General features: G+C 41.6%; 48 protein-coding genes (1 of these 48 running past the window's edge). 3 read left to right on the plus strand and 45 right to left on the minus strand.

Annotated features, from left to right (window positions below):
• Window positions 1-241: 241 nt before the first annotated feature.
• The 23 genes from dnaJ to KI210_RS05520 all read right to left on the minus strand — a co-directional run bounded on the left by dnaJ (window position 242) and on the right by KI210_RS05520 (window position 26239).
• Window positions 242-1390, minus strand: coding sequence for a molecular chaperone DnaJ (gene dnaJ / locus KI210_RS05410; RefSeq protein ID WP_212780884.1), 1149 nt, complete (start codon window positions 1388-1390; stop codon window positions 242-244).
• An 86-nt stretch (window positions 1391-1476) separates the two neighbouring features.
• Complete coding sequence (gene dnaK / locus KI210_RS05415; protein WP_212780885.1) at window positions 1477-3321, minus strand: molecular chaperone DnaK; 1845 nt, start codon at window positions 3319-3321, stop codon at window positions 1477-1479.
• Between the two features lie 17 nt (window positions 3322-3338).
• Window positions 3339-3950 (minus strand): nucleotide exchange factor GrpE, encoded by a 612-nt coding sequence (grpE, locus tag KI210_RS05420; RefSeq protein WP_212780886.1) that lies wholly within the window; start codon window positions 3948-3950, stop codon window positions 3339-3341.
• 14 nt (window positions 3951-3964) lie between these two features.
• Window positions 3965-5014 (minus strand): heat-inducible transcriptional repressor HrcA, encoded by a 1050-nt coding sequence (gene hrcA / locus KI210_RS05425; protein ID WP_212780887.1) that lies wholly within the window; start codon window positions 5012-5014, stop codon window positions 3965-3967.
• Window positions 5015-5166: 152 nt separating this feature from the next.
• The gene (locus KI210_RS05430; protein WP_212780888.1) at window positions 5167-5625 is read right to left on the minus strand and encodes a GNAT family N-acetyltransferase; all 459 of its coding nucleotides are present in this window, start codon (window positions 5623-5625) and stop codon (window positions 5167-5169) included.
• Window positions 5626-5720: 95 nt separating this feature from the next.
• Window positions 5721-6659, minus strand: a complete 939-nt coding sequence (gene ribF, locus KI210_RS05435) for a riboflavin biosynthesis protein RibF (protein ID WP_212780889.1) — start codon at window positions 6657-6659, stop codon at window positions 5721-5723.
• 15 nt (window positions 6660-6674) lie between these two features.
• A complete protein-coding gene (gene truB / locus KI210_RS05440; protein ID WP_212780890.1) occupies window positions 6675-7568 on the minus strand; it encodes a tRNA pseudouridine(55) synthase TruB in 894 nt (297 codons plus the stop codon).
• A gap of 40 nt (window positions 7569-7608) precedes the next feature.
• On the minus strand, window positions 7609-7971 hold the full coding sequence (locus KI210_RS05445; RefSeq protein WP_212780891.1) for a ribosome-binding factor A: 363 nt from the start codon (window positions 7969-7971) through the stop codon (window positions 7609-7611).
• Between the two features lie 10 nt (window positions 7972-7981).
• Entirely contained in the window at window positions 7982-10615 is a 2634-nt protein-coding gene (gene infB / locus KI210_RS05450) for a translation initiation factor IF-2 (protein WP_212780892.1), read from the minus strand.
• 4 nt (window positions 10616-10619) lie between these two features.
• A complete protein-coding gene (locus KI210_RS05455) occupies window positions 10620-10931 on the minus strand; it encodes a L7Ae/L30e/S12e/Gadd45 family ribosomal protein (protein ID WP_212780893.1) in 312 nt (103 codons plus the stop codon).
• Between the two features lie 2 nt (window positions 10932-10933).
• Window positions 10934-11230: an RNase P modulator RnpM gene (rnpM, locus tag KI210_RS05460; protein WP_212780894.1), complete on the minus strand. Its 297-nt coding sequence runs from the start codon at window positions 11228-11230 to the stop codon at window positions 10934-10936.
• Between the two features lie 9 nt (window positions 11231-11239).
• Window positions 11240-12367 (minus strand): transcription termination factor NusA, encoded by a 1128-nt coding sequence (gene nusA, locus KI210_RS05465; protein ID WP_212780895.1) that lies wholly within the window; start codon window positions 12365-12367, stop codon window positions 11240-11242.
• Between the two features lie 18 nt (window positions 12368-12385).
• On the minus strand, window positions 12386-12862 hold the full coding sequence (gene rimP, locus KI210_RS05470; protein WP_246487327.1) for a ribosome maturation factor RimP: 477 nt from the start codon (window positions 12860-12862) through the stop codon (window positions 12386-12388).
• A 131-nt stretch (window positions 12863-12993) separates the two neighbouring features.
• Window positions 12994-17295 carry a PolC-type DNA polymerase III gene (locus tag KI210_RS05475; RefSeq protein ID WP_212780897.1) on the minus strand — a complete coding sequence of 1434 codons (4302 nt, stop codon included), beginning with the start codon at window positions 17293-17295 and terminating at the stop codon, window positions 12994-12996.
• Between the two features lie 4 nt (window positions 17296-17299).
• Window positions 17300-19000 carry a proline--tRNA ligase gene (locus KI210_RS05480; RefSeq protein ID WP_212780898.1) on the minus strand — a complete coding sequence of 567 codons (1701 nt, stop codon included), beginning with the start codon at window positions 18998-19000 and terminating at the stop codon, window positions 17300-17302.
• Between the two features lie 23 nt (window positions 19001-19023).
• Window positions 19024-20262, minus strand: coding sequence for an RIP metalloprotease RseP (rseP, locus tag KI210_RS05485; RefSeq protein ID WP_212780899.1), 1239 nt, complete (start codon window positions 20260-20262; stop codon window positions 19024-19026).
• A gap of 12 nt (window positions 20263-20274) precedes the next feature.
• A complete protein-coding gene (locus KI210_RS05490) occupies window positions 20275-21069 on the minus strand; it encodes a phosphatidate cytidylyltransferase (RefSeq protein WP_212780900.1) in 795 nt (264 codons plus the stop codon).
• A gap of 13 nt (window positions 21070-21082) precedes the next feature.
• Entirely contained in the window at window positions 21083-21817 is a 735-nt protein-coding gene (uppS, locus tag KI210_RS05495) for an undecaprenyl pyrophosphate synthase (RefSeq protein ID WP_212780901.1), read from the minus strand.
• Window positions 21818-21819: 2 nt separating this feature from the next.
• The gene (frr, locus tag KI210_RS05500) at window positions 21820-22377 is read right to left on the minus strand and encodes a ribosome recycling factor (protein ID WP_212780902.1); all 558 of its coding nucleotides are present in this window, start codon (window positions 22375-22377) and stop codon (window positions 21820-21822) included.
• The gene (gene pyrH / locus KI210_RS05505; RefSeq protein ID WP_212780903.1) at window positions 22377-23102 is read right to left on the minus strand and encodes a UMP kinase; all 726 of its coding nucleotides are present in this window, start codon (window positions 23100-23102) and stop codon (window positions 22377-22379) included. The genes frr and pyrH overlap by 1 nt, the downstream gene beginning before the upstream one ends.
• Window positions 23103-23244: 142 nt before the next feature.
• Entirely contained in the window at window positions 23245-24270 is a 1026-nt protein-coding gene (tsf, locus tag KI210_RS05510; protein WP_212780904.1) for a translation elongation factor Ts, read from the minus strand.
• Between the two features lie 19 nt (window positions 24271-24289).
• Window positions 24290-25069 carry a 30S ribosomal protein S2 gene (gene rpsB, locus KI210_RS05515; RefSeq protein WP_212780905.1) on the minus strand — a complete coding sequence of 260 codons (780 nt, stop codon included), beginning with the start codon at window positions 25067-25069 and terminating at the stop codon, window positions 24290-24292.
• A gap of 138 nt (window positions 25070-25207) precedes the next feature.
• Window positions 25208-26239: a GIY-YIG nuclease family protein gene (locus KI210_RS05520; protein ID WP_212780906.1), complete on the minus strand. Its 1032-nt coding sequence runs from the start codon at window positions 26237-26239 to the stop codon at window positions 25208-25210.
• A gap of 66 nt (window positions 26240-26305) precedes the next feature.
• Between KI210_RS05520 and KI210_RS05525 the strand changes: the two genes are divergently transcribed.
• Window positions 26306-26920, plus strand: a complete 615-nt coding sequence (locus KI210_RS05525; protein ID WP_212780907.1) for a lysophospholipid acyltransferase family protein — start codon at window positions 26306-26308, stop codon at window positions 26918-26920.
• A gap of 91 nt (window positions 26921-27011) precedes the next feature.
• On the plus strand, window positions 27012-28184 hold the full coding sequence (locus KI210_RS05530; RefSeq protein WP_212780908.1) for an SAM-dependent methyltransferase: 1173 nt from the start codon (window positions 27012-27014) through the stop codon (window positions 28182-28184).
• A gap of 39 nt (window positions 28185-28223) precedes the next feature.
• Here the strand turns inward: KI210_RS05530 and KI210_RS05535 are convergent, their stop codons facing one another.
• From KI210_RS05535 to KI210_RS05640, 22 genes are all read right to left on the minus strand, one after another.
• Entirely contained in the window at window positions 28224-30014 is a 1791-nt protein-coding gene (locus KI210_RS05535; protein ID WP_212780909.1) for an ABC transporter ATP-binding protein, read from the minus strand.
• Window position 30015: 1 nt separating this feature from the next.
• Window positions 30016-31755, minus strand: a complete 1740-nt coding sequence (locus KI210_RS05540) for an ABC transporter ATP-binding protein (RefSeq protein WP_212780910.1) — start codon at window positions 31753-31755, stop codon at window positions 30016-30018.
• 61 nt (window positions 31756-31816) lie between these two features.
• On the minus strand, window positions 31817-32035 hold the full coding sequence (locus KI210_RS05545; RefSeq protein WP_212780953.1) for a YneF family protein: 219 nt from the start codon (window positions 32033-32035) through the stop codon (window positions 31817-31819).
• A 74-nt stretch (window positions 32036-32109) separates the two neighbouring features.
• On the minus strand, window positions 32110-32361 hold the full coding sequence (locus KI210_RS05550; protein WP_212780911.1) for a DUF896 domain-containing protein: 252 nt from the start codon (window positions 32359-32361) through the stop codon (window positions 32110-32112).
• A 123-nt stretch (window positions 32362-32484) separates the two neighbouring features.
• Window positions 32485-32835, minus strand: coding sequence for a 50S ribosomal protein L19 (gene rplS, locus KI210_RS05555; RefSeq protein ID WP_212780912.1), 351 nt, complete (start codon window positions 32833-32835; stop codon window positions 32485-32487).
• Between the two features lie 144 nt (window positions 32836-32979).
• Window positions 32980-33705 carry a tRNA (guanosine(37)-N1)-methyltransferase TrmD gene (trmD, locus tag KI210_RS05560; protein WP_212780913.1) on the minus strand — a complete coding sequence of 242 codons (726 nt, stop codon included), beginning with the start codon at window positions 33703-33705 and terminating at the stop codon, window positions 32980-32982.
• Window positions 33695-34204, minus strand: a complete 510-nt coding sequence (gene rimM, locus KI210_RS05565) for a ribosome maturation factor RimM (protein WP_212780914.1) — start codon at window positions 34202-34204, stop codon at window positions 33695-33697. Before rimM ends, trmD begins: the two co-directional genes overlap by 11 nt.
• Before the next feature lie 60 nt (window positions 34205-34264).
• Window positions 34265-34537 carry a 30S ribosomal protein S16 gene (gene rpsP, locus KI210_RS05570; protein WP_212780915.1) on the minus strand — a complete coding sequence of 91 codons (273 nt, stop codon included), beginning with the start codon at window positions 34535-34537 and terminating at the stop codon, window positions 34265-34267.
• Window positions 34538-34635: 98 nt separating this feature from the next.
• Complete coding sequence (gene ffh / locus KI210_RS05575; RefSeq protein ID WP_212780916.1) at window positions 34636-36063, minus strand: signal recognition particle protein; 1428 nt, start codon at window positions 36061-36063, stop codon at window positions 34636-34638.
• A 7-nt stretch (window positions 36064-36070) separates the two neighbouring features.
• Entirely contained in the window at window positions 36071-36412 is a 342-nt protein-coding gene (gene ylxM / locus KI210_RS05580) for a YlxM family DNA-binding protein (protein ID WP_212780917.1), read from the minus strand.
• A 72-nt stretch (window positions 36413-36484) separates the two neighbouring features.
• Window positions 36485-37474 carry an asparaginase gene (locus KI210_RS05585; protein ID WP_212780918.1) on the minus strand — a complete coding sequence of 330 codons (990 nt, stop codon included), beginning with the start codon at window positions 37472-37474 and terminating at the stop codon, window positions 36485-36487.
• 141 nt (window positions 37475-37615) lie between these two features.
• The gene (locus KI210_RS05590) at window positions 37616-38902 is read right to left on the minus strand and encodes an FAD-binding oxidoreductase (protein WP_212780919.1); all 1287 of its coding nucleotides are present in this window, start codon (window positions 38900-38902) and stop codon (window positions 37616-37618) included.
• Complete coding sequence (locus KI210_RS05595) at window positions 38902-39582, minus strand: flavodoxin (RefSeq protein WP_212780920.1); 681 nt, start codon at window positions 39580-39582, stop codon at window positions 38902-38904. Before KI210_RS05595 ends, KI210_RS05590 begins: the two co-directional genes overlap by 1 nt.
• Before the next feature lie 142 nt (window positions 39583-39724).
• Window positions 39725-41149 carry a C69 family dipeptidase gene (locus KI210_RS05600; RefSeq protein WP_212780921.1) on the minus strand — a complete coding sequence of 475 codons (1425 nt, stop codon included), beginning with the start codon at window positions 41147-41149 and terminating at the stop codon, window positions 39725-39727.
• A gap of 53 nt (window positions 41150-41202) precedes the next feature.
• On the minus strand, window positions 41203-42393 hold the full coding sequence (ftsY, locus tag KI210_RS05605) for a signal recognition particle-docking protein FtsY (RefSeq protein ID WP_212780922.1): 1191 nt from the start codon (window positions 42391-42393) through the stop codon (window positions 41203-41205).
• On the minus strand, window positions 42394-45957 hold the full coding sequence (gene smc / locus KI210_RS05610; protein WP_212780923.1) for a chromosome segregation protein SMC: 3564 nt from the start codon (window positions 45955-45957) through the stop codon (window positions 42394-42396).
• Window positions 45958-45970: 13 nt separating this feature from the next.
• Window positions 45971-46654, minus strand: coding sequence for a ribonuclease III (gene rnc / locus KI210_RS05615; RefSeq protein ID WP_212780924.1), 684 nt, complete (start codon window positions 46652-46654; stop codon window positions 45971-45973).
• Between the two features lie 93 nt (window positions 46655-46747).
• A complete protein-coding gene (locus KI210_RS05620) occupies window positions 46748-48520 on the minus strand; it encodes an oligopeptide ABC transporter substrate-binding protein (RefSeq protein ID WP_212780925.1) in 1773 nt (590 codons plus the stop codon).
• Window positions 48521-48645: 125 nt separating this feature from the next.
• Window positions 48646-50409 carry an oligopeptide ABC transporter substrate-binding protein gene (locus KI210_RS05625; RefSeq protein WP_212780926.1) on the minus strand — a complete coding sequence of 588 codons (1764 nt, stop codon included), beginning with the start codon at window positions 50407-50409 and terminating at the stop codon, window positions 48646-48648.
• A 482-nt stretch (window positions 50410-50891) separates the two neighbouring features.
• Window positions 50892-52655, minus strand: a complete 1764-nt coding sequence (locus KI210_RS05630; RefSeq protein WP_212780927.1) for an oligopeptide ABC transporter substrate-binding protein — start codon at window positions 52653-52655, stop codon at window positions 50892-50894.
• Window positions 52656-53041: 386 nt separating this feature from the next.
• On the minus strand, window positions 53042-54310 hold the full coding sequence (locus KI210_RS05635) for a methionine gamma-lyase family protein (RefSeq protein ID WP_212780928.1): 1269 nt from the start codon (window positions 54308-54310) through the stop codon (window positions 53042-53044).
• Window positions 54311-54325: 15 nt separating this feature from the next.
• Window positions 54326-56401 carry a putative ornithine decarboxylase gene (locus tag KI210_RS05640; protein WP_212780929.1) on the minus strand — a complete coding sequence of 692 codons (2076 nt, stop codon included), beginning with the start codon at window positions 56399-56401 and terminating at the stop codon, window positions 54326-54328.
• Window positions 56402-56666: 265 nt separating this feature from the next.
• On the opposite strand from KI210_RS05640, the gene KI210_RS05645 reads away from it, so the two are divergent.
• On the plus strand, window positions 56667-57671 hold the 5' portion of the coding sequence (locus KI210_RS05645) for an APC family permease (protein WP_212780954.1). 402 nt of this gene lie beyond the right edge of the window; only the first 1005 of its 1407 coding nucleotides appear in the window; it begins with the start codon at window positions 56667-56669; its stop codon lies off the right edge, out of view.

The following is a 57671-nucleotide window of genomic DNA, read 5'->3' on the forward strand; positions in this document are numbered from 1 at the left end:
GTGGTAACAGAAAAAGATCCATATAGTATCTAAACTAATACTATACGGATCTTCAATTCAAGCTCATATCAACCCTTATCAACAGGATTTGACAAAGAGCCAGTATTTTGAGGAACCATAACAAACTGAGATAGGAAAAAAGAACCTGACTCCGATAGAATATCGATATCAGATTCTTATTCCTAAGATAATTATTTCGTCCCAACTTTGAGGTTCATCCCATTAGGACAAAAGTTTTTGCTTAACTTAATTTATCACGCAAGCGTTCAAAGAAATTCTTTTCCTGCGGACTGATTGAGTCCCCGCTAGCTTTTACGTAATCAGTCAAAGCCTTCTTTTGCCCTTCATTTAGTTTCTTAGGAATGGCTACATCAACTGTAACTTGATGATCACCATTGCCATTACCTCTTAGGTATGGGACCCCTTCACCGCGAAGCGTAAACTTGGCTTCAGGCTGCGTACCAGCAGGAATCTTCAAATCATGGTCCCCGTGGACAGTCTTAACCTTAATCTCATCACCTAAAGCTGCCTGAGCAAAGGAAATCGTGACATGCGAATAAATAGTCGTGCCTTTTCGTTCAAAATCTTTCGATGGACGAATTCGGTAGGTAATATACAAGTCACCATATTCCCCGCCATTGACGCCAGCTTCACCTTGTCCAGGGTAACGAAGGGATTGACCATTATCAATACCGGCCGGAACATCCACTTCAATGGCATTCTTGCGGTCAATACGACCTTCTCCATGACAATTTGCACATGGGTGTTCAATAATCACGCCGCGCCCATGACATTTATCACAGGTTGTTTGTTGTTGTACTACTCCCAACATGCTTTGACGAGTAATGGTCATGCGACCTGAGCCATGGCACTTGTCACACGTAATTGGGTGAGTTCCACGCTCACAGCCATTACCACCACAGACATCACAAGTCTCTTTTCGAGTGTAGCTGACCTGCTTCTTCTTACCGGTCATAGCATCCATAAAGTCGATGGTTAAGGTATAATCCAAATCTTGACCACGTCTTGGAGCGGTCGGATCTACTCGTTGGCGCGAACCGCCACCACCAAATAAATCGCTAAACTCACTAAAGATGTCACTAAAGTCGCCACCGGAGAAGCCGCCTTGACCATAGTATCCTTGACCTGCACCAAAGCCACCTTGACCATTCATGCCAGCTTGACCAAATTGATCGTACTGACTCCGCTTTTGCGGATCATGCAGTACTTCATAGGCTTCAGTTACTTCTTTATATTTTTCTTCTGCTCCTGGTTCGTGATTCAAATCAGGGTGATATTTTTTGGCTAATTTCCGATACGCTTTACTGATTTCAGCATCGCTCGCATCGCGACTAACACCCAAAACGTCATAATAATCGCGCTGTGCCATGTACTTAACTACTCCTTCTTGTTAAAAGAGAAGAACCCCTGATGGCAGTTCTTCTCTTTAGATTATGCTTTATTATTATAATCGTTTTACTTGTCAGGATCTACTTTTTTAAAGTCGCCATCTTGAGTTGAACTATCGTTGCCGGAGTTTCCTTGGTTAGGGTTTGGTCCAGCTTGGCCTTGAGCACCTTGTGCACCGCCGTTTTGTTGGTACAACTTAACTGCCAAGTCTTGAGCTACCTTTGAAAGTGCGTCCTTCTTTGCCTTCATTTCGTCAAGGTTGTTATCCTTTTGGGCCTTCTTCAAATCTTCCAAAGCATCCTTAACCGGCTTGGTATCACTATCTGAAAGCTTGCCGTCAACATCCTTCAAGGTCTTTTCAGTTGAGAAGATCAGTTGATCAACTTCATTGCGCAAATCAACTTCGTCCTTCTTCTTCTTGTCTTCTTCGGCGTGTTCTTCTGCTTCTTTTTGCATCCGTTGAATTTCTTCATCAGATAAGCCAGATGAACTCTTAATGGTGATCTTTTGTTCCTTGCCAGTACCCATATCCTTGGCAGATACATTAACAATACCGTTCTTGTCGATATCGAACGTTACTTGGATTTGAGGCACACCACGAGGAGCAGCTGGAATGTCAGTTAATTCAAACCGACCCAAAGTCTTGTCATCAGCTGCCATTGGCCGTTCACCTTGTAAAACGTGAATATCAACGGCTGGTTGGTTATCAGCAGCAGTTGAGAAGATTTGACTCTTTGAGGTTGGAATGGTCGTGTTCCGGTCGATCAACTTGGTGAAGACGCCACCCATGGTTTCAATACCCAATGAAAGTGGAGTAACGTCAAGCAAAACAACATCCTTAACATCACCAGTAATAACCCCACCTTGGATGGCAGCACCCAAAGCAACGGCTTCGTCTGGGTTGATTGAGTGGTCAGGTTCTTTTCCTGCCCATTCCTTAACGGCTTTTTGAACTGCTGGAATTCTAGTTGAACCACCGTTCAAAATAACCTTGTCGATGTCATTAACGGTTAAGTTTGCATCCCGCAAAGCATTGTCAAATGGTACTTTGGTCTTTTGTACCAAGTCGTCAGTCAATTCGTCAAACTTAGCTCTAGTTAAATCAGCTTCCAAGTGTAATGGGCCGCTTTCTCCTGCAGAAATGAATGGAAGCGAAATGTGAGTGCTTGAAACGCCAGACAAGTCCTTCTTGGCCTTTTCAGCAGCATCCTTTAAACGTTGCAATGCCATCTTGTCCTTAGACAAGTCAACACCATTTTCGTCCTTGAAGTTCTTGATTAACCAATCAATAATTCTTTGGTCAAAGTCGTCACCACCCAAGTGGGTATCACCATTAGTTGAAAGAACTTGGAAAACGCCGTCGCCTAATTGCAATACTGAAACGTCAAAGGTACCACCACCAAGGTCGTAAACCAAAACTGTTTCATCATCATCATCTTTATCCAAACCATAAGCCAATGATGAAGCCGTTGGTTCGTTAATAATCCGCTTAACGTCTAAGCCTGCAATTTTACCTGCATCCTTAGTAGCTTGACGTTGAGCGTCGTTAAAGTAGGCAGGCACAGTAATAACTGCATCCTTAACTGGTTCGCCTAAATAATCTTCAGCAAACTTCTTGATATATTGCAAGATGAAAGCAGAAATTTCTTGTGGCGTGTAAGCCTTGTCGCCAACCTTAACCTTGTAGTCAGGATCACCCATGTGACTCTTAATTGATACAACCGTATTAGGGTTGGTAATTGCTTGACGCTTAGCAACTTCACCAACTTGAATTTCACCATCTTTGAAGGCTACAACTGATGGAGTTGTCCGATTTCCTTCTGGATTAGTAATAATCTTTGGTTCTTTTCCTTCCAATACGGCAACGGCTGAGTTAGTCGTACCTAAGTCAATACCGATAACTTTTGACATTTATTCTCGTCCTTTCACTATTGGGCAACTACAACCATTGCAGGTCTAAGCGTCCGATCTTTATATAGATAGCCTTTTTGTAACACTTGTACCACATGATCTTTTGGATGCTCATCATCAGCTGGTACCATTTGTACTGCCTGATGCAAAGTAGGATCAAATTGCGCATTTTCAGCAGCAATTTCACTAATTCCTTGATCCTTAAGCCCTTTAACCAAAGCATCCAAGGTCATCTGCACACCCTTTTTCAACTGTTTTGAAGCATCATCATCTACTTCAACAGCTAATGCTCTTTCCAAATTATCTAAGGCAGGCAAAATTTCCTTAGCTAAATTTTGTGATTCGTACTTAATAATCTGAGCTCGCTCTTTGTTATAGCGTTTTTGCGCATTTTGATTTTCTGCTTCGCTTAACAAATACTTATTCTCAAGCTCTTCTTTTTCTTGCTGCAATTTAGCAATCTCAGCCTGCAGTTTAGCAGTTTCTTCAGCCTTTGGCTGATCAGACTTGGATTGATCAGGCTTAGCTGCATCTTCTCCTTGATCAGGAGCAGTTTCAGCTTTTGCAGCTGTTTCTTCTTTTGGATCTTGATCTAAATCTTTTTCACTAGGAAATTCTTCTTTTTTCACTTTAGCCTCCTTAGTTATTGAAACTTGCCATAGTAGTCAAGCAATTTCTTCGCCAATTCAGTTCTGAAATATTCGAGCAAACCAATTACTTGTGAATATGGCATATTAGTTGGACCTAAAATTGCAATTGTGCCTTTGCCATAACGACCTACATTATATTCAGCCGTCAGGAGGCTGTAATTTTTCAGCAAGTCGCCTGGCAATTCACTTCCTAGTTTGACTTGAACTGGATAACGTGAATCTCCATCCGTCTTTCCTAGATCCATTAGATTCGACAAAGTATCAACATGGTCAAACATCTCATAGAGCGAACGGATGTCAGCTACACTAGCTAATGCTTGATTATTCAAGAGGTTAATCTGCCCGTCAACATACATCTGTTCACTAGCAGCATCCTTGATCACGTCTTCGAGTAGTTCCAGCAACTCATTGGCATGTTCATAATGCAATTTATGATTGATTAAATCATTCAGAAAGTTAGAACTTACCGTCTTGATGCTCTTGCCAACAAGCTCATCATTAATCATTCTAACTGCCTTTTCAATTTCATCCCCATGAACACCATTAGGCAACGCATAAACTTGATTATGTACGCTGCCATCACTAGTAACCAAAATGGCCATAACTTGTCTGGGAGCAAGTGGAACCATGCGAAAACCTGTGATTCGGATGTCGCCCACCTCGGGTCCCTCAGCAAAAGCAGTATAATTTGTCATATCTGATAAAATCTTAGCTGCTTCTTTGACTATTTCGTTTACTTGATGAAATGGTCGATCAAGTTGGTAAACAATTTGATCATAAACGCTGCTTGGCAATTGCAATGGCTCGACTAAGTTGTCCAAGTAATAACGATACCCTTCCATCGATGGAACTCGACCACTAGAAGAGTGGGTCTTCTCGATTAAGCCGGCTTCTTCTAGAACTTTCATTTCGTTCCTGATCGTGGCACTGGACACCTTGATTGGTAGCTGACTCATCACAGTTTTAGAGCCAACAGGTTCATGAGTTTGGGTGAAATCATGAATGATTGTTTTCAAAATTAATTCTTGACGTTCCGTCAACATAAGATCACCCTCATCTTTAGCACTCACAACTCTAAGGTGCTAACAAACTCTATGATACAAGAATTTAGCAGAAAATCAAGAGGAGTGCTAATTTTTTTGCAAAAAAATGACTGAAGATGTAAAAAGTGTCACACTCACCGTTCAAAGCACTGCTATCTCTGCATAATATTGACTGTAACGTGGAACTGTTCATTGCCAGGCATTACTCCAGATAAGCGTTTTTTAACTTTAAAGCCAAATTTTTCGTATAGTCGAAGAGCTGGCAGATTTCCTTTTAAAACCTCGATTTCAGCATCCCTACTTAAAAATTGCAAGGCATAGGCTACTAACTTGCTGCCAATGCCGCGACCAGATAAATTTGTATCAACATACAACCAAGCTAGCTCTTCTTTGGTAAATGCTACAAAACCGGCTATTTGCTGATCATATTCAGCCACTGCTATTTGATAACCAAACAAATTTTCTCGTTTAGCCGCAATTATCAGGGGTATAAATGCCTTTTCCAAATTTGCTAATGCTAATTCATCTTTTCTAGCCCGATCATGGATTTCGCATAATCTTGGAAAATCGGTATCTTGATAGGGTCTGATTTTTATCCTACCTTTACTCATCAAATCACCTCACAAAAAAGCGCCTATGCCTTAACAGGCACAGACGCAACGACGATCCTTCATGCTAACTTGAATTTCAATGGCCGGGAACTTTATTATTTTTGCTTTTGGTCAAAATAAGCCTTAATCTCTTTTTGATCAGCCTCAAGCTGTTTTTTTAATTCAGCTAAACCGGCAAACTTTTTTTCGCCCCGCGTATATTTATACCATTTAATAGTTATCGGTTTGCCATAAATATCTTCATCAAAGTCAAACAGATTAGCTTCAATAAAAATAGTATCATTGTCGCCGATGGTGACATTATAGCCAACTGACGTCATCGCCTCATACCATTTACCATCAACTAGGACGCGGGTAGCATAAACGCCGATTTTGGGCAGAACTTTTTTGCTATGCCAAACCAGATTTGCTGTAGGAAAACCCAATTTATGACCGTTGCGCAAACCATGACCTACGGTACCTTGCAACACATAATGGTGTCCCATTAAGGCAGCAGCCTTTTCCATTTCACCATTTTGAATTGCTTGTCTTATTTTAGTCGAAGAAATCTTATGACCATTTAATTCTTGCTTTTGTACGCACTTAATTGCAAAACGCCCCCGAGCATAATCGGCGAGATGCTCCATATTGGCATTTCTATCAGCTCCATAGGTATAGTCAAATCCTGCAACAACAGTCTTTGCATGCAATTGGCAAATTACTCCATCTACAAATTCTTGAGCGCTTAGCTTGCTGAATTTTTGGTCAAAATTTAAGACTGCTAAGTAATCAACCCCATTCTCGGCCATTTTGGCGGCCTTTTCAGATAATTCATCAATATATGGGAAATGATGGTCTGCCGCATACACTTCTTTAGGATGGCGATTAAAAGTCATCACCATCAATGGAAGTTTTTGATCTAGCGCGGTTTGCTTTGCGACCTTTAGAATTTGCTGATGCCCTTTATGGACACCATCAAAAAAGCCAAGGGCCAACACTACAGCAGTTGGCAAACCAGCATCTGAAAATGGATACTTGAGGTGAATAATTTTCACATTAATTCCTTCGTTCTAAGAGTTTTGTAACAGCATCAGCCAAGGGCGATAAGTCTCACCTTGTTTTTGATACATGGCCTTCAGGGTACCTTGATATTTCAAACCCACAATTTTATCGTTAACGGGCAAATCAAGTCCTGCTCCATTTTGTACGCGTTTCCATTGATTACTTGTTAATTCTACCATTATATAACGAGCAAAAAAAGACTCTATTGGCTGAATTCGGCTCTCTGCAAGGGCTGGATCAGCAATTAAATCACTTAATTTAATTGCTTTCTCTTCCGTATAACCAGAACTAGCTGTGCGACGCAGCTTACTCATGACGGCTGGGACAGCTAGATAATCCGCTAAGTCATTTACTAATGATCGCACATACGTTCCTTTTGAACAAACTATTTTAAAAGCAAAGCGTTCTTGTCCCTGGTCCTCATCAAAAATTGGTTGATCTCTTAATTGATAGTCAAAGACTTGAACATTTCTGCTAGGACGTTCAACTGCAATTCCTGCACGGGCATACTCATAAAGGTGTTTGCCGTTTACCTTCACCGCTGAATAAATGGGAGGGACTTGGGAAATATTTCCGACGAATTTGTTCATCGCAGCTTGTAGCTGGTCTGCACTAATGGCACTTGATAAGGGCTTAGTCTCAAGGATCTTACCACTTAAATCATATGAATCCGTCCGAAACCCTAAAATTCCCTCACCCTCATATGTCTTAGGACGAGTGTGCATTAATTCGATTAGCTTGGTTGCTTGTCCGATCGCAATTGGCAAAACACCAGTTACCTCAGGATCAAGTGTTCCGGCATGACCAATTTTTTTAATATGCAGAATTCGCCTCAACTGATAAACTACATCGCTGCTCGTCATGCCAGCATCTTTGTCAATTACCAAAATTCCGTTAAGCATATTCTTCCTCTTTAAACAAAAAAGTGCCCGAAGGCACTTTTTACTTTTGTCGCTCAGCTTCTTCTTGATGCAATTTATTAATTAATTGATCAATTTTGCTGCCATATTTAACTGAATTGTCTCGTTTAAAAATTAGTTCTGGCACTTTATAAACCGTCAGTTGTTCACCTAACAAGTGACGCATCATTCCCTTGGCCTTTTCCAATCCTTCACTAGCTTCAGCTTCCTTAGTCTGATCTTCGGTTAACAAACTATAGTAAACTGTCGCATAAGACAAATCGTTAGTACACTCCACTGCGGTAAGTGTAACTCCACTAACACGGGGATCGCGAATCTCCTTTTGGAGAATTTTGGTCAATTCGCGTAAAATTTCCCCTTCTACACGTCCAATTCGATGCTTCATAATAGCCCCCTTATTGTGGCTTTACCTCTTGCATTTCATATGCTTCAAGTTGATCATCAACCTTGATATCGTTGTAGCCGTCAATCGTCAAACCACAATCAAATCCTTGCTTGACTTCTTTAACGTCATCCTTAAAGCGTTTCAGTGAGGCTACCTTGCCATCGTAAATGACAACGCCATCACGAATTAACCGGATACCAGAATCACGGGTTACATAACCAGAATCTACAAAAGCACCAGCGATCGTACCAATCTTTGAAACTTTCCAAGTTTCACGGACAGTCAAGTTACCAGTTACCTTTTCTTCGTAGGTTGGTTCAAGCATCCCCTTCATGGCTGCAGTAACATCATCAATTGCTTTGTAGATGATACTGTAAAGACGAATGTCGACACCTTCAGTTTCAGCTTGTGATTTGGCAGTAGCTGTTGGGCGAACGTTGAAACCAATGATAAAGGCATTGGATGCTCCAGCTAAAGTTACGTCACTTTCGTTGATCGCACCAGCCCCGGAGTGGATAATATTTACCCGCACGCCTTCAACTTCAATCTTTTCAAGTGATTGCTGCAAGGCTTCAACTGACCCTTGGACATCGGCCTTTAAGACAATGTCTACTTCCTTCATATTTTCTTTCTTCATTGTATCGAAGAGGTTATCAAGGGTAACGTGTTGAACATTTTCCCGAGCTTTTTGCAAGGCCTGAGATGCTCTAGCTTCACCAACTGACCGAGCGGTCTTTTCATCATCAAAGACTACCAATTTATCAGCTGATTCAGGCACATCGTTTAACCCGGTAATTTCAATTGGCATTGAAGGGGTAGCCTTTTTAACTTGTTTACCGTGATCGTTAGTCATAACCCGAACCCGGCCAAAGGTATTACCAACAACAATTGGATCACCAACGTGCAAGGTACCTTCTTCAACCAAAATATCGGCAACCGGTCCACGACCTCTAGAAAGACGTGCTTCAACAACTGTACCAATAGCCTTCTGCTTTGGATTTGCCTTAAGTTCCAAGACATCAGCTTGCAACAGGATCATCTGGAGCAATTCATCAACATTTTCACCGGTCTTAGCAGAAATATTGACATAAATCGTATCGCCACCATAATCTTCCGGAATCAAATTATATTTCATTAATTGTTCCGTCACGTGTTGTGGGTTTGCGCCTGGTACATCCATCTTGTTAATAGCGACAATAATTGGCACCTTAGCACTCTTGGCATGGTCAATTGCTTCAATAGTCTGCGGCATAACCCCATCATCGGCAGCTACAACCAAAACGACAATATCGGTAATTTCAGCACCGCGCGCCCGCATATTTGAAAAGGCAGCGTGTCCAGGAGTATCTAAGAAAGTGATCAAACGATCGTCAACTCTAACTTGGTAGGCACCGATCTTCTGCGTGATCCCGCCGGCTTCATGTTCAGAGACATTGGTGTGACGCAAGCGGTCCAACAAGGTAGTCTTACCGTGGTCAACGTGTCCCATGATCGTAACAACTGGTGGACGCTTAACCTGATGCTTAGCCTCTTTGGCTTGTTTAGCCAGCTTTTCATAAACCTTATCAATATCGGAGATATCTTCATGAACTTTTTCTTGGGCTTCAATATTGTATTCAGCTGCTAAAAGTTCAATCGTATCTTTATCCAAAGATTGGTTTTGATTGGTCATGATACCCAACATAAAGAGCTTCTTAACAATTTCAGCTGGTTCCCGGTGCAAAATCTTGCCAAGGTCTTGAGCATTCATACCAACTTCATAAACCAAAGTATCTGGTAACGGCCGTTCTTTTCTTTGAGTCATTGGCTTCTTAGGTGCTTCAGCTTGACGTTTGCGGTTCTTACGCTTACGACGCTCTTGCTTATCTGAATGTTCGCTGCGACCACTGCCAAAATTAGTGTTGCGGCCCTTCCGTCCTGGCTTGCCGGTATTTTTACCAAAGGAGTTCTTACGCCGATCCTCATTAGTTGGTGCGGCAACTGGCTTAGGAGTATGTGGCCGACTTGGCTTAGCTGTTTTATCAGCAGCTGGAGCAGCTTTCTTAAGACGAGCTGGAGAAGGCTTTAAAATCTTTGGACCAATTGTTCGTCCTGTCTCCTGCTTGTTGGTTTCTGCCTTTGAAGCAGCCTTTTCTTGTGGCTTTTCAGCCTTTACTGGCTCTTCAGCTGGCTTATTTTTCTTATGCAAATGTTCGTGGTATTCTTCTTTGGCTTTTTTAGCGATTTGATCAAGCTTGCCGGCTTCTGCTCGTTGCTTTTGTTTGAATTTCGTTAATAAATCCCGTGCAGCTGGCTTAGCCGATGGCGTTTTGCGTTGTTCATTATTACGCTTTTGCTGTTCATTACGCTTAGCCGCATGGTCACGCCGAGCACGGCGGTTTGTTTTCGGCTTTTTCTTTTCAGGCTTTTCGTTCTTCCGAATTGAAGAAACCGAAATCTTGATCTTGCTGGTTTTCTTCTTTTCTTCGTTTTTTTCGGCTGGAGCGTTGCCTTTTAGGCTATTTTTTATGCGACTTGCTGCCGCCTCTTCAACTGATGACATATGATTCCTAACGTCAACTCCAAGTTCTTTTGCTTTTTGGACTACAGCTTTGTTATCAACGTTTAATTCTTTTGCGATTTCATATAATCTGATTTTTGCCATCCAATCACACTCCTTCTTTAATTTTCTTCATAAGGGCAAGGCTAAATCCTTGGTCAAGGATCCCTAATACTTTGCGTTTTTGACCAATCGCATGCCCAATTTCGGCTGCGGTAAAGGTTTGTACAAGCTCAAGGTGATTAAGGCGACAAGCCCGCTCTACCTTCTCCAAGGTATTAGCTTGGCAGTCGCTAGCAATTACCACTAGTTTAACTTTTTGGGCCTTGATGCCTAAAAGGACTGTCTCGGTTCCACTGACCAGTTTTCCCGCCTTTTTGATCAAACCTAAGAAATTTAATGCTTTTTGTCGTTTATCCAAAACTATTTATCACCAAACAATTCTTTTCTGGCTTTTTGGTGGTCAACATAAGCAAAAAGTTCGTCATAAAAAGAGTCTGGGATTTGTGTTCCAAGACTTCTGTCCAACACTTTATGCTTGCGCGCTTCTTCAATCTTATCTGGTTCCAAAGAAACATAGGCGCCTCGGCCAGGTTTTTTGCCAGTTGGATCCACACTAACTTCTTGCTCTTTATTGATGACTATCCGAACCAGTTCCTTCTTTGGACGCATGGTTTCGGTTAATAAGTCTTTCCGCATTGGGATTTTTCTTTTTTTCAAAAAATCACCCTATTCTTCGTTATTATTTTCGTCATTAGCTGAAGTTTGTTCAGAATCGGCTGAGTCGGGTTCGCTATTTTCTGTATCCTCATCAACAAATTCTACTTCAGATTCAGGTCTAATGTCGATTTTATAGCCTGTCAAACGGGCAGCAAGACGAACGTTTTGTCCTCTCTTACCAATTGCTAAAGATAATTGGTAGTCTGGGACAATTACCAATGCACTTTTAGCTTCATCGTCTTCGCCGAATTGAACAGCAATGACTTCAGCAGGATTTAAAGCATTAGCAATGTAATCAGATGGATCATCTTCATACTGCACGATGTCGATATTTTCGCCACCTAGTTCATTAACGACATTTTGCACCCGGGCACCTCTTTGACCAACGCAAGTACCAACAGGATCGATATTAGGGTCGTTAGACTTAACGGCCATCTTGGTCCGATCGCCAGCTTCTCTTGCAATTGACACAATTTCGACAGTCCCATCATAAATTTCAGGAACTTCTTGTTCAAATAACCGCTTTACTACATCTGGTGCCGTCCGGGAAACCGTGATCTGTGCCCCTTTGGAGTCACTGCCGACATGAGTTACCAAGACTCTAACTTGATCTTGAGGATTGTAGGTCTCATTTGGCATTTGATCACGTTGTGGCATAACTGCTTCAACATTATCAATCTTAATATAAACAAAACGGTTGTCAGTCCGTTCAACAGTACCGGTTACCAGCTCGTCTTGATATTGGCTATATTCATCGATAATGTGGTTTCTTTCGGCTTCGCGTAAACGTTGCATAATGACCTGCTTAGCTGTTTGCGCAGCAATGCGGCCAAAGTTTTTAGGAGTTACTTCAAACCGAATTTCATCACCAATCTCATAAGCACGATTTATGGCTAGGGCATCTTCAAGGCTTACTTCTAAGCGTTCATCTTGAACTTCCTCAACAACAGTCTTTACTGCCATGACTTTGAAATCGCCTTTGCGTTCATCAAAATCAACTTCAACATTCTGGGCTTGATTGTAGTTTTTCTTATAGGCTGCGACCAGCGCTGCTTCAATCGCATCAATAATAATTTCTTTCTTTATACCTTTAGTTTTTTCAAGCGTTGCGAATGCTTCTAGCATTTCTTTCGACATAGTTTTTAATCAGCCTTTCTAAAATTCAATCGCAAAACGGGCATTTGCAATCAGTTTCCGGGGAATCGTTAAAACTTTTTGACGGGTCTTAACTTTCACCAGCAACTCAATTGCTTCATCATCAATTGCCTGCAGCGTACCCTCAAAAACTTTCTCGCCAGCTATTTTCTGATATAGTCCCACATGAATATATTCACCGACGGCCTTTTGCCAATCTTTAGCATTTTTAATTGGACGCTCAATGCCCGGAGAGGAAAGTTCCAAAACATACGGATCTGGTAAGGGATCTGGTTCCATCCCATCCAGCTTTTCACCGACCAACTCACTTAAGTCTGCAATTTCCGCAATATCAATACCATTAGGCTCTTGATCAACGTAAATCCGCAGGTAATTTTGGCCTTTTTCTTTTACATATTCAAGGTCGACTAATTCGTCGCCTCTCTTGGTAATAATTGGCTCAATTGCTGAGCGGATGAGATCAGTTAATTTTGACAAAAAAACTCCTCCGTATGAAAAAGAGTGAGCATTTCTGCTCACTCGAATTTATCTTATTCGAACTTCCATAATATCTTACCATAGATTAGGGAAAATTCCAATTTTTTGTCTTGACAACGCAAATTTTATTGTTAGAACAAGGAAAGCTGGTTTTGTTCAGGCAGTCCTTCCAGAACACCGTTGGTTTCAAAGTATTCCATGATTGAAGCTGACACTTTTCCGCGCTTAGCCAAATCTTCTTTCGATAAGAACTTTTGTTCCGTTCTGGCAGCAACGATTTGCTTAGCGGCATTATCCCCTAGACCAGGGACCGCATTAAATGGCGCCAAAATAGTGTGCTTATCGAGAATCTTGAACCGCAAGGCTTCTGATTTGTCCAAATCAACCATTTTAATCTTGATGCCGCGTTCCAAGCATTCATTAGCAATTTCCAGGACCGTTTGCAAAGATTTTTCCTTGGCGCTGGCATCTAAACCTTTGGCTTGCAACTCTTTAAGGCGGGCCTTAGTAGTGTTTTTACCGTGACTCATTGCTACCAAATCATAATCCTTAGCTCGGATTGACAAATAAGCAGTGTAGTAAATTTCTGGGTAATAAACTTTAAACCAAGCAATTCGCAAAGCCATTACGATATAAGCAGTCGCATGGGCTTTAGGGAACATGTACTTAATCTTTAAACAAGAAGGAATATACCAATCGGGAATTTTATCATTCTGCTTTAACACGGCCATATCTTCATCGCTGATTCCGCGACCATGCCGCACGCTTTCCATAGTTGAAAAGGCGACTTCTGGTTTTACGCCCCAGTGAATTAAGTCCATCATAATGTTATCCCGACAACCGATAACATCCTTCAATTTGCAGGTGCCTTGATTGATTAGTTCTTCAGCATTACCTAACCAAACATCGGTCCCGTGGGACAGCCCGGAAATTTGCAGCAACTCAGAGAAAGTAGTTGGTTTGGTTTCTTCAAGCATGCCGCGGACAAACCTGGTTCCAAATTCTGGTACGCCTAAGGTCCCAGTTTCTGAACCAATTTGTTCTGGGGTAACTCCAAGAGCCTCGGTTCCCGAGAACAGACTCATTACGCCGGGATCATCAGGTGGAATCGTAGTTGGATCAACACCAGATAAATCCTGCAACATCCGGATCATGGTGGGATCATCGTGACCTAGAATATCAAACTTTAAGATGTTGTCATGGATCGAGTGGAAGTCAAAGTGCGTTGTCAACCAGGCAGCACTAGTGTCATCGGCAGGATATTGCACGGGTGTAAAGTCATAGATGTCCATATCATCAGGAACGACCACGATGCCAGCCGGGTGCTGTCCAGTAGTCCGTTTGACTCCAGAAACTCCGGCTGCCAAACGATCTAGTTCGGCGTTACGCAAGTTCATTTCATGTTCTTCATCATAATGCTTGGCATAGCCATATGCTGTTTTATCGGCAACAGTGGCAATGGTTCCCGCCCGATAACTATTGTCAGGGCCAAACATTACGCGAATAAAGTTATGAGCAACCGGCTGGTAGTCCCCGGAAAAGTTCAAATCGATATCAGGAACCTTATCTCCATGGAAGCCTAAGAATGTAGCAAAAGGAATATCCTGTCCATCCTTGACTAATTCTGCTCCGCACTCGGGACATTTCTTATCCGGCAAGTCGTAACCTGAACCGTATTCTCCGTTTTCAAAAAATTTTGACCACTTGCATTCAGGGCAGCGATAATGCGGTGCTAACGGATTAACCTCAGTAATTCCTGACATTGTGGCTACTAAACTAGACCCTACCGAACCTCTGGAGCCAACCAAATAACCATCTTTATTTGATTTGGCCACTAGACGTTGAGAAATCAGATAAATAACTGCATAACCATTTGAAATAATCGAGTTTAATTCCAACTTAATCCGGTCTTCGACAATTTTAGGCAAAGGCTTGCCATAAAGTTCGTAGGCTTTATTATAGGTCAGATCGGTCATTTCCTGATCAGCATTGTCAATATGGGGTGGATATAAGCCGTCTTTAATCGGGGCAATTTCTTCCGTTTCCGCTGCCAGCTGGTTAGGATTGGTGATCACAACTTCTTTTGCTAAATCCTCCCCTAAAAAGCTAAACGCATCCAACATTTCTTGCGTCGTGTAGAAATGCAGATCGGGTTGCGGTTTATTCCGATTAGGGTTGCTGCGCTGCGCCGAAATTAAGATAGTCCGATAAATGTTTTCGTACGGTTCAACGTAATGGGCATCCCCTGTTGCCATCACCGGCTTATGCAATTCTTTGCCTAGTTTGCAGATATTGGTTAGGATTTCTTCAAGTTCGGCTTCATCCTTAATTAGGCCATCTTCAATTAATTGAGCGTAATTTGCCGGAGGCTGAATTTCCAAAAAGTCGTAAAATTTAGCTTTTTCTCGCGCTTCATCATAACCTTTTTGCATCATCGCTACAAAGACATCGCCCATATTGCATCCTGACCCGTAATATAAGCCCTTATGCAAATCTATTAAATCGGACTTGGGCGTTCGAGGAAGACGGTAAAAATATTTGGTTGAAGCTAAGGATACTAACTGATAAAGATTCTTCAAGCCAGCTTGATCTTTGGCAATTACGGTAACATGGCTTGGCTTTGCCCGCTTGAATACCTGACCACCCTTAGCATAATCATTCATTTTGCCAAGATTATCTTCTCCATATTTGGCAACAAAAGCATCCAAAAGCTTGTACATTAAGTATCCAGTAGCTTCAGCATCTTGATTTGCGCGGTGGTGATGCTCCAAAACGACATTATATTTCTTTGACAAAGAATCCAAGGTGTGACGAGATTGTTCAGGGTGGAGCAAACGTGAAACTTCCAGAGTATCTACAACTGGCTGCGTTATTTCTGCAAGACCCGCTCTCCTTAGTGCGGCATTCACAAAACCTACGTCAAACTGAACGTTATGTCCACATAGCGGACGATCGCCATAAAAATCCTGGAACTGCTTGATAACAACTGCTTCATCGTCAGCTGCTTGAACCATCTCATCAGTAATCGAGGTCAGGTTAATTGTCTGCTCGCTTAAAGGATGATGCGGATTAATGAACTTATCAAAACGTTCAATTACTTCCCCATCCTTCATCTTGACTGCCCCAATTTCAATGATGGTGTCATAAACTGAGGATAAACCAGTCGTTTCAACGTCGAAAATGACGAATTCACGATCATGATAAGTCATGTCAGCCGGATTTAGGATTAAGAGCGCATGATCATCAACCATATTCGCTTCTAATCCATACAGGATCTTAACTCCTAACTTCTTACCAGCTGAATAGGCTTCCGGGAATGATTGGACATCGCCATGATCGGTTATGGCAATGGCTTTTTGCCCAAACTTGCTAGCCGCTGTGATAAATTCCGTCGGCGTGCTAGTTGCGTCCAACTGGCTCATATTAGTATGCAAATGCAGTTCTACCCGTTTTTCATCGCCTTGATACTTTTCAGTTCTGCCAACGTGCGTCACCACTTCAAAACTTGCAATATTAAAGACAACATCATGTTCCCACTGGTCTTCGGCAACGCTACCTTGCATTTTAGCCCAGACTCCAGGCTTTAACCCAGAAAGATACTCTATTTGATCTTTATCAGAAACAAATTTCTTAAAGCCAATCGAATCACTATAATCAGTTATTTCACCAGTAAAAATAACTGAGCCATTCTTTAATTCGCGCTGATCAATCTTAAAGATATTTCCTTCAATAACAACATTACGAGAACCATCTTCTAGCGATTTAATTGGACTTACTTTGATGTTATTATCAAGTTTCCGTTCGCCGTAGCTGCCTCGCTTCGTTTGCCGTGGTTTGGGCTTAGGTTTATCAGGAATTTCTTCAAAGGCCTTTTGCATGCTTTGATCATGTTCTTCCTGAAGTTTTTCCAAACTAATAAAGTTATTATCCTCGGCTGCTTCTTTTCTTTGAGTAACAAATTTCAAATTGAAAAAGCCATAGTTGCGCATTTCGAGGGACAAGCGATCCAAAGCCTGTTGTTCCAACATTCCGTCAATAATTTGATTATCCACCGGAATGATCCAGCGACCAGAATTCTTCTTTGGCTGTTGCTGAGCCAGAAATTCTTTTGCAGGACGTTCAATAACCTCTGAGTTTTTTACTGAATACTGCCAATAGTTTGGAAGATATTGATCTGATCCATCTTTGGTGCTGATGGAAAGATGAACATTTACGAAATCATTGAATGAAGTCGCAATACTTTGTACCAAAGCATAATAAGTATCAAATTGCAAAGGAGTGTCAAAAAGAACGTGGATATCCCACTTGTGTTCTTTAGCGTAAACATCCACGTTCTCAATTTGGCCTTGTTGCAAAAGATCATTATCCTGAAAACTATCGGGAAACTTGATTTGTTTTAACAGTTTTAGGAATAATTCGTTTTTATCTGTCACAATCTTAACCTAACAATTCTGTTGCATAAGCTTTTAATTCATCAACTGACATTTCTTGTGCCTTATCTTCAGTTGGCTGCTTAACTTCAACAATCCCATCCTTGGCCTTTTTACCAATGGTGATTCTAATTGGAGCCCCAACTAAATCAGCATCGGCAAACTTGACCCCAGCACGTTCTTTTCGATCATCATAAAGAACGTCATATTTCTTGCTTAATTCGTCGTACAACTTATTAGCAAGGTCGGTTTGTGCATCATCATTCATCTTCATTTGGACTAAATGAATTGAATATGGTGCTACCTCTTTTGGCCAAGCAACACCATGTTCCGTCTGATGTTGTTCAACAATAGCAGACAGCATCCGAGAAACACCGATTCCGTATGAACCCATAATTACTGGTTGAGCCTTACCGTTTTGATCCAGGAACTTGGCTCCCATGGTTTCTGTGTAGTAAGTCCCCAACTTAAAGATGTGACCAACTTCGATTGAAGTAATAAATTTAAGCGGCAAATGATCTACTGGGTCTGGTTCACCTTCATTGGCCGTACGCAAGTCCGCAAATTCGTCAACCTTAAAGTCTCGGTCCAGGTTCGTGTTGGCATATTGGAAACCAGTTTCATTGGCTCCTACAACAAAATTGGATAATCCCTTAACCGTTTCATCGGCAATAATCTTGTCTGCCCAAGCAGCTTTAATCGGTCCAACGCCACCCTTAGCAGCACCAGTAATTGCCTTCAGTTCATCGTCATTGGCAACGCGCAGCGAATCGCAATCAAGCGCATGGGTCAACTTAACTTCATTGACTTCCTTATCGCCTCTAATTAAGACTAAGACCTTGTCTTTTTCGTCTACAATGTAAAGCACGCTCTTGACGATTCTAGTAGCAGGAACATGCATAAATTCGGCTAATTGTGCGATGGTTTCTTGACCAGGAGTTGCCACTTTTTCAAGGGCCTTTGGATCTTCCGGTTCTTGCTTAAAGGTGTCAATTGAAACAGCCATTTCCAAGTTAGCTGCATAAGTTCCAGTTTCGTTGGTAGCGATCGTGTCTTCCCCAGCTGCAGCAGGAGCTTGGAATTCAGTTGAATTCTTTCCCCCCATCGTGCCTGAATCGGCAATTACGGGACGCACTTCAACGCCACACCGCGCAAAAATATTCTCGTAAGCTGCTTTTTGGGCATCAAATTGGGCATCCAATTGCTCCCGACTAGCGGCAAAACTGTAACCGTCATGCATAACAAATTCACGGCCTCTTAATAAGCCAAAACGCGGACGATTTTCATCACGAAACTTGGTCTGAGTTTGGTACAGCATGATTGGCATCTGCTTGTATGACTTTAAGTTCTTGGCAATAATCTCAGTAAAAGTTTCTTCATGAGTTGGGCCTAAGAGCGATGGACGACCATGCCGATCGTTTAATCTAAACATTTCTGCACCATATTTACTCAAACGGCCAGATTCTTCCCATAAAGTTGCTGGTAAAAGGTGAGGCATCAGAACTTCGGTACAACCAATTTTGTCCATTTCCTGTTCAATGATACCTTCAGCTTTGCGCAACACCCGGTAAGCTAAGGGCAAGTAAGCATAAACACCGGCAGTAACTTGACGAATATACCCTCCTCGAAGCATAATTTGGTGGCTTTTAGCTACCGCATCAGCCGGCGTTTCTTTCAAGGTCGGCATAAACAAATTTGATTGACGCATAACGATTTTTTCTCCTTTTATTTTTATTTGATAAAGTAGCGGTAAATATCATTTCCGGTTACTGCAATAATCAGTACTAATAATACTACAAAACCGACAACTTCAACGGCAGTTTCATGTTCTTCTGAAATTGGTTTGCCTCGAATTAATTCAATCAGGTTAAGTAATAATTTACCGCCATCCAAACCTGGGATTGGAACTAAGTTAACAATTCCCAGGTTGATGGAAATCATAGCTAGATACATCAGGACATAAGTAAAGCCCATTTGCGAGACTTGTGAGGTTTGAGAATAAATTCCCACCGGACCAGAAAGTTTATTCAAACTAAAATGCTGCACAAGGTTGCCTAAAGCACGAAAGATCATCCCAGAAATGTAGACCGCTTCATCCCATCCGCGCTTAGCTTTGGCACCAAAGCTATTATCGCTTTGAGCCTGAACGCCAATTAGATAAGTCCCTGATTTTTTCTGTGGCGTTATTTTACTGGTGTAAGTCTTACCGTCACGCTGATAGGAAATGCTAATAGTTTTCCCTTTGCTGGCAGCAATTTTTTCCTGCACTTGACCAAAGGAGGAAATTTTCTTCCCATTAATGGCCGTGATCGTATCTCCTTTTTGCAAGACTGAGCTAGCCGGAGAATTTGCTGCTGTTTTGGCAACAGTGGTGGTTTGCGGGCCTATTGAGACAAATGACCAAATCATGAATACCACAAATCCCAGCACGATATTCATAAAAGGCCCAGCAAAATTAGTAGCTAACTTTTGCCAAATTCCGGCTTCTTGAAATTGGGTATCCAAGGGAGCAATAATTAGTTCATTTTTGTTGGTATCGATGATCGTGGCATCATGATCAACTTGATAGGTTTTGGTCTCTGATTCATCACCGTTTTCGTAGCCACTGATGGTCAGGTCTTTGACCAAATCTGCCTTGGTAACTCTGACCGGAATTCCCGCAATTGGCATATTGGATTCACTGGCATCAATGCGCACGACCTTGTCATGATCCATTTGCAAAACAACTGCACTCCCTGGATCAATCACCGCAGCATCATCGCTACCGGCTAGACGAACGTAACCACCTAACGGCAACCAGCGAATGGTATAGGTTGTCGTTGAACGCCGCTTTTGAAATAACTTAGGTCCCATGCCAATAGAGAATTCCCGAACCCGGATTCCGGATTTTTTAGCTACGATAAAATGCCCGAATTCGTGGACGAAAACGAGCAAACCGAAAATGATTAAAAAGATCAATAAACCCTTCATAAAATCCTTTTCCTAAATAAATGCATATCCTAAGCAGGCAGCAAAGACCGGCAAAACGAATAGCATTGAATCAAAACGGTCTAAAATGCCTCCATGCCCTGGCAGAATCTTTCCAGAATCCTTGACACCATAAAACCGTTTGTAGGCAGACTCTACCAAGTCCCCCATTTGACCAACTATTGATAAAAAGAAGGCCATTACTAGCATGGTTGCAGTTGGATGTGAGATGTGCACTAAGGCTAAATAAATAGCAGAACATACTACTGCACAAATGACCGCTCCAATTGACCCTTCCCAAGTCTTATTTGGACTGATAACCGGCCATAATTTATGTTTGCCGAATTTCCGGCCGATCATGTAGGCACCGATATCCGTTGACCAAACAACCACGAAAACATAGCATAATAACGCTAAACCTTCTTGACTGTTTCTAATGGCAGCCATGTAGTGAAAGCCGGTTCCGATATACAAGGAAGCTAAGGTATAAACTCCCATGTCGTCAAAGCTTGATTTATTCTTTGACAACACTGTCCAGGTGAGCATTAACATAATCATTGCAAAGTAAAATCCAAACTTAGTTACTGGCAATGAATTAAAGAAACTATCTGGCACAGTCCAAGTCAACGTAGCTAAAAGTGCTAATACAAAGTCGACAGAAACCAGAATTTGTTTCTTCATTAAAAAGATTTCTGAGATACCTACTGCTGCGAATAAGGCAACTGTCCAGTCAATTGCCCATCCTCCCAACCAAACGATGGGAATAAAAAAGATTAAGGCGACTACCGCCGTAATAACACGTTGTTTCATATTTTTTTGCTAATTAACTATCCGATTCATCTAATCCACCAAAACGCCGATGACGCGTTTGGTAATCTGCTACATATTTTGCTAAATCATCTGCATTGAAGTCAGGCCAAAGTTTTTCACTAAAAGCCAGTTCTGAATAGGCTAATTGCCAAAGCAGAAAATTGGAGATCCTTTGTTCGCCTGAAGTTCTAATCAGTAAATCCGGGTCTGCCAAATCACCAAACTTACCAGTCATTAACTCTCGACTGATCATTTCTTCGTTGATCTCGCTTGGTGCAACTTCACCGTTAGCCGCCTTAGCTGCCAGCTTTTGAACGGCAGTGGTTATTTCTTTCCGCGAGCCATAGTTAAAGGCGAAGTTTAAAATCAAGCCGGTATTTTGCGCGGTCTGAGCCATGGCATCGTTAACGACTTTAAGCGTTTTGGGTGGCAATTCATCCAAATAGCCCATAATGTTGACCCGAACATTATTTTTTATCAAAGTTGGCATAAACTTATTGAAAAAGCGGACTGGTAAATTCATCAGAAAAGCCACTTCTTCTTTAGGACGTGCCCAATTTTCGGTGGAAAATGCGTATAGCGTCAATACCTTTATGCCCAATTTATCTGCAGCCAAAGTAATGCGCTCCACATTTTCCATGCCTTCTTGGTGACCAAAAACTCGCTTCTTTCCGCGTTTTTTGGCCCACCGACCGTTGCCATCCATGATAATAGCTAAATGATTAAGCTTATTTTTTGCATCTGTCATGATTAGCCCTGAGTAATTTCTTGGCGTTTATCGTCAGCCTTCTGATCAATTGTCTTGACTGCATCATCAGTGACTTTTTGAACTTGCTTTTCTAGATTGCGTTGTTCATCTTCAGTAATATCACCGTTTTTTTCGGCCTTTTTTAAGCCATCCATGGCTTCACGACGGACATTGCGAACGGCAATTTTAGCTTCTTCAGCGTACTTGCCGACTTGTTTAGCGATTTCTTGACGACGTTCCCCAGTCAATTGCGGAATGACCAAACGAATCACTTTCCCATCATTTGCTGGATTTAAGCCTAAGTCTGAAGCTAAAATAGCATGTTCAATATCGTCTAAACTATTAATGTCATAAGGAGTAATCATCAAAACCCGAGGTTCTGGGATGGTGACTGAAGACATTTGTGTCAATGGAGTAGGGGCACCATAATAGTCAACTTTTACATTTTCAAGCAATGATGCGTTGGCAACACCTGCTCGAATAGTGGTTAAATTGCGAGCAAAAGCAGCAATCGACTTATCCATGTTGCTTTTAGCTTTGTCAATAATCTCGTTACTCATTATTTATCACCTCGAATGACAGTACCAATATTCTCACCTAAAACAACCTTCTTTATGTTGCCTTCCGTATTTACATTAAAGACAATCAATGGAATTTCAGTGTCCATTGATAAAGAACTGGCAGTCCGGTCCATTACCTTTAAGTTCTTAGAAATTAAGTCAAGTTGCGTTAATTCGCTGTATTTTTCAGCAGTTTCATCAATATTTGGATCGGCTGAGTAAACCCCATCAACGCCATTCTTAGCCATTAAGATCACATCAGCATTGATTTCTGCTGCCCGTAAGGCTGCAGTCGTATCCGTTGAGAAGTAAGGGTTCCCGGTACCACCGCCGAAAATCACAACTCGGCCTTTTTCAAGATGACGAACTGCTTTTCGTCTAATATAAGGTTCAGCAATTTGCCGCATTTCAATTGAAGTTTGTACCCGGGTTGGTACGCCAGCGGTTTCCAAACCATCTTGCAAAGCTAATGCATTCATAATGGTAGCTAACATTCCCATGTAGTCAGCTTGGGCACGTTCCATACCTAGTTTTTCGCCACTTTCGCCGCGCCACATGTTACCACCACCGCAGACGATACCGATTTCAACTCCTAGGTCATGAACTGACTTAATTTCTTGGGCTAAATGACTAATGACAGTTGGGTTAATACCCTGTCCTTTATCACCGGCTAAAGCTTCACCAGAAATTTTGAGAATAATTCTTTTGTATTTAACTTGACTCATAATGTCCTCCTATCATAGCTTCTCATATTCTATCATACTTGACTTTCTTATGCCTTAGCCAAAGTATTTTAATTTTTTATCAGGGTAAGTTTGAACAAAAAAAGAAAGGGGATGATTCCCCTTTCTCAACCAATAGATTTGATTATTTCATTTGTTCACGAACTTCAGCAGCAAAGTCTTCTTGCTTCTTTTCAATACCTTCGCCAACTTCGTAACGAACAAAGTTAACCAATTTAGCGTTGTTGTCCTTCAAGAATTCACCAACAGTCTTGCTGTCATCCATAATGTATTCTTGTGACAAAGCAGCAAATTGCTTATCAACTTGGGTGTTGTCAGAAACAAAACGAGCAAGCTTACCTGGAATAATTCTGTCCCAGATCTTTTCAGGCTTGCCTTCGTCAGCAAGTTCCTTCTTAATGTCTTCCTTAGCCTTGGCAATAACTTCATCAGTTAATTGTGATTCTGAACCATAAACTAAGTGAGGCAATGCTGGCTTGTTAACCAAAGCCCGACTTTCGTTATCTTGATCAATCTTGTGGTTTAACAAAGCAAGTTGTTCCTTAACAAAGTCAGGAGCCAATTCCTTAGGTGAAATCACAGTTGGCTTCATAGCAGCAATGTGCATGGCAATTTGCTTAGCCATAGCTGCGTCGCCACCTTCAAGAACAGAGATAACGCCAATTTGACCACCATTGTGTTGGTAAGCGCCAAATTCTTGGTCATCAGTCTTTTCTACAACTGCAAAACGACGTAAAACAATCTTTTCACCAATAGTAGCAGTAGCATCTACGAAAGCTTGCTTCAAAGTCATGCCATTACCCATTGGTAATTCATCAGCTTCTTCTTGGTTGGCTGGCTTGCCTTCAGCAATTGCCTTAGCAGCTTCCTTAACCAAATTTACAAACTTTTCGTTTTGAGCAACGAAGTCAGTTTCTGAGTTAACTTCAACGATTGCTGCGGTATTGCCTGATTCATAAACACCGGTTAAGCCTTCAGCAGCTACGCGGTCTGCCTTCTTAGCAGCCTTTGCCATACCTTTTTCGTGAAGGTATTCGATAGCCTTGTCCATGTCGCCGTCTACTTCAACCAAGGCTTTCTTGGCATCCATAACACCGGCACCGGTCTTTTCACGCAATTCCTTAACTTGACGAGCTGTAATAGTAGCCATTAAAGTTTCCTCCTGGATATTAGTCTTCGTCAGCTTCGTTAGCGACTTCTTCGATTGACTTTTCGCCGTCTTCGTCAGCCTTGCTTGCAAGTTCTGCTTCAACGCTGTCGCCTGCTTCACCTTGCTTGCCTTCGATGACAGCATCAGCCATTGCACCAGCGATCAAACGGATGGCACGAATAGCGTCATCGTTTGAAGGGATTACAACGTCGATTGGAGTTGGGTCAGTGTTGGTGTCAACCATGGCAACAACAGGAATGCCAAGCTTGTTAGCTTCGTGAACAGCGATCTTTTCCTTCTTAGGGTCAACAACGAATAATACGTCTGGAATTCTTGGCATATCTTCGATACCGCCCAAGTTCTTTTCCAATTTGTCCATTTCCTTAGTTAAAAGGGCAACTTCCTTCTTTGGCAGAACATCAAAAGTACCGTCTTCTGACATTTGCTTTAATTCCTTAAGACGCTTTACCCGGCTTTGGATAGTAGTCCAGTTAGTTAAAGTACCACCAAGCCAACGTTGGTTAACGTAGTATTGACCTGCGCGAGTTGCTTCTTCAGCAATTGAGTCTTGAGCTTGCTTCTTAGTACCAACAAACAAGAATACACCACCATCTTGAGCAACAGCCTTTACATAGTTGTAGGCATCGTCAAGCATCTTGATCGTCTTTTGCAAGTCGATGATGTAGATTCCGTTTCTTTGAGTAAAGATGTAAGGAGCCATTCTTGGGTCCCATCTTCTAGTTTGGTGACCAAAGTGGACACCTGCTTCAAGCAATTGCTTCATTGTAACAACTGACATAATGTAAATCCTCCTAGTTTTAATTCCTCTCAAGCGTTCATTTCAATCTCGGACCGAAAATGGCACCCCGAAATTGATCGCTCTTGATGTGTAATAAAAATGTGCATAGCACATTCTTTAATTTTACTAGCTTAATTTCTAAAAATCAACCTGATGCTCACGCAAAAAATGTTCTTTCCATTGTCTTGAGTGATGTTTAAACCAATATTCGCGTTTTAAGGCCAGACGCTTATCCTCAAATTCCTCATGATAAATCATTTTCACCGGTCTCCTAGTCTTGGTGTACTTGGCTCCCTTGCCTGAATTATGCGCGGCCAAACGTTTAGCTAAATCATTGGTAAAACCACCATAAAAACTGCCATCGCGGCAAAGCAAGACATAAAAATAATACTTTTCTTTGCCTAAGCGCTGCTCTTTTGCCTCAGGACTCTCAAACAAAATTTGCTTGATCTCTGGAAGATATTGGCCCGCATCGTCTTGAGTCGTTTTGGTTGCTGCCAGGACTACCCCATCACTTTTTCCATGCTTAACAGCAACTACCACTACTAGGTTAGCGGCATCCCCCTCATGTCCCGAATATGGTTGAATTTGCTTAACCGGCAAATCATGCTTCATGCAATAATACATGATTTCTCCTAATCGTTCCGGACGATGAACCATGATTAGCTTTCCCTTCATCTTCAAAAGGCCGGCTGCTTTTTCAATGACTTGTTCTAAGTTAATCATAAGTTCATGACGAGCAATGGCTTTTTTGTGGTCGGGATTTAATTTATGCCCCGCAGGAACTTTGAAATATGGCGGATTGACGACAACCTCATCATAGTAGTCCTTAGTTAAGATTTTAAAAGCATCACGTACGTTGCCCACATGCACCCTGATCCGATTTTCCATTTGATTTAAAGCAATGGAGCGTTGGGCTTGATCTGCAATTTCTGGCTGAATTTCAATAGCGTCATACTTTGCTTGATTAAAATAAGCCATGTACATGGTTGCCGCACAATTTCCTGCACACAATTCCGCCACTTTATGGCGATCCTTGATTAGTTCTTTAGCATGGTAAGCCATTAATAAACTATCAAGTGAAAAACTTAAAGCCGTTTTGTCCTGGATAATTTTTATGTCATCATTATAAATGTAGTCAATCCGTTCATTGGCACCAATGTCAACCATGGGGTAATATTTCTCCTTTAATGTTTTCTTTGCTATAATTCTACATATTAACACGGAGGTAAGGATATGTTCTATCGAATTATACGGCCAATTGTACGTTTTATTGTTTGGCTACTAAATGGGCATCTGCACGTCCATGGCAAGGAGCGACTGCCTGAAGGAAATTATATCCTAGTAGCACCGCACCGTACTTGGTGGGAACCATTACTATTTGCCCTTGCTGCCAGTCCACGAGAATTTATGTTCATGGCCAAAATTGAACTATTTAAAAATCCAATTTTGCGTTTCATTTTAACCCATGCACATGCTTTTCCAGTAGACCGGGAACACCCAGGACCATCAGTTTTAAAAACACCTGTCAAGGGTTTAAAAGATGGCAAACTGTCTTTAATAATGTTTCCTTCTGGAACGCGTCATTCCAGCGATTTGAAGAGCGGCGTTTTAGTGATCGCGCGTCTGTCAAAAAAGCCCATCGTGCCGGTGGTTTACCAAGGACCGCTCACTTTTAAAGGATTGCTTTTGCGCCGCGGGCTTGAAGTGCGCTTTGGCAAACCGGTAGATATTAAATTTCAAGGCAAAATGACCAAGGAAAAAGAAGCTGCGATGTTTAAGCAAATCGAAGCTGCCTGGGATAAATTAGATCAAGAACAAAATCCAAATTTTCATTACGTTGCCAAGTAATATAATATACACATACGAGACCATTTTTTGGTCTCCTTTTTTTATGGGAGTGCTAAAATAATTAGGAGTACTAAATTATGGAGGTAACAACGTGCTTGAAAAAACATTTTACAAAACCATGTTATCGCATTCTTTCACGATGCCTGTAAAAGTAAAATACTGGGATGGTAAGGAAGAAACTTACGGCAATGGTGAACCGCAAGCAGAAATCATCTTCCATAAGGTAATTCCCATTAAAGAAATAACCAATAGTGCCTCGCTAGCTTTAGGTGAAGCTTATATGAACGGAGACATTGAAATCAATGGCAGCATCCAAGCTCTCATTAACTCCGCTTATCAGTCTGCCACAAGTTTTATGCGTTCCAGCAAATTTAGAAAATTCATTCCTAAACAAAGTCACACGGAAAAGCAGAGCAAAGAAGACGTGCAAAGCCATTACGATATCGGCAACGACTTTTATAAACTGTGGCTTGATCCAACGATGACTTATTCTTGTGCTTACTTTACTGATGGCAATAATGACGATCTAGAACAAGCCCAAATTGCCAAAGTGCATCACATCCTTGATAAATTAGATCCGCAAAAAGGCAACACGCTCCTAGATATCGGCTGTGGTTGGGGCACCTTGATGCTTACTGCTGCCAAAGAATATGGCCTAAAAGTTACCGGCGTGACTCTTTCAGAAGAGCAATACCATTTAGTTCAATCAAGAATTAAAGAAATGGGCTTAGAAAATCAAGCCGAGGTTTTACTTGAAGATTACCGTGAATTGGGCGATCGACAATTTAACTACGTCACCAGTGTGGGAATGTTTGAACACGTTGGAGCAGAAAAATTAGGCGAATATTTCTCTGATGTTGCTAAATACTTAACTACTAACGGCGTCGCCTTGATTCACGGGATTACCCGTCAACAAGGTGGTGCCACCAACGCTTGGATTAATAAATATATCTTCCCAGGCGGTTATATTCCAGGCCTGGCTGAAATCGTTAACCGGATTACGGAAGCGGGATTGCAAATTGCTGACGTCGAAATGCTGCGACGGCACTATCAAAGAACCCTGGAAATTTGGGATCGCAATTTCAAGGCTGTCTGGCCAAAAGTCGAAGCTAAGTCAAGCAAGAAATTCTGCCGAATGTGGGATTTATACTTAAATGCTTGTGCGGCTAGTTTCGAATCTGGAAATATTGACGTTTGCCAATATCTCTTAACCAAAGGACCTTCAGGCAAGACCCTGCCAATGACGCGTGACTATATTTATTAAGATAAAAAGAAAGCTGACTCAAATGAGTCAGCTTTTTTTCTACTCAACTTCACCCGTTTGCTGCAAAGTGTAGAGCTTGTAGTAGTATCCATGTTTTGCCAACAATTCTTCATGGGTGCCACGTTCAATAATTCTGCCCTTATCAAGCACAATGATTTGGTTGGCATCACTAATCGTCGACAGCCTGTGGGCTATTGCCAAGGTCGTTCTTCCCTTACGCAGACTGCGCAGTCCTTGTTGTATCTTGCTTTCGGTTTCGGTATCAACATTAGCAGTTGCTTCATCTAAGACTAGGATCTTCGGATCAGTAACCAAAGTTCGAGCAAAAGAAATCAATTGACGCTCGCCGCTTGAAAATTCGCTCCCACCTTCAAATACCGGTTCATGATATTTGCCTGGCAGTTTTTCGATAAACTCATCAGCCTGAACAGTTTCGGCTGCTCGTTTGATCTGGTCGTCTGTAATATCCTCGTTGTACAATCTAATGTTTGAAGCAACGTCGCCATAAAACATAAATGGTTCTTGCAAGACCAGCCCAAGTTTTTTGCGTAACTCAGCTTTAGAAAAAGTTCGAATATCAAGATCATCGATCAGTACCTGGCCTTGACCAAATTCATAAAACCGCATCATGACATTAATAATAGAACTCTTCCCACTACCAGTATGGCCAACAATCCCTAAAGTTTCGCCTGGCTTAACCACAAAACTAACATCATGCAAAATTTCATGTTCCCCATCATAGCTAAAGGAAACATGCTTAAATTCTATTTTGCCTTGACTGATGGTATTACCCGCAACCGGATGTTGTTCAGGCTCATACTCAGTTTCATCCATGATGCGAAAAATTCTTTTTCCAGCTACCACCCCATCTGTGAAACTGGTCAAAGAATCCATCATATTGGACAAGGGGTTGAAGAAGTTTGAGACATATTGGCTAAATGCATAAATTACCCCTGCAGCCACAAAAGTTTTATGGAGCGGATAACCAAAATATGCCAAAACAAAGGTCAAAGCCAAGGAATAAAGCAAGCTATTTAAAGGTGATAAAAGGAAGGAATTCATCCGGATCATCCGTTTACGAGTTTCAAATTGTTCATCGTTGGTATGAGCAAAGTTTCCGGAAATTCGCTTTTCTTGACGGAATTCTTGGATAACTGAAATCCCCGTCAAGGATTCGTTTAACTCAGTATTGATTAAACTATTGCGTTCTCTAAATTCTCGATAGATTTTGGATATAAATTTAAGATAAATCCAAATGATCAACACATATAGGGGAACGAATAAGGCAACGATAATTGCTCCGGTTCGATTAGTCGTATACATTGCAATAACAGCCGTGATAATCGCAACAATTCCTTGAAAGATTGAAGCAAAGACTTGGAAATAGTCACTAATCGTCATGGTGTCATTAGTAACTCTCGATAAAATGGAACCGGCAGGCGTTTGATCAAAATATCTCATCCCTAGGCCATGCAATTTTTTATATAAACGTCTGCGAATCAGCTCCAAAGTCTTTTCTTTAGCTAAAGAGAAGCTGTAATCTCTCCCAAAATCGATAAATGCTATGGCAATTACCAGAAAAGCATACATCCCAGCATAGGCAAACACCAAGCGGTGATCGCTGCTGCCTTTTGCCAAGTAGTTATCCATAAAGTCTTGAATCGTGCGTGGCATTAAGATAGCTAAAATAGAGGAAATAATTGCAAAGCTACCAGCTGCAATAAATTCATACTTAAAGATACCGGCAAAACGAAAAATGCGTTTGGTAATTTGCCACTGCTCTTTGATTGGAATGGCTTTAGCCCAAACTGACTCATATTTTTGTGCCATCTTATGCCTCCACTTCTGCTTCTAATTCTTGTTTAGCCCACATTTGCGCATACCAGCCTCCCTGGTCTAACAGCTCTTGATGTTTACCGCGCTCAACTATCTTGCCTTCTTTTAAAACGACAATTTGGTCTGCATCTGCCACGGCACTAAGGCGATGAGTTGAAATAATTGTCGTCTTTGCTTGCCGTTCAGTTTTTAGATTATGCAAAATAGTTTTTTCGGTCTTGGCGTCTACGGCTGACAAAGCATCGTCTAAAATCAAAATTGGACTGTCTTTTAACAGAGCCCGAGCAATTGCCATTCTTTGCTTCTGCCCTCCAGATAAGGAGACTCCGTTTTCTCCGACTAAAGTTTCGTAATCGTCACTAAAAAGCTTAATATCATCATGAAGTGCCGCTTTTTTAGCTGCTGTGGTGGTTTCAGTCATGCTGGCGGCTGGATCTGCAAAATCGATATTATCTTTGATCGAAATTGAGAAGAGGAAATTTTCCTGCGGCACATAGGAAATCTGTGGCAGCAAGGAATCTAGAGGAATCTTGCGAATGTCAACTCCATCAACTAAAATTTGGCCAGCATAATTGTCAAATTCGCGCATCAATAAATCGATAATAGTAGTCTTTCCGGCCCCAATTCTACCTACAATTCCTAAGGTCTGACCGGGCTTAACGTGAAACTCGATATCGCTAAGAGCTGGTTGTTCGCCATCAGGATATTTAAAACTTTCGACCTCATAATCAATTTGACCCTTGATGGTTTTTGCGGGCCCTGGAGCGTCAATAACCGCACTTTTTTCGTTCAAGATTTTCATCACCCGGTCGTAAGAAGCGGAGCCACGTTCAAGAATATTGAAAAGTACCCCGATCGCAAACATTGGCCAATCCATGCGACCGATATATGAAACAAATGAAACTAACTGACCGAGACTAATGGTTTTATTAATAACCATCCCGCCTCCAAAAATAATAGTCAGAATGTAAGTCAAACCAATGATCAGATTGAACATTGGGTCGTACATCGAGTCGATTTTGAAAACATTTTTATTGATCTTAATCGTATCGTAAGTCATCTTGTCAAAAGCAGCTGCATCTTGTTCTGCTTGACCGAAGGTTTTTAAGACTTTGATGCCGGCAATTGATTCTTGGGTTTTATTATTTAGTCGCGAGAAAGCTGCTTGGGATTTGTCAAAAGCATCATGCAATCTGGTCCCCAAAAATCTAGCCCCTACTGCCAATAAAGGCATTGGGAGCATACAAATGATGGTTAGGCGCCAATCGATAAAATACATCATGGCGATCAAAGTGATCCCACCAGTAAACAAGGCATCTACTAAGGTTAAGACCCCATCACCAGCAACGAACTGAATCGCATTGATATCATTCGTAGCATGGGCCATTAAGTCACCCGTGCGATATTTTTGATAGAAGGTCCGGTCCATTTTGAGGTAGTGATCAAAGAGCTTTTGACGCATTTCTTTTTCTAATAAAGCAGCCCCGCCCCAAATTTCTTTTCGCCAAAAGTAACGACAAAAATACAAAAGCAGCGCTGAACCAGCTATTCCCAGAGTTACTAAAAAGAAAGTCGACCAAGTTATTTTTCCTTGATCCAAACGATCGGCCATAATACCTAAAAGTCTAGGTGGAATAATGTTCAAAAACGCTGTTAAAATTAAGAAACTAACGCCAACGATGTAACGCTTGCGGTTCGCCTTAAAAAACCAGCCTAATTTTTTAAAAGTTCCCAATTTTTTCTCCTTGATAAACAAAACAAGCGAAGGGGAAAACCCTTCGCACACACAAATAAGATTATTTTTGTTGATGTTTCATCATATTCATGACCTGGTTAACCTTCTTAGCAGATGGTTTTTGGCCCATTTGAGACATCATCGCAACAATCATATCTTCATTAATAGGAGGATTTTCCTTAAAATATTTCTTCATGTAAGCCCGTGCACCATAAAAGCCGGCTATTACACCAACACCTAGTGCTACGACTATTAAAAAGATAGCTAAGCCTGTATTCATCATATTAAAAATCCTCCATAACAAAACAATCTTATTATATTCTATCAAGCATCGACCATTAATGAAAGACTAAATTAATCTTTTCGCAAACCTTTTTTTCTTTGGGCTGCTTTGGCCTTTTCAGAAGTTATCTCTTTGCCGTTTTTATCAATGATCACTAAATCTTCAATTGTTTGTTTGAAGCCAGCTCGAAAGTTTTTAATGTATTCCTCGTGAAGTTTCTTTCGTTCAGCCTCTTCTTCAGGAGTCAAGCCACCATTTTCTTTTTTATGGTAAAGCTCGTTAATTCGCTTTAAAATATTCTCTTGATTTTCATTTTCTGCCATCGCTTATTACCTCCATGACCTTGGTTAATTTAACTATACCTAAATTATTTTTAAAAGAAAAGTTCAGTGCATTATTTTCAAACAAAATAAAAAGCCCTCGTTCTTGAGAGCTCTTTAATCGCATTAACCGCGACGACGTTCTGGAATTCTTGCGGCCTTACCATGAAGTGAACGCAAGTAGTAAAGCTTAGCACGACGTACACGACCTTGACGTACAACTTCAAGCTTAGCAACACGTGGAGTGTTAACTGGGAAAGTACGTTCAACGCCGACACCTGAAGCAATCTTACGAACAGTGTAAGTTGCGCCAATGCCGTAGCCCTTCTTCTTAATTACAACGCCTTCGAATAACTGAATACGTTCGTGAGTACCTTCAACAACACGTACGTGGACACGAACAGTGTCACCTGCACGGAAGTCAGGAATGTCGTCACGTAATTGGTCTTTAGTTAAATCGTAAATTAATGGATCCATAAATATTTTCTCCTTCTACGATATTCATCAACATCTTGTGCCAGCGGAATACCCATAGTTTCAAAATTCCGCGATAAATTTTACCGCTTTTGCGATTATACCAAATTTTGTCTTATTTAATCAAGCTGTTCTTGCTAAAAAAGACTATTTTTCTGCCTCTTCAGCCTTGATTTCATTTAACATTTTAACTTCTTCAGCGCTCAATTCGCGCGCTTCCAGCATATCTGGACGGTGCAAATATGTAGCCCGCAAAGCTTCTTTATGGCGCCATTCTGCAATCTTTTGGTGATTTCCGCTAATTAAGACGTCAGGTACTTTCTGCCCTTCAAAATCAGCTGGTCTGGTATATTGGGGATATTCGAGCAAGCCGTGAGAAAAAGATTCTTCAACCGCACTGGCACTATTGCCTAAAATACCCGGCAGCAAACGAACCGTTGCATCAATCATCGACATCGTTGGTAATTCGCCGCCCGTTAAGACATAATCGCCAATCGAAACCGTCTCATCGGCCAAATCATAAATTCGCTGATCAAAACCTTCATAGTGGCCGCAAATAAAGGTCAATTCATCTTCTTTGGCCCATTCTTGCGCAACTTGCTCATTAAAGGTGCGTCCTTGCGGGGCCGTAATGATTACCTTTCCTTTTGACGGCAATGAATCAAGGGCTTTTTTAATTGGCATGATCTGTAACACCATCCCGGCTCCTCCGCCGTATGGAGTATCATCTACGTGGTGATGCACATCAGTGGTAAAATCACGAAAATTTACCAAATTGAGCGCCCATTTGCCGTCTTCAAGTCCGCGCCCCAGCATCGAGGTTTTTAATGGCGTAAACATATCAGGAAAAAGCGTTAAAACATTAATCTTCATCGCGCAAACCCTCAATCAACTCTACCTTAACCATTTTCTGGTCAACGGCAACTTCTTTGACGAAAGCATCGACAAAAGGAAGCCAAAATGTCTTGCCATTTTCTTCTTTAACCTGCCAAATGTCATTAGCCCCAGGCTGTTCGATATCAATAATCTCGCCGATCTTCTCACCAGTTTGATTATCAACCACTTGGCATCCCAGAATTTCATCAAAGTAATATCCTTCTGCCAGCTCTCCTCGCTCTTCTTTTGAAACCGTGAGGATTTTTCCCCGAAGCTTTTCAGCTTGAGCAATTTCAGTTACCTCGGCAAATTGCACTAACCAAAATTGCTTAAAAGGACGTCCATTTTGGACGGTAAGAGCAGTCGTTGACCCTTTTAAGTAAAGCTTGGTACCAGATTTAAAACGGTCTTCAGGAAAATCAGTGATCACTTTTACCTTTACTTCACCCTTCAGACCATGAGTTGTCAAAATCTGCGCTACGTCGTAAAATTCCATTTTCACCTCTAAGTTAGAAAAAAAGCCTGGAGCCATAACTCCAGACTTTAAATCATCAAATTACTTGTTGTACTTTGATTCGTGCAGCTTAGTCATCAAGCCAGCGCCTGAAAGAAGTGAACGAACAGTGTCTGAAGGTTGTGCACCCTTCTTCAACCAGTCAAGAATCTTGTCTTCGTCCAACTTCAATTCCTTTGGAGTTGCAACTGGGTTGTAGTAACCTACTTCTTCGATGAAGCGACCATCACGAGGTGCACGTGAGTCGGCAATAACGATTCTGTAGAAAGGCTTTCTCTTGGCACCCATCCGGTGCATACGAATTTTTACTGACATAAATTGATTTCCTCCTAAAACTTAACGAATATAAATATATCACTAAAAAAAGACCCTGTAAAGTAATTTTACTTTGCAGGCCTCTTTTTTTCAAAAGATTATGAGTGGAAACGTTTGATTTTCTTTAAGCGTTTCTTCTTGTTCTTCTTAAATTGTTTATTCATCCGGCGCATTGCCATTTGGGCCATTGGCGAATCCATCCCCGGCAGGCCACTCAAGCCTTTCATATTGCCCTTTGAGACCTGATTCATGAGATCGCGAGCTTGCTTAAACTGCTTGATCATCCGATTTACCTCTACCACCGGGCGGCCCGAACCAGCAGCAATTCGGCGCCGGCGACTTGGGTTCAAAAGTTCTGGATCTTCTCTTTCCGCAGGCGTCATTGAGTACACAATCGCCTTAGTATGGGCAATTTGCGCTTCATCGACATTTAAATTCTTTAATTGCGGGTTGTTGGCCATTCCTGGAATCATTTTCATAATTTGGTCCAGAGGCCCCATCTTTTGCACTTGTTCTAACTGGTCAATAAAGTCATTGAAGTCAAAAGTGTTCTCCCGCATCTTTTCAGCCACTTTTTGGGCTTCTTTGGCATCATAATCTTGCTGAGCCCGTTCAATCAAGGTCAGCATATCGCCCATTCCTAAAATACGGGAAGCCATTCGATCTGGATGGAAAGGTTCCAGATCGGTCAATTTTTCACCTTCACCAGTGAAGAGGATTGGCTTGCCAGTCATGGCTCTGATTGACAAAGCCGCACCACCACGGGTATCACCATCCAACTTGGTTAAGATGACGCCAGTTATATCGAGCCGTTCATTAAAAGTCTTGGCTACTTCAGCTGCCACTTGACCAGTCATGGCGTCGACAACCAATAGGATGTTATCAGGTTGAGCAACTGCTTTGACTCGCTCCAGCTCTTCCATCAATGGTTCGTCAATTTCTAGCCGACCTGCCGTATCGATAATGACGTAATCGTTCTTATGCTGGTCTGCCTCTTCTAAACCATGCTTAACAATTTCAGCTACATCTTGATTGTCTTCAGTGTAAACAGGTACCTCGACTTGCTCACCGATTTGCTTTAACTGGTCAATTGCGGCCGGCCGATAAATGTCCCCGGCAATTAACAAAGGACGGGCATGCTCTTGTTTTTTCAAACGTAAAGCCAATTTACCAACCGTTGTAGTTTTACCGGTACCTTGTAAACCGACCATCATGATAATTGTTGGGATATGCTTTGACTTAGTCAGGGTGACATTTTCTTCACCCATCATCTTAGTTAGCTCTTCATTAACAATTTTAATTACTTGTTGGCCTGGATTAAGCGACTCTTGGACTTCTTTACCTAAAGCTTCTTGCTTAATTTTCTTGATAAAGTCCTTGACCACCTTGAAGTTGACATCGGCCTCAAGCAGGGCCAGTCTGATCTCCCGACTAGCTTTGTTGATATCCTCTTCACTGATCTTCCCTTTACCAGTTAAATTTCTTAATGCTTTCTGCAGGCGTTCGCTCAAATTTTCAAAAGCCATAAATTTGCTATTCTCCTCTGATTATTTTCTGCATTTCATGTAATTTGGTTACTGCTGCTGTTTTTTTATCTTGGGTCAGCAATTGCTCCGTCTCATGAGACAACTGATCTAAGTGCGTCAAATCACGCTTAAAATGCAGTTTAGCTTCGTAATCTTCCAATATTTTGGCAGTTCGTTTGGTATTATCATAAACTGCTTGACGCGAAACTCCATGGTTAGTGGCTATTTCGCTCAAAGACAGGTCATTATAATAGTAGTCTTCAAAGTAATCTTGCTGTGCCTTGGTCAATAACGGACCATAATAGGCATAAAGATCGCCAAGACGTTCATTTTTAGTCAACTCATCCATGAATCTTCACCTTGAATCAGTATAGCAAAAAAACCGTTTGCTTCCCACAATAGCCGGTTCTTTTCGTCAACTTTAAATAGTAACCTCACCAACTAGGTTGCTGGCAAATAAATCGCTGATATCAAGTCCTTGGCCTAAGCCCCACATTAATTTAGTAATCGCACTTTCACTAGTCATATCCCGCGCTGTGATCGCCCCTTCCAACAGCGCCAGCCGACCAACTTCATACTTAGTAAGATCGCTTCTTTCATATAAACACTGACTGCTGGCAATAACCGGGATGCCCCGTTTAATCAAATCACCAACTGCTTTAACCATATTTCTGCGCGTAAAGGTCATCCCGCCAAGGCCGTAAGCTTCAATTACGATCCCCTCGCACCCAGAGTCGGCCATCGCATAGAGCAACTTAGGATCAAACCCCGGAAACAGTTTAACCAAAGCCACGTGCGTATTGATCTCTGCTTCCAAGCGACAAGCTAATTGAGGACGCTTTTGACAAAATTCTCTGAATTCTGGATCAAAAACCATGCCGTCAGAGGTTACTTTAGCAACTGGAGGCACGTTCACGCTTTCAAAGGCATCAAAATTAGTAGTGCGTACTTTGACCGTGCGACAGCCTAACATAATTTTGCGATTAAAAGCTAAGTAAATGCCACTAGGGCAAGTGGCAGCAGCGGCAAAAGCTAAACGGAGATTATCGGCCGCATCGCTTAAAACCACATTTAAGGGCACCTGGCTTCCAGTCAAAACTACCGGAATTTCAATGTGCTGCAGCATGAATGACAGCATGGATGCCGTATAAGCCATGGTATCAGTCCCATGCGAAACTACGATACCATCATATTTGAGGCGATATTGATAGATCTTTTGCGCAATTAATTTCCATTCTTCCGGTTGAATATTAGAAGAATCCAATTGCAAGATATCTTTAACATCCACGTCATAAGGCAGCGTGCCTAACCGTGCCAATAGATTTTCACCGGATTCTTTTGGCACTAAACCACTTTCTGAAACCGCTGAAGCAATCGTACCGCCAGTTGATAATAAGAGAATTTTTTTCATGGGAGTGACTAACCTTTCGTCAAAAATTGATCAGGACCAAGTAGCTTGATTTTACCACTTTATCACGTCTTATCAGAATTTTAGCAAAAAAAGAGGAGTTTTGACTCCTCTTAAACCGTGACTAAAAAAGCACTATTAAAACTACATGGTTAATCTTTCATCATGAAGACGATTCTTTTTCACTCCCAAATCAAGGAATTCTTGTTCAAGATCCAAGACAGCCAAATTAGGACCGACGATAAAAAAGTGCCCTTCTTGCAGTTCTGCTTTCGTCAGGACCTTGGCCAATTCAGCTTGGGAATAGCGATGGACCTTGCTCTGATAGCTAATATTGCGATGGCCTTGGGCAAAATTGCGCAATTCGGCATCAAAATATAATTCTTTTTGGTCGCTGCTGGTCCAAATTAAGTGAATTTTTCGCAGGTCCCCGTACTGGTATAACAAACTCCTCAGTGGAGCAATCCCTGTCCCCAAGGCATATAGCACTATGGGGTTGTCGAGCGGCAAACTTTTAAATTCCTGATCAAAAAGTCCGTATGGCCCCATTAGCTTAATTGGCGTATTGGGTTTTATTTGAGAAATCTTCCGAGTAAGGTCGCCTTTTTCTTGAATCACAAATTCTACCTCAGCGGCATTAACGCGATTGGCAACTGAGAACGGGTGCCACTCCCGGCCAAGTTTTTCCATAGGAAACTTGATGAAAAAGATATCACCAGCTCCATATTGCTGCTTTTTGGCAAATTTGACCCGAACCAAACGGACATTTGGGGACAAAGCTTGATTGTCCACTAAAATCCCCGCCCTCATTAAATTATTTGGAAGATATTTTTGATATAAAAAGCAGCCTAAAAAGAAGATCGTGTAAAAGTCAAAAAGCAAGATAAATGGCAGCAAAATCGCAATTCGATTTATGAGATGAACGTGTAACCATATTAATCCAATAACTACTATTTGAAGTCGGTGAATCCACATAGTTATTTGCTGCTTAAAGACTTTTTCTAACTGTGCCTTTATTTTAGCAAAGATTTGAAAACTGTCGGTCAACCAACCGGATAAAAAGATAATCGCATAAAGCAGTCCAAATACCGCCAAATACCAAGCCCAATCTCCAGTTAATTTTATTGGTTGATGCATTGAAAAGGCATTTTGGCGATGAATAAAAGCTGCAATAATAGCTGTTATCCCGAGAAGACCATGAATCAGATAAATTTTAGGCAGGCCAATTGCTTGCTCAAGATACTTTGGCCTCCCAGCTAAATATAAAGCAGCTAACCACCACACATAAGCCAAAATACCAAAATCATAGATTACTAAATTTCTTTGGGTATCTAACAATTCGGTGTTGAGCAAGACAATTAAGGGCAAGGGCAAAACCAATAATATGATCAACCACAGGCAAAAAACGGAAAAGCGACTAGATTTGCGCATTATTTTACTCCAATTCGTTTTAACCACCGATTGACACTAGGTTCTGCCTTGGCAGCATCATCACCGGTAACTGAAAAGCCAGATAAAACTTTGGCTTTAGGGAATTGAGATTTGAGTTGTTCCTCGGTGTTGCCCAAACCTGATCCTTGGTGCGTGGTAAACGGAACTAGGGTTTTGTTGGCTAAGTCTTTTTGCTCCTTATCAAGAAAGGTTCTGACTACCATTGGATACTCGCTCCACCAAATTGGGGCTCCAATAAAAATCGTGTCGTATTTTGCAACATTAGGCAGTTTATTTTTAATCGCTGGACGAGCATTATTTTCTTGCTCTTCTTGCGCTACTTCAGTCGTTCTGTCATAGCTCCTTGGATATTTCTTTTTCGGCACAATTTCATATTCATCGGCGCCGGTCGCCTTTTGTATAAAATCGGCTACGCGTTTAGTATTGCCGACTTTTAAGGGACCATTATAAACGCCCTGCCTTCTTGAGAAATAAACCACCAAAATTTTTCCCGCACGCTTTTTGGCCTTGGAAGTAGTTCCATTGCCACTGTTAGTGCTGGTTTGAGTTTGGGACGAAGAACTGCTCCCATTATTTTGCCCACGACTAAAATCCCAAGCAAATACTAATCCAACCAATACCAGCAGGATGCCAATTAGCAAAGCTCTTCTCTTTCGCATATTTTGTACCTCCTATAATAGCTTATCGATGTTTTAATTATAAATTAATGATTGTTTATTAAAAAATGCCAAAAGCGTATTATAGTATGCGCACAAGGCATGCTGGGGCTAACAAAAAAAGCTGACCTAGGTCAGCTTTTTGCTATAAGTTTGCATCCATGTTAAAGGTTAACTTCGACATCTCAATTGACTTAGTAAACATCTCACCCCAAAGCTTTTCGGTATCTGCCTTGGTATGAGCAACCGTCTTTTGGTTTTCGCTAGTCAAGTAAGCAGTCAGTTCTTCACCACGCTTGCCTGCCGCCCCGGCAATAATTTCTTCAACCCGGCCACGGAAGTAGCGGTTCAATTCTTCAAGGTACTTGATGTCTAATTGCACGAATTGTGGGTAGTGGCTTTCAACCAAAGCGGCAAATGACTTGTAGTACCACCAAGCATCATTCAAGTTGTATTCCATTGAAGTATTATTAAAACTTGGATCAGTATCATTCATATTTGTGAAGAACGGAATGAATGGGGTAAAGGTTGGTCCACCAATGCAGAGCCACATGATGCCAGCCATTTCTTCAGGAACATCGCTTCTGATTTGTAAAATATGGGCATTTTGCGTCCGGTTCAAACCAATTGGACGGTAGCGGTGCTTTTCTTCTTCAGTCCCCTTGCCAAATGGGTCAAATGGCGTGTCTTGATAGTGACTGCCTAAGATATATTCAATATCTTCGCGACTAATCAGTTTGCTCGTCTTACGGATAAATGGCAAATCGGGATCTTCTGGGTCCTGTTCGATCTCGGGGTTAAAGTACTTTTGCCCGTACCAAACTCGGCTGGTATTGTAGTGACGGTCTTGTTCCGTATAAGTACCAAAAATGTGCCGGAAGTTCCAACCTTCTTTGTCGGGATTTAATTTATGTTCAGCGACAAATTCTTGGATTCCTTCACTCCACATAAAATTGTCCGGATCATTAAAGTCAACTTGTTCAATTGAAACCCGGTTGGCCGCAATCGCATAACAATCATCAGGGATGCGTTGAGCAACCCAATGATGGCCAGTGACGATTTCCATGTACCAAACTTCATCTTTATCACTAAAAAGCACGGAATTGCCGGCAGGTGAGCCAAATTTCTTGATTAATTCGCCTAAATAGCGCACGCCATCGCGAGCAGAATGAATATATGGCAGCACGACTGTTTGCATACAATCTTCGTCCAGCCCATCAACAACCAATGGATCAAAGGCCAAGGTTCTTTCATTGCCATAAGTTGATTCAGTACATGACATTGCGACATTTTCTTCATTAATGCCGCTTTCGTCGTAATAGCCCCGATGCTTATAGTCAACGTTCGGTACTGCTGGAACACGCTGCGCATCTTCAGGTAATTCCATTTCAAATTTGTTTAACCAAGACTTGATCTTTTTACCCTTTTCACCATTTCTAGCTGGTTCAATGATGAATTTTTGCGGGGTGATGGGACGAAAAGTATCGTCATTCCGGGCAATCATGGTTGACCCATCAATTGAGGCATTTTTCCCCACTAAAATAGTCGTACATGCAGAATATTCTTTCATAATAACTCCTATCTTAATTTTTACTCAATATCTACTCTAGTTCTATTCTATCGTTAAACCAGTCCGTGGAACAAGCCAATCGCGTAATCAGCTGCATTAAAATCAGCCAAATCTTCCGCTTTTTCACCTAAACCGACCAGCTTAACCGGCAATTTCATTTCATTTCTGATTGCTAAAACAACCCCGCCTTTAGAGGAACCATCCAGCTTGGTTAGCACCAAACCAGTGAGTTTGGTAGTTTTATCAAAATCTTTGGCTTGCATTAGCGCATTTTGGCCGGTCGAGCCATCTAAAACTAACAAAGTTTCGGTTGGCTGGTCTGGCAACAATTTCTTGATCGTACGCTCGATTTTTTCCAGCTCATTCATCAAGTTGACTTTGTTTTGCAACCGTCCCGCAGTATCAACTAACAAGTAGTCATAATCTTCATCTTTGGCCTTTTGGACGGCATCATAGACGACTGAGGCAGGATCAGCTTGGTCAGCCCCGGCGACTACCGGAACATTGGTTCGGCGTCCCCATTCTTTTAGCTGTTCAACCGCACCTGCTCTAAAGGTGTCAGCTGCAGCCAAGAGAACTTTTTTGCCTTGCTTTTGATAACGCTGGGCTAGTTTTCCGATCGTGGTGGTCTTGCCGGCGCCGTTGACGCCAACGAACAGGTAAACAGTAGGTCCTTGGGCGCTAGTACGCAGCTGCTCGTTTTCGCTTGAGCCATTTTGGTCATAAATATCAACTAATTTTTCAACGATCACCTTTTTGAGTTCATCGCGAGATTTGGCATTTTGCAATTTAGCTTCATCCCGCAAAGCATCGGTCAATTGTTCAGCCGTTTCATACCCTACATCGGATTCAATCAGCAATTCTTCCAGATCATCAAAAAAATCTTCGTCAACAGTTCTAAATTTAGCAAAAAAGGCATTTAACCGCGCACCAAACCCTTGATTGGTCTTTTCAAGTCCTTTTTCATACAGTTCGGTTTGGGTTTCGGCAGCTTCATTTACTGGTTCTGCTGGAGCAGTTTCAGTTCCGCCATTTTCGGAAGTTTCAGCTTCTTCAGCTGGTTTACTTTCAACCTCGGCAGTCTCAGCTGATTCTGGCTCAGCAGCTTCGGTCTCAGCTGGTTCGGTCTCAGTTTGTGCTGCGTCGTCGTTTTTCTCGCTAGCTTGGTCGGCAGCTTCATTTTTGGCTTTATCCTCGTCCTCACTGCCAAAGAGCGTCTTTTTGATCTTATCAAATAATCCCAATTATTCCACCTCGTCCTTAATATCTTTCAATGATACTGATAAAACTTTAGAAACGCCAGATTCCTGCATGACTACCCCAAAGAGTTGGTCTGCTTGCTGCATCATGCCTCGCCGGTGCGTGATTACAATAAATTGCGTATGCAGGTCATATTTTTGCATAAAGCGGGCAAAGCGGGTCACATTGGTTTCGTCCAAAGCCGCTTCAACTTCGTCCAATACGCAGAAGGGAACGGGGCTGACTTGCAGCATCGCAAACAACAGCGTAATCGCCGTTAGTGCCCGTTCTCCCCCAGAGAGCAAACTTAGTCTTTGCAGTTTCTTGCCAGGTGGCTGAGCAATAATTTCAACGCCTGTGGTTAAAAGATCGTCAGGATCGGTCAAAATCAGTTTGGCCTCACCTCCGCCAAAGACCTGTGGGAACATCTGCTTGAAACTGGCAGCAATTTGCGTAAAGGTTTCATTAAAGCGATTTTTCACTTCACTATCAAGCTCACTCATCGACGCTTCCAGGTTTGACCGGGCTTGAATTAGATCGTCCTGCTGGTCGTGCAAAAAGTCGTACCGTTCTTTGACATCTTCATATTCTTGAATTGAAGAAAGGTTAACTGGTCCAATGTCCTCTAGCGACATCTTGTGAAGTTTAACTTCCCGTGCCAGCTTTTGCCGATTTTCAGCGGTATTCTCCCCAGCTGCTTGGTCTAAAGCAGCTTCATAAGTTAACTGATAATCATTTGATAAAGTGTCCAAACGTTGGTTAATTTGCTCGTTTAGTTTGGCAATCTTAACCGAAAATTGTTCTTGCTCTAAGGCAGCATCTTTACGCAAATCATAATTACGAGTAGCTACCTGATCAAGTTGACTAATTTTCGCATCAAATTGTCCTAACTTAGCACTCAATTGGGCAAGCTTAGCACTATTCTCGCCTTTTTGCTGATCCAGTTTATCCGCTTCTTGGCGCAAATCGGCCTTACGCTTATCTGAAAGCTCACCATTTTCAGCTAAGGCAGTCAGTTTTTGCTTTAATTCTGCTTGACTAGTTTCTTGATCAGTTAAGCGTTTGGTTTTTTCTGCAATTTGCTGTTTAAGGTTTTCAGATTTATTTGCTAAAACCGCAATCTTAGGATCTAATTGGGCAACTTGGGCTTGAATTTCTTTGCTGGCTTCATTGAAATTCTTAATTCTTTGCTCTAAAGCCGCAACTTCCTGCTGCTCTTTGTCAGCTAAATCAGCCAATTCAGTTTGCCGATCCGTTTTATCAGTCATTTGTCGGGTAATTTCAGAAATTCGAGCGGCTTTAGCAGCTTTCCGACTAGTAAATAACTTTTGCGCATCCTCTAGGCGTTTCACTTCTTTGGCTTGATTCTGGTAGGAAAGGGCTTCTTCACTAAGAGTCTGATTTAATTCTTGCAAGTTCCCCTTGAGCTTTTCCAGTTCTTGACTCGATTTCTCCTGGTCCTGCAAAGTAGTTGATAATTCTTCTTGGAGACTTTGGGCGTTTTTTTGCAGCTGTGCTATTTTATCTTGCAGTTGTCTAATCTCGGCACTTGTTTGTAAAGGCGAGTTGTTTTTACGGTTGCGCTCGCCACCAGTCATTGAACCGCCTGGAGCAATCACATCCCCATCAAGGGTAATAATGCGATAGCGATTTACGCGTTTTTGAACTTCCAGGGCCGTTTCAATGGTGTCAACAACGATCACTGTGCCTAACAAATAATTGATAGCAGCAGAAATGTCAGTTGGACTATTAGGAGCTACTAAGTCGCTAGCAATCCCTTGAAAACCAGCATATTGTTCAAGCAACTTAATCGTTGAACTCGGAATGGCATAATTTCGCAAGCCATCCAGCGGTAAAAAGGTTGCCCGGCCAGCGTGCTTTTGCTTCAAACGATTAATACTATCCCGTGCACTAGTTCGTGATTCAGTAATCAAATCCTGAACCCCGCCCCCCAAGGCCGTGGTTATGGCGGCTTCTAGTTGGGCCGGAAAAGTGATTAATTCTCCGACTGCCCCAATGACACCGGGGAATTGGTCCAAATGGTTAAGCACATTGCGAACGCCAAAGTAGTAGCCTTCGTGCCGTTTTTGAATGTTAACCAGCGCTTCATGCCGCGCTTCTACTTGGTCCAGCTGACGATTGGTTTGATTAGCCTGCTGGCGCAACGCTTGCACCTGCGCAATTTTTTCATTAGTTGCTTGGTCTAAGCGTTTGATCGCTTGCAGCAGGTCGGTCCGCTGAGTCTTATCGGTTTCACCCGCTTTGCGCAATTCTTCCAGTTCTTGCTTAGCCTTAACCAGTTCCTGACTGCTGTCCTCAGCTTCTAGACTATGGTCATTCTTGGCCCGTTCTAACTCTGCCTGCAAGTAAGCTAGTTCATTTTTGGCACTAGTTTGATCTTGCAAAGTTTGAATATAGGCTGACCGCGTATCCTCAAGCCGCTTAGCTAATTGGGCTGGGTCTTCTTTAAGCTCAGCTTGCAATTTAGTTTTTTGCGCTGTTAAAGCCTCAGCTTCATTTTTAACGGCATTGCTTGCTTTTCTTAATTTAGCAATATCCGTTGTTAAATCCTGGATGTTTTTAGAAGCAGCTTGCAATTGCTTTTGGTACTCATCTTTGGTTGCAGTATCAAATTGTTCTGACTGCTCAGCAACTTGCAGTTTGGTATTTATTTCCGATAATTTTTGGGTCAATTCTAACTGCTTTTCCTGCAGTTGCTGGCGCGTATCAGCTAATTGATTGTAGGCATTTTTTTGCGCTGTTAATTTTGCTTGAGAATCTTTAACCTCAGTATCTAGCTTGGTTAAAATCTGTTGATTTCTGGCAGCTTGATCGGCTAATTTGTCCTTTTCACTGGCAAAATCACTGATTTCAAAAGCCAACAAAGTCTTTAGTTTGGCATCAAGGCCAGCTTTTTGAAACTTGTATTCCTTAGCTAAACTACTTTGTTCATGCAAGGGCTCTAAACGACCAGAAAGTTCTTTAACCAGATCATTAATTCTAATCAAATTATCATTGGTCCGTTCAAGTTCCAGTTCGGCTTCATGCTTTTGTTCTTTAAAGTGCAGAACACCCGCAGCCTCTTCAAAAATTACCCGGCGCTCTTCTGGACGGGAATTTAGGATTTGATCAACCCGTCCCTGAGAAATAATCGCCAATGAGTTTTGCGAAATTCCCGAGTCTAAAAATAAGGCACGGACATCTTTTAAGCGAACTTGCTGATTGTTAATCAAATATTCCGATTCGCCTGCTCGTAAAATCCGCCGACTGACTGCGACTTGTTCGCTATCCATTGATAGTCCGTGATCGCTGTTATCAAAAACCAGGGTTACACTGGCCCGGTTCAATGGCGGACGCGTATCGCTACCAGCAAAAATAACATCTTTCATATTGCTGCCACGCAGCGATTTTGCACTGGCTTCACCCATAACCCAACGAATGGCTTCGGTAATATTGCTTTTACCGCTGCCGTTGGGGCCAACAATACCAGTAATGCCTTTACTGAAATGAATGGTCGTTTCATCGGCAAACGACTTAAAACCATTAATAATCAGTTCTGTTAAGGGCATCTAGCTATTCCTCCTACTCAAGCTTGGAAAGTGCTGCTTGGGCAGCAGCTTGTTCAGCTTGTTTTTTATTATGACCATTTCCTTGCGAAATGACTTTACCATTGATGTGCAGCTCAACTACAAAATTGGAAGGCTGCTGGCTCTCTTGAATCGTGACATATTCGATATCAACCGGTCCATTTTGTTGTAAAAACTCTTGCAAATCAGTTTTATAATCACGTGACGCATTAAACTTTCCGGCTGCAATCAGCGGATAAACCGTAAGGTGCAGAAAATGTTCGACTGCCTTCATGCCTTGGTCAAGGAACAAAGCACCGTTAAAAGCTTCAAATACATCTTCTAATAACGTTTTCCGCTTCCGTGCGCCAGCTAGCTCTTCCCCGCGCCCTAAATGGATTTCGTCTTGGAAACCACATTCGACAGCAAATTCGGAAAAGCCTTCAGTCCTAACAATATTAGATCTTAAACGGGTAAGTTCCCCTTCATTCAGTTTAGGAAAATGGCGGTAAACAAAATCACTAATTGCCAATTCCAAAACAGCATCGCCCAAAAATTCGAGTTTTTCATAATTTCGAGGACCTTCGGGATGCTCATTGGCATATGAAGAATGAGTAAAAGCTTCTTCTAGTAATTTTTGATCATTAAATACAATTCCATAATCGTCTTTTAAACGTTTGATAAATTTCTTACTAAGCATACTGTTCCCCTTTGTATATACTAGAGATTATACCAGTTTTAAGACCAGCAAAAAAAGGGCACTTCCATAAGAAGTGCTCTTTTACTGAAATATTTACTTGGTTAGGGCAACATTGTACCAATTTGGATAGCCATTGCCATTTGATTTTGAAGGACGCAATGAATAACCAGTAATATTTTTGTTTATTGCTTTAATATCATAACTATTAGCAACTGGCACAACATATGCCTCTTTACTCATGTATTGTTGCCATTCATGGAAAGCCTTAACCCGATAATTTTGGTTAAATGATTTGGCTGAATCCATTTCCGCTAATAGTTTATCATTTTCCTTAGATGCAAAACGGCTGTAGTTAAACGGAGCTGTTCTGGCATATAAATCGCTTTGCGATGGTTCACTAGAAAGCGACCAGGCACCAATAAACATGTCAACATTTGGATCATCATTTTGCAATTTGTCGTAGAAGGAATTGAACTCAATCAAGCGGCCTCCAGTTAAGACCACATGCAGACCCATTTTCTTCCATTGCTGAATGTAATTTTGGATGATTGGCTCTTGGGTAGAACTTCCAGTCATGGCAGCCAATTTAATGGTTAGCGGCTTACCATTTGGTTGAACGCGGTAAGTCCCCTTCTTCTTATAGCCAGCCTCATCTAAAAGCTGATTACCCTTCTTAATGTTATAGCTGTATCCCTTAACACTATCGTCAAAGTAAGCCCCATATTGTTTAGGAATCAAAGTTGGGATTCTAAATGAAAGCCCAGAATTATAGTGCTTGTAAACTTGGTTAACATTCATGCCGTACGCAATCGCTTGACGAAGAGCCCGATTGTTCATTTTTGCCTTAGGGTTCATGACGTTTTCGCCTTTTTTGGCATCCCACTTACCTACTTTAAAGCCCAAGTAGGAGTAAGCTAACGGAATATTGGCAATAAAGTTAACGTTTTTGGTGCCCTTAATCTGTGACCATTGCGAGTTAATCACACTGGCAACATCAAATTTGTTTGACTTGATTGATTGCGCCAGCGAGTTAGGCGAAATTACACTGGCAACAATTTTAGCAATTTTCGGTTGCCCCTTGTAATAGTAAGTATTTGGCACCCAGGTTGCCGATTGTCCCCGTACCAATTTTTCTAACTTATATGGTCCGAAGAATAATGGCTTTTTGCGAATTTTATCACTTGATTGCAATTTTGCAAAAGGAACATCCTTTAAGTAGTGATATGGTGCGGCTGCTTCCCAAATGTAGCCATTCCCGGAGGTATTCATACCTGGTTTCATGGTCTTAAAATGTAAAACTGCAACGCGACCATTTTCACCATCTGGCATTTCAAAGCCAGAGATCGTCTTAGCTTTACCTGCCCGGTATTCTGCCAAGCCTTCTAAGTTTGCTAAGCTAGCAGAATAGCGCTGAGAATTAGTAGCCTTGTTGGCAATAATTTCATAAGCATATTCATAATCTTTAGCAGTAACCTGCTTGCCATCTGACCACTTGACGCCCTTCTTGATGGTTACAGTAGCAGTTTTGGCCTTTTGGTCAATCTTAATTGTCGCTGCTCCCTGATCGGTGAAACGATAGTGGTCATCTGTAGCAAAAAGGGATTCGTCCCCATATTGCATGACTTCTGAGTCAGTCGCACCGGTTTGCAATTCATCATTGAAAATTCCAGTAAACGGCGTATCGGTGACCACGGCAACCTTCACAGTACCGCCCTTTTTAGCCTTTTTTTGGGGTACCGTAGAACTAAAACGAGCAACTGTTTTAGTTTCATCCCGATCGCTAGTTTGGGAATTGCCACAGGCAGACAATAAAAGTGCTGTCGCTGAAAGCGCAAAGACACTTCCCAGCACATGTCCTTTCTTCATAAGAACCTCCAATATCATACACAAATATTGGAACAAGTTGATGCAAACCATCATATCATTAAATTTATGCGCTTTCAAACACACAAAAAACAGGCATCCAACTGATGCCTGTTTTTCATTAATATTTACTTAGTAAATCCAACTTTTGCCCATAAGCCAACACTTGCTGAAGGTTTCAATGAGTAGTTTGCCAATTTGCTGTTAACGGCGTTAATTGAGTATGAATTGTAAAGCGGAACAACATATGCTTCATCATTCATGTATTGTTGCCATTCATGGAACTTCTTAGTACGGTAAGATTCGTTGAAGGCCTTTTCAGAATCAATGTCGCTCAATAATTGGTTATTCTTCTTGGTTACAAAACGACTGTAGTTAAATGGTGCTTTTTCATTGTACAGGTCGTTTGGTGAGGCTTCACTTGACAAGCTCCAAGCTGCAATAAACATATCTACGTTAGCGTCATCATTTTGTACTTTATCGTAGAATGAGTTGAATTCAATTAAGCGACCGCTAGTCAAAACAACATGCAAACCGATCTTCTTCCATTGTTGGATGTAGTTTTGGATAATTGGTTCTTGGGTTGATGAACCACTCATGGCTGCCAAGTGAATAGTCAATGGCTTGCCGTTTGGCTGAACTCTCCACTTGCCCTTCTTCTTGTAGCCAGCCTTGTCCAAGATCTTTTCAGCTTTCTTTAAGTTGTAGTTGTAGCCCTTGGCACTGCTGTCGTAGTATTTACCAAATTGTTGTGGAATCAAAGTCTTGATGTGGAATGACAAGCCGGAAGTGTAGTGCTTTTCTACTTCATCAACATTCATTGCATAAGCGATTGCTTGACGCAAAGACTTGTTGTTCATCTTAGCATTCTGGTTCATCACGTTCTTGCCAGACTTAGCATTCCATTTACCAACCTTAAAGGCTAAGTAAGAGTATGAAAGTGGAATGTTGGCAACAAAATTAACCTTCTTGGTATTCTTTACTTGACTCCATTGTGAATTTACTACAGCGGCAATGTCATACTTGTGTGATTTGATTGCTTGTGAAGCTGAGTTTGGTGAAATAACTGAAGCTGTAATCTTGGAAAGCTTTGGCGTACCTTTCCAGTAATACTTGTTTGGTACCCAAGTAGCTGATTGACCACGAACCAGCTTTTGCAGCTTGTAAGGGCCGTAAAACAGCGGGTTCTTCCGAACTTTATCGCTGGATTGCAATTTAGAGAATGGAACATCCTTTAAGTAGTGGTAAGGAGCGGCATATTCCCAGAAGTAGCCGTTACCAGAGAACTTCATCCCTGGCTTCATTTCCTTAAAACTAATTACGACCTTGCGGCCATTCTCACCATCAGGCATCTTGATCCCAGAAATCGAGCTAGCTTTGCCAGAGTGGTAAGCTTCCATCCCTACAATATCTTGTAAGGACTCAGTGTAACGGTCTGAAGTACTGTTCTTATTAGCAATGATCTCATAAGCGTATTCTACGTCTTTAGCAGTCACTTGCTTGCCATCAGACCACTTAACGCCCTTTTTAACTTCAATTGTGATGGTCTTGGCCTTGCGATCAAGCTTAAAGGTAGCTGCACCTTTGTTATTAATCTTGTAATTGTCATCAGTTGCAAATAACCCTTCTGACCCATATTGCATGACTTCTGAGTCAGTAGCTGAATCTGACAATTCTTCATTAAAAATTCCAGTAAATGGAGTATCAGTTTCAACAGCAACAGATAAGTTTCCACCCTTCTTAACTGAAGCTGTCTTGGTATGATCAGAGAACTTCTTGGCTTCCTTAGCAGCACTGTTGTTATTGCTGTTTGAAGAATTACCACACGCTGCCAAAGTCAAGGCTGCGGCAGTCAAAACGCCAACAGATCCAAGTGATTTAATTACCTTCATGATTTCTTCCTTCCATCATTCTGGAGCAAGTTGATGATTAAATACTATCAACTCTTTGAAAATAATGCAAGCAATTGCATTAATAAATTTAAGTAATTGGTCATTTATTCACTAAAAGGTCTGAATATGATCACATTTTCATTGATAATAAATCGGAATAAGCTGCGCCACCATGCTACACTATTGCTTTATATAACTAAAGCTTGAATTTAATTTCACGCTGAATTATTCTAATAAAATATGTGATTTGTTATCTAATTTGCCATGGTTCTGTACTATTAAAAGACCATTTTATTAAATCTTGTAATAACTGACCAAGTCATAATAATATAAGGCTGGTACAATACTTAAATATTTTAACGAATTGGAAGTCTTATTTTTAAATTGCTTAAAAAAGACAGACACGCAATTGCGTGCCTGTCTTTTTGCTAATGGATTGTTTGTTAATATTTTGGATGTATTTTGAGGATTTTTTGGATTTTTTATTTGGTGTAGCCCACTCTTGCCCAAAGGCCAGTGCTTGCTGAAGGCTTCAATGAGTAGTTTGCAATCTTGCTGTTTACAGCTGTAATTGAGTATGCGTTAACTGTTGGAACAACGTAAGCTTCATCAAACATGTATTTTTGCCATTCCTTAAATTTCTTTACCCGATATGAAGTATTGAATGCCTTAGTACTATCAATGTCCTTCAACAATTGGCTGTTCTTCTTAGTTACGAACCGAGTAAAGTTGTATGGCGCTTTTTCGTTGTACAAGTCATTTGGTGAAGGTTCGCTTGACAAACTCCAACCAGCCATAAACATGTCAACATTGGCATCGTCATTTTCAACCTTGTCATAGAATGAGTTAAATTCAATCAATCTACCCGTAGTCAAAACCACATGCAAACCAATCTTCTTCCATTGTTGGATGTAGTTTTGGATAATTGGTTCTTGGGTTGATGAACCACTCATGGCGGCTAAATGTATAGTCAATGGCTTGCCGTTTGGCTGAACTCTCCACTTGCCCTTCTTCTTGTAGCCAGCCTTATCTAAAAGCTTTTCGGCCTTCTTCAAGTTATAGTTGTAGCCCTTGATATTGCTGTTGTAGTATTTACCAAATTGTTCTGGAATCAGGGTGTTAACCCGGAAAGTCAAACCTGAAGTGTAGTGTTTTTCCACTTCATCGATATTCATGGCATAAGCAATTGCCTGACGCAAGGACTTGTTGTTCATCTTGGCATTCTTATTCATGACGTTCTTGCCAGCCTTAGAATCCCACTTACCAACTTTAAATCCTAAGTAAGAATATGAAAGCGGGATATTAGCAATGAACTTAACATTCTTGGTGTTCTTAACTTGTTTCCATTGCGAGTTTACAACATCGATAACATCAAATTTATGAGATTTGATTGCTTGTGAAGCTGAGTTTGGCGACACAACCGAAGCCGTAATCTTTGAAAGCTTTGGCGTACCCTTCCAGTAGTACTTGTTAGGTACCCAAGTAACTGATTGACCACGAACCAGCTTTTGCAGCTTGTAAGGGCCGTAAAACAGCGGGTTCTTCCGAACTTTATCGCTGGATTGCAATTTAGAGAATGGAACATCCTTTAAGTAGTGGTAAGGAGCGGCATATTCCCAGAAGTAGCCGTTACCTGATTGCAGCATCCCTGGCCGCATTTCCTTAAAGTGGATTACCACTTTCCGCCCATTTTCGCCATCTGGCATCTTGATCCCGGAAATTGTCTTTGACTTGCCAGAGTGATACTCAGACAAGCCAACAATATCTTGCAAAGAATCAGTGTATCTAGAAGTTTTAGTGTTCTTGTTGGCAATGATTTCGTAAGCATATTCAACGTCTTTGGCTGTTACTTGCTTGCCGTCTGACCACTTAACGCCCTTCTTAACTTCAATTGTGATGGTCTTGGCCTTACGGTCAAGCTTGAAGGTAGCAGCCCCTTTATTGTTAATCTTGTAATTATCATCAGTTGCAAAAAGTGATTCTGAACCGTATTGATAAACACTAGAGTCAATAGCTGAATCTGACAATTCTTCGTTAAAAATTCCTGTAAAAGGAGTGTCAGTTTCGATCGCTACTGTTAAAGTGCCACCTTTTTTAACAGAAGCAGTCTTGGTATGATCTGAGAACTTCTTGGCTTCTTTTGCGCCACTGTCGTTATTACTTGATGAGGAGTTGCCACAAGCAGCTAAAGTTAATGCTGCTGCGGTAAGGACTCCAACAGATCCTAAAGCTTTAAATACCTTCATAATTTTCTTCCTCCATTGGTTTGGATCAAGTTGATGATTAAATACTACCAGTAGAAACAAATTTTTGCAACACTTTTTACTAATTATTTTCATATTTTGGAAATTTTGCTAATATAAAGTCTCACATTGAGCTTATTAACAAGAAAAAAGCTTGATGTTTCAAGCTTTTTCACTGCAGAATCATTTTTTTGTTTTTATCATCTTTACTTGCTTAAACAGGGATCTTTATCATTATTTTGGAAAAATCATGACTTATCAAGACCTATCTGATGCTGGTTAATGAATATTTGCTTGTCTCTTATGAAAGGCAAGTTTAATTATCTATTTCAAATTGCAACTAATCTCATTTATAACTAAAAGAAAAAGCAGCCTAGGCTGCTTTTTCTTTATTTATTTTGATAAAAGGTTTCATTTACTGCCTGGGTAATGGCAATCTTAGCATGGGCATAAGATAATCCGCCTTGAATGTATAGGCGGTATGGTGGGCGCAAAGGGCCATCTGAAGATAATTCAATAGTGGACCCTTCCACAAAACTCCCAGAAGCCATCACGACTTCATCCTCATAACCATCTTGATGGTAAGGAATCGGATCAACAAAAGAATTCATTGGTGAAAAGTGCTGAATAGCAGCACAGAACTTCACCATCGGATCAGGTTCGCCAAAATTAACGGTTTGAACAATATCAGTTCTTGGTTCATCCCATTTTGGTGCTACATCCATGCCCATTTCTGCACAAAGAGCTGCAGCATAGACCATGCCTTTTTGCGCCTCTCCCGTGGTATGAGCTGCCATGAAGAAGCCTTGGTACATGTCTCTTAAATAGCCCCAGGTTGCTCCTTCGCCCTTGCCGGCACCTGGAACAGTCAGCCGTGAACCGGCACCTTCAATTAGGTCCTTGCGTCCAACTAGGTAAGCTCCGCTTTTAACTAATCCGGCACCAGCATTTTTATAAAGGGATCCTGCCATCAGATCGGCGCCAAAGAACGTAGGTTCCTCAGTTTCTGAAAATTCACCATAACAGTTGTCAATAAAAATATTTACATCTGGGCGAACTCGCTTGACAAATGAAATCATCTTGCGAATTTTGGCCACCGTGAAACTAGCCCGGACGGCATATCCTAGGGAGCGCTGGATGGCAACCACCTTGATTGAGGGATCTGCCAGATCATTTTCAGCATGCTGATAATCAACCTCACCATTATCCAATAGCTCTGTAGTTTTAAATTTTATTCCATATTCACTCATATTACCGGGCTTATCACCAGCTAAACCGATTACTTCCTGAATCGTATCGTAGGGAGTGCCAGTGAGGTAATACAAAGTGTCCCCGGGACGCAGCATGCTGAACAAAGCCGTTGAAATGGCGTGGGTGCCGGAGGCAAATTGCGGTCTAACTAAGGCATCATCAACCTTGAAATAATCGGCATAAATTGCCTCCAGCTTATCACGGCCGATATCATCATAACCATAACCAGTTGAAGGAACTAGATCTTCCTCGCCAACGTGATGCTTTCTAAACAGGTTAAGAACCCGTTGTTGGTTATAGAGTACTTGTTCATCAATCTCTGCTAACCGCGGAGCAATCATTTTATCGACTTTAGCAACCTTTTCTTGCAGCTCTTCTGGCAATTCCGCTTTCCACGAATGTGACATAATAAACTCCTATCTTTACTTTTTTAAAACTTCAGCCTGAACTTTAAGGCCATGATTGTTTTCTGTTAAATAGACGCCTTGAATTTCCGGTACAAAACCTGGGAATTTTTCAATGGCACCGGCTAAGACTTGGAAATAAGCCTGATCTAACTTAGTCCATTTCTCTCCTGGAGCCACAATAAATACTCCTGGCGGATAAGGTAAAGCCCCTTCGGCAGCCACGCGGCCAACAACCTGACTCAGGTCAACTAATTCACTTTCATTATGCATAAAAAGCTGGTCAGCCAAAGCTGGAGTCATTTGATAATTTTGCATATCTGGTTTAGCAAATAGGTCCTGCTGCAAGGTAAAGGTCTGATGCTTGCGATAATATTCATGAATCTCTTGGCATAACTGCGGCAGCGTGTAGCCTTGATACCGTTTTGGAAATTCTTTAGTCAAATTAGGCAAAGCAGTGCTTAATGGCGCATCACTCAAATATAATTGTTCAAATTCCAAGAGACAATTCAAGAGGGCTGTGAGCTCTTCTTTGCTATCTCCCGGCGTCAATAAGAAGAGCAGCGAATTTAAATCATCTTTAGCCCTAATTATGTGGTGCTCCTTTAAAAATTTTCCAACAACGGCACCCGGGATGCCAGTTTCTTCATACTTGGCTTGGGCAACATCAATTCCCGGCGTTTTAATCGTAATCTTCAGCGGATCAAGCATAGCCTCGCCTGGCGCAATTCGTTTAAAACCATGCCAAGCATCAGCCGGATTTAACTGCCAATATTTTGCATCGGCCATCAAATCAGCCGTTGGAATTTCAGCAAAGTCTGGCCGAACGAGTGGTTTAAACAACTTGGATTTTGCTAATAAAGCTTTTCTGAATTCAATGCCGTTACGCAGGGTTTCAGCCCACCACTGCCGATTAGGCGTGCCTGCTGTTAGATAGGCATTTACGGTCAGTGAAGCATAAATTGGGTAAGAATAACTCGAGGTCACAAACTTTAAGTAGGCATTATTAAAGTGCTTATGGTCAACATAGCGTTTTTGTCCTTTAATATGGCTATCTTTTTTCAAAATTTGCGAAGTCTGAGCTAGCCCGGCCTGTTGTTTGTGTAAGGATTGGGTCACCAAAATTCCCGGATCATCTGGGCCTAGTTGCAGGTTTAGCGGTGATAATTCCGTCATAATCGGCACAAATTGTTCAAATCCGCCCCAAGCGTAATCAAATAGGATATAGTCGCATAATTTGCCAATTCGATCAATAATCCATTTTGCCTTATAAAAAACGCCGTCATAAGTTTCCGCCTGTACGACTGCTAGCCTAAATGGACGCTTGGCCTTGGCCTTTTCAGGATCGACTAGCGCGGCCTGCTGGCGCAAATTTTTTTCAGTCAAAGCTTCCGGATCCATTTCGCCGATTAAACCTAGAGCATTCCGATCTGTCGGAACATACACTGGTTTGGCACCACTCATGACCAGAGCACTATTATAAAGCGATTTATGATTATTACGATCAAACAGTGCCAAGTCCCCTGGTCTTAAAACTGCTGAAGCACAAATCGAATTCGAACTGGTCGTCCCATTGGTACAAAAGTAAACCTTATCAGCATGGTACGTTTGGGCTGCTTTTTGTTCAGCCGTTAGTGGCGTACCAGCATGGGTCATCGTATCGCCTAATTCAGCCACCGTATCACTAGTGTCCGCAAACATTAAGTTCTTGCCGAAAAAGTTGTTAAACAATCGGCCAGCGGGATGCTTATCATAATACTGCCCATTGTGATGGCCTGGGGTTGTAAAACTAATTGGGCGATTTTCTGCAAATTTAATCAGATCAGTTAAAAATCCAGGCAAAACTGAAGCTTGGTATTTTTCAGCTGCTGCCGCAATTTCAGTTTCAGAGTTGTCTTCTGCTATTAGCAGCGGAATTGGCAAGGCACTCGCAGCAATTAACGATTTAGCAACGTCTAAACCATGATCATCTAAGCGGCTCACCACAATTGCAGCCAACTCGGCAGCCGGCAATTGCGCGGATAGCGAGACAGTTTCCCATGTACCCGGTTTCACTGAAACGTTTTGCCCGAGGGCAATTTTTAGAAAATTCAATTTTTCTGCTTCCTATCATTCAAAACTATTGCAAATATAGTTTAAACCTTTTACAATCTGTCAAGTATGCTCTCTTCAATTAGAGGACATTACGGCTTTGATTATATCGATATTGAGGGGTATTAGACAAGTGATTTATGATCCATCGCTTTGGATAAAGCAGCCTCCAGGTCTTGACTGGAAAGAATTAATTAACTATTTTTCCAGAAAGGATATTTAAGTGGAAGCTGATAATTTTAATTTAGAACCGGATAAAAAACACTTTATGAGTTGGCCGGTTATTGCATTAATCGACTTTGTTACGATTATAAGTTTTGAAAATATTTTTTACCCATTTCAAAACCAAGGTTTATCGGTAGTAGTTTCGTGGATTTTCTTATTTGTATCCTACGTTGTACCGTATGCTTTGATTAGTAGTCAAATGAGTTTAACCTTTGATAATCAAGAAGGCGGACTTGCCTCCTGGGTCAGACGGAGCACTAATGACACGCTCGGTTACTGGACCTCTTGGATGTATTGGGTACAGAGCGTCCCATATATTGTCGACGTTTCTAATTCAGTGATTGTTTCTTTTAGTTGGATCATCTTAGGCGACAATAGACTGGGCAAGCGGATGTCAACGGCCAGTTTTGGACTTTTAACTTTCATTATAATTCTATTGTTCATCCTGCTTGAAAATCGTTTGAAGAACTCATTGGAAATTCTGTCACTGATTGGTGGCGGAGCCATGTTTATTATGTCAATGCTGTTCGTGCTCTTGGCCGGTTATGCCATCATGCACGGCCACCCTATTGCCACCCAACCGTTTAATTTAGCTGCTTTCAAACCATCTTTCAGCTTAAATTATTTCTCAACTACTGGTTTGTTAATTTTTGCCATGTCCGGGGCTGAACTGGCGGCACCGTATGTTTCCCAAATGCGCAATCCTAAACGTGACTTTCCTAAGGCAATGTGGATGCTGGCAATTATGACCGGATTCTTGACCATTTTTGGGACTTTGGCCCTGGCCATGTTCTTCAACGCTCACCACATTCCGCATGACTTCAAGATGAATGGTCCTTACTATGCCTTCCAGTTATTAGGGCACAGCTTGGGTTGGGGCGATACCTTAATGTATATTTTTGCCGTTGTCCAAGCTATCTTCATGATGGCCCAACTGGCAGTCTTACTGGACGCTTCAAGCCGGGTATTCGCTGGTGACGTTGCTGATAAGTTTATGCCAAAATGGTTAACTAAGAAAGATAAGCATGGTCGCCCTATTCACAGTTAT

This window comes from Lactobacillus corticis (assembly GCF_018327645.1).
Lineage (GTDB): Bacteria > Bacillota > Bacilli > Lactobacillales > Lactobacillaceae > Lactobacillus > Lactobacillus corticis.

Bases quoted from the DNA above. Each gene is read 5' to 3' on its own strand.
- dnaJ (WP_212780884.1), bottom strand. From the start codon at position 1,390: ATGGCACAGCGCGATTATTATGACGTTTTGGGTGTTAGTCGCGATGCG.
- dnaK (WP_212780885.1), bottom strand. From the start codon at position 3,321: ATGTCAAAAGTTATCGGTATTGACTTAGGTACGACTAACTCAGCCGTT.
- hrcA (WP_212780887.1), bottom strand. From the start codon at position 5,014: ATGTTGACGGAACGTCAAGAATTAATTTTGAAAACAATCATTCATGAT.
- KI210_RS05430 (WP_212780888.1), bottom strand. From the start codon at position 5,625: ATGAGTAAAGGTAGGATAAAAATCAGACCCTATCAAGATACCGATTTT.
- truB (WP_212780890.1), bottom strand. From the start codon at position 7,568: ATGCTTAACGGAATTTTGGTAATTGACAAAGATGCTGGCATGACGAGC.
- KI210_RS05445 (WP_212780891.1), bottom strand. From the start codon at position 7,971: ATGAAGCATCGAATTGGACGTGTAGAAGGGGAAATTTTACGCGAATTG.
- infB (WP_212780892.1), bottom strand. From the start codon at position 10,615: ATGGCAAAAATCAGATTATATGAAATCGCAAAAGAATTAAACGTTGAT.
- nusA (WP_212780895.1), bottom strand. From the start codon at position 12,367: ATGTCGAAAGAAATGCTAGAAGCATTCGCAACGCTTGAAAAAACTAAA.
- KI210_RS05480 (WP_212780898.1), bottom strand. From the start codon at position 19,000: ATGCGTCAATCAAATTTGTTTATGCCGACCTTGAAAGAAACGCCGGCT.
- rseP (WP_212780899.1), bottom strand. From the start codon at position 20,262: ATGAAGGGTTTATTGATCTTTTTAATCATTTTCGGTTTGCTCGTTTTC.
- KI210_RS05490 (WP_212780900.1), bottom strand. From the start codon at position 21,069: ATGAAACAACGTGTTATTACGGCGGTAGTCGCCTTAATCTTTTTTATT.
- uppS (WP_212780901.1), bottom strand. From the start codon at position 21,817: ATGACAGATGCAAAAAATAAGCTTAATCATTTAGCTATTATCATGGAT.
- frr (WP_212780902.1), bottom strand. From the start codon at position 22,377: ATGAGTAACGAGATTATTGACAAAGCTAAAAGCAACATGGATAAGTCG.
- pyrH (WP_212780903.1), bottom strand. From the start codon at position 23,102: ATGAGTCAAGTTAAATACAAAAGAATTATTCTCAAAATTTCTGGTGAA.
- tsf (WP_212780904.1), bottom strand. From the start codon at position 24,270: ATGGCTACTATTACAGCTCGTCAAGTTAAGGAATTGCGTGAAAAGACC.
- rpsB (WP_212780905.1), bottom strand. From the start codon at position 25,069: ATGTCAGTTGTTACAATGAAGCAATTGCTTGAAGCAGGTGTCCACTTT.
- KI210_RS05520 (WP_212780906.1), bottom strand. From the start codon at position 26,239: ATGGTTGACATTGGTGCCAATGAACGGATTGACTACATTTATAATGAT.
- KI210_RS05525 (WP_212780907.1), top strand. From the start codon at position 26,306: ATGTTCTATCGAATTATACGGCCAATTGTACGTTTTATTGTTTGGCTA.
- KI210_RS05535 (WP_212780909.1), bottom strand. From the start codon at position 30,014: ATGGCACAAAAATATGAGTCAGTTTGGGCTAAAGCCATTCCAATCAAA.
- KI210_RS05545 (WP_212780953.1), bottom strand. From the start codon at position 32,035: ATGAATACAGGCTTAGCTATCTTTTTAATAGTCGTAGCACTAGGTGTT.
- KI210_RS05550 (WP_212780911.1), bottom strand. From the start codon at position 32,361: ATGGCAGAAAATGAAAATCAAGAGAATATTTTAAAGCGAATTAACGAG.
- rplS (WP_212780912.1), bottom strand. From the start codon at position 32,835: ATGGATCCATTAATTTACGATTTAACTAAAGACCAATTACGTGACGAC.
- trmD (WP_212780913.1), bottom strand. From the start codon at position 33,705: ATGAAGATTAATGTTTTAACGCTTTTTCCTGATATGTTTACGCCATTA.
- rimM (WP_212780914.1), bottom strand. From the start codon at position 34,204: ATGGAATTTTACGACGTAGCGCAGATTTTGACAACTCATGGTCTGAAG.
- rpsP (WP_212780915.1), bottom strand. From the start codon at position 34,537: ATGTCAGTAAAAATTCGTATGCACCGGATGGGTGCCAAGAGAAAGCCT.
- ffh (WP_212780916.1), bottom strand. From the start codon at position 36,063: ATGGCTTTTGAAAATTTGAGCGAACGCCTGCAGAAAGCATTAAGAAAT.
- ylxM (WP_212780917.1), bottom strand. From the start codon at position 36,412: ATGGATGAGTTGACTAAAAATGAACGTCTTGGCGATCTTTATGCCTAT.
- KI210_RS05585 (WP_212780918.1), bottom strand. From the start codon at position 37,474: ATGAAAAAAATTCTCTTATTATCAACTGGCGGTACGATTGCTTCAGCG.
- KI210_RS05590 (WP_212780919.1), bottom strand. From the start codon at position 38,902: ATGCGCAAATCTAGTCGCTTTTCCGTTTTTTGCCTGTGGTTGATCATA.
- KI210_RS05595 (WP_212780920.1), bottom strand. From the start codon at position 39,582: ATGCGAAAGAGAAGAGCTTTGCTAATTGGCATCCTGCTGGTATTGGTT.
- KI210_RS05600 (WP_212780921.1), bottom strand. From the start codon at position 41,149: ATGAAAGAATATTCTGCATGTACGACTATTTTAGTGGGGAAAAATGCC.
- smc (WP_212780923.1), bottom strand. From the start codon at position 45,957: ATGCCCTTAACAGAACTGATTATTAATGGTTTTAAGTCGTTTGCCGAT.
- rnc (WP_212780924.1), bottom strand. From the start codon at position 46,654: ATGCTTAGTAAGAAATTTATCAAACGTTTAAAAGACGATTATGGAATT.
- KI210_RS05620 (WP_212780925.1), bottom strand. From the start codon at position 48,520: ATGAAGAAAGGACATGTGCTGGGAAGTGTCTTTGCGCTTTCAGCGACA.
- KI210_RS05625 (WP_212780926.1), bottom strand. From the start codon at position 50,409: ATGAAGGTAATTAAATCACTTGGATCTGTTGGCGTTTTGACTGCCGCA.
- KI210_RS05630 (WP_212780927.1), bottom strand. From the start codon at position 52,655: ATGAAGGTATTTAAAGCTTTAGGATCTGTTGGAGTCCTTACCGCAGCA.
- KI210_RS05635 (WP_212780928.1), bottom strand. From the start codon at position 54,310: ATGTCACATTCGTGGAAAGCGGAATTGCCAGAAGAGCTGCAAGAAAAG.